Source organism: Candidatus Halobonum tyrrellensis G22 (genome assembly GCF_000495475.1).
Taxonomy (GTDB): domain Archaea; phylum Halobacteriota; class Halobacteria; order Halobacteriales; family Haloferacaceae; genus Halobonum; species Halobonum tyrrellense.
In genome coordinates, this window is record NZ_ASGZ01000018.1 from 1 (window position 1) to 48555 (window position 48555).

General features: G+C 72.4%; 53 protein-coding genes and 1 pseudogene. 30 read left to right on the top strand and 24 right to left on the bottom strand.

Going from position 1 to position 48555, the window contains the following annotated elements; translation table 11 throughout:
* On the top strand, positions 1-1071 hold a 1071-nt coding region (locus K933_RS05560), incomplete at its 5' end, for an outer membrane protein assembly factor BamB family protein (protein ID WP_023393713.1).
* Positions 1072-1168: 97 nt separating this feature from the next.
* Here the strand turns inward: K933_RS05560 and K933_RS05565 are convergent.
* A complete protein-coding gene (locus K933_RS05565; RefSeq protein ID WP_023393714.1) occupies positions 1169-1609 on the bottom strand; it encodes a universal stress protein in 441 nt (146 codons plus the stop codon).
* Positions 1610-1691: 82 nt separating this feature from the next.
* A complete protein-coding gene (locus tag K933_RS05570) occupies positions 1692-1967 on the bottom strand; it encodes a hypothetical protein (protein WP_023393715.1) in 276 nt (91 codons plus the stop codon).
* Between the two features lie 93 nt (positions 1968-2060).
* Between K933_RS05570 and K933_RS19350 the strand changes: the two are divergent.
* Positions 2061-2369: pseudogene (locus K933_RS19350) on the top strand (RtcB family protein); the annotation flags it as partial.
* A complete protein-coding gene (locus tag K933_RS05575) occupies positions 2349-4949 on the top strand; it encodes an RtcB family protein (protein WP_323749935.1) in 2601 nt (866 codons plus the stop codon). The pseudogene K933_RS19350 and the gene K933_RS05575, both read left to right, overlap by 21 nt.
* A gap of 92 nt (positions 4950-5041) precedes the next feature.
* On the opposite strand, the gene K933_RS05580 is transcribed toward K933_RS05575, so the two are convergent.
* Together K933_RS05580 and K933_RS05585 are read right to left on the bottom strand one after the other, a co-directional pair.
* Positions 5042-5278, bottom strand: a complete 237-nt coding sequence (locus K933_RS05580) for an amphi-Trp domain-containing protein (RefSeq protein WP_023393717.1) — start codon at positions 5276-5278, stop codon at positions 5042-5044.
* Positions 5279-5376: 98 nt separating this feature from the next.
* Positions 5377-5748, bottom strand: a complete 372-nt coding sequence (locus K933_RS05585; RefSeq protein ID WP_023393718.1) for a hypothetical protein — start codon at positions 5746-5748, stop codon at positions 5377-5379.
* A gap of 188 nt (positions 5749-5936) precedes the next feature.
* Between K933_RS05585 and K933_RS05590 the strand changes: the two genes are divergently transcribed.
* Positions 5937-6362: a nuclear transport factor 2 family protein gene (locus tag K933_RS05590; protein ID WP_023393719.1), complete on the top strand. Its 426-nt coding sequence runs from the start codon at positions 5937-5939 to the stop codon at positions 6360-6362.
* A 4-nt stretch (positions 6363-6366) separates the two neighbouring features.
* Positions 6367-6600, top strand: a complete 234-nt coding sequence (locus tag K933_RS05595) for a hypothetical protein (RefSeq protein WP_023393720.1) — start codon at positions 6367-6369, stop codon at positions 6598-6600.
* Positions 6601-6996: 396 nt separating this feature from the next.
* Here K933_RS05595 and K933_RS05600 read toward each other — a convergent pair whose 3' ends face one another.
* Complete coding sequence (locus tag K933_RS05600; protein WP_023393721.1) at positions 6997-7959, bottom strand: zinc-dependent metalloprotease; 963 nt, start codon at positions 7957-7959, stop codon at positions 6997-6999.
* A 132-nt stretch (positions 7960-8091) separates the two neighbouring features.
* Here K933_RS05600 and K933_RS05605 point away from each other — a divergent pair, with 132 nt between their 5' ends.
* Positions 8092-9492 (top strand): NAD(P)/FAD-dependent oxidoreductase, encoded by a 1401-nt coding sequence (locus K933_RS05605; protein ID WP_023393722.1) that lies wholly within the window; start codon positions 8092-8094, stop codon positions 9490-9492.
* Between the two features lie 17 nt (positions 9493-9509).
* Here K933_RS05605 and K933_RS05610 read toward each other — a convergent pair whose 3' ends face one another.
* The 7 genes from K933_RS05610 to K933_RS05640 form a co-directional block, all read right to left on the bottom strand.
* Positions 9510-10466, bottom strand: a complete 957-nt coding sequence (locus K933_RS05610; protein WP_023393723.1) for a D-2-hydroxyacid dehydrogenase — start codon at positions 10464-10466, stop codon at positions 9510-9512.
* Between the two features lie 124 nt (positions 10467-10590).
* Positions 10591-11310, bottom strand: coding sequence for a fumarylacetoacetate hydrolase family protein (locus K933_RS05615; protein WP_023393724.1), 720 nt, complete (start codon positions 11308-11310; stop codon positions 10591-10593).
* 203 nt (positions 11311-11513) lie between these two features.
* Complete coding sequence (locus tag K933_RS05620) at positions 11514-12398, bottom strand: aldo/keto reductase (protein ID WP_023393725.1); 885 nt, start codon at positions 12396-12398, stop codon at positions 11514-11516.
* Between the two features lie 159 nt (positions 12399-12557).
* Complete coding sequence (locus K933_RS05625) at positions 12558-12932, bottom strand: hypothetical protein (RefSeq protein ID WP_023393726.1); 375 nt, start codon at positions 12930-12932, stop codon at positions 12558-12560.
* An 81-nt stretch (positions 12933-13013) separates the two neighbouring features.
* Positions 13014-14054: an aspartate-semialdehyde dehydrogenase gene (gene asd, locus K933_RS05630; RefSeq protein WP_023393727.1), complete on the bottom strand. Its 1041-nt coding sequence runs from the start codon at positions 14052-14054 to the stop codon at positions 13014-13016.
* A gap of 139 nt (positions 14055-14193) precedes the next feature.
* Positions 14194-15408, bottom strand: coding sequence for a cystathionine gamma-synthase (locus K933_RS05635; RefSeq protein WP_023393728.1), 1215 nt, complete (start codon positions 15406-15408; stop codon positions 14194-14196).
* Positions 15409-15503: 95 nt separating this feature from the next.
* The gene (locus K933_RS05640) at positions 15504-16895 is read right to left on the bottom strand and encodes an MEDS domain-containing protein (RefSeq protein WP_023393729.1); all 1392 of its coding nucleotides are present in this window, start codon (positions 16893-16895) and stop codon (positions 15504-15506) included.
* Between the two features lie 155 nt (positions 16896-17050).
* Between K933_RS05640 and K933_RS05645 the strand changes: the two genes are divergently transcribed.
* The 4 genes from K933_RS05645 (at position 17051) to K933_RS05660 (ending at position 20805) form a co-directional block, all read left to right on the top strand.
* Positions 17051-17572, top strand: a complete 522-nt coding sequence (locus K933_RS05645; RefSeq protein WP_023393730.1) for a hypothetical protein — start codon at positions 17051-17053, stop codon at positions 17570-17572.
* 90 nt (positions 17573-17662) lie between these two features.
* Complete coding sequence (locus tag K933_RS05650) at positions 17663-18949, top strand: serine-tRNA(Ala) deacylase AlaX (protein ID WP_023393731.1); 1287 nt, start codon at positions 17663-17665, stop codon at positions 18947-18949.
* 132 nt (positions 18950-19081) lie between these two features.
* Positions 19082-20233 (top strand): acyl-CoA dehydrogenase family protein, encoded by a 1152-nt coding sequence (locus tag K933_RS05655; RefSeq protein ID WP_023393732.1) that lies wholly within the window; start codon positions 19082-19084, stop codon positions 20231-20233.
* Positions 20230-20805 carry an HAD family hydrolase gene (locus K933_RS05660; protein ID WP_023393733.1) on the top strand — a complete coding sequence of 192 codons (576 nt, stop codon included), beginning with the start codon at positions 20230-20232 and terminating at the stop codon, positions 20803-20805. The genes K933_RS05655 and K933_RS05660 overlap by 4 nt, the downstream gene beginning before the upstream one ends.
* On the opposite strand, the gene K933_RS05665 is transcribed toward K933_RS05660, so the two are convergent.
* Positions 20796-21056 (bottom strand): DUF5822 domain-containing protein, encoded by a 261-nt coding sequence (locus K933_RS05665; protein WP_023393734.1) that lies wholly within the window; start codon positions 21054-21056, stop codon positions 20796-20798. The two genes, K933_RS05660 and K933_RS05665, sit on opposite strands and share 10 nt — an antisense overlap.
* A 211-nt stretch (positions 21057-21267) precedes the next feature.
* On the opposite strand from K933_RS05665, the gene panB reads away from it, so the two are divergent.
* Positions 21268-22077 carry a 3-methyl-2-oxobutanoate hydroxymethyltransferase gene (gene panB, locus K933_RS05670; protein WP_023393735.1) on the top strand — a complete coding sequence of 270 codons (810 nt, stop codon included), beginning with the start codon at positions 21268-21270 and terminating at the stop codon, positions 22075-22077.
* 190 nt (positions 22078-22267) lie between these two features.
* Here the strand turns inward: panB and K933_RS05675 are convergent, their stop codons facing one another.
* The gene (locus K933_RS05675) at positions 22268-23038 is read right to left on the bottom strand and encodes an alpha/beta fold hydrolase (protein WP_023393736.1); all 771 of its coding nucleotides are present in this window, start codon (positions 23036-23038) and stop codon (positions 22268-22270) included.
* Between the two features lie 152 nt (positions 23039-23190).
* Here K933_RS05675 and K933_RS05680 point away from each other — a divergent pair, with 152 nt between their 5' ends.
* Both K933_RS05680 and K933_RS05685 read left to right on the top strand, forming a co-directional pair.
* Positions 23191-23433: a DUF7127 family protein gene (locus K933_RS05680; protein ID WP_023393737.1), complete on the top strand. Its 243-nt coding sequence runs from the start codon at positions 23191-23193 to the stop codon at positions 23431-23433.
* Entirely contained in the window at positions 23430-25688 is a 2259-nt protein-coding gene (locus K933_RS05685; RefSeq protein ID WP_023393738.1) for a CDC48 family AAA ATPase, read from the top strand. Before K933_RS05680 ends, K933_RS05685 begins: the two co-directional genes overlap by 4 nt.
* Positions 25689-25721: 33 nt before the next feature.
* Here K933_RS05685 and K933_RS05690 read toward each other — a convergent pair whose 3' ends face one another.
* Positions 25722-26057 (bottom strand): hypothetical protein, encoded by a 336-nt coding sequence (locus K933_RS05690; protein ID WP_023393739.1) that lies wholly within the window; start codon positions 26055-26057, stop codon positions 25722-25724.
* A gap of 232 nt (positions 26058-26289) precedes the next feature.
* On the opposite strand from K933_RS05690, the gene K933_RS05695 reads away from it, so the two are divergent.
* On the top strand, positions 26290-27192 hold the full coding sequence (locus tag K933_RS05695) for an AEC family transporter (RefSeq protein WP_023393740.1): 903 nt from the start codon (positions 26290-26292) through the stop codon (positions 27190-27192).
* Between the two features lie 165 nt (positions 27193-27357).
* Here the strand turns inward: K933_RS05695 and K933_RS05700 are convergent, their stop codons facing one another.
* From K933_RS05700 to K933_RS05710, 3 genes are all read right to left on the bottom strand, one after another.
* The gene (locus K933_RS05700) at positions 27358-27564 is read right to left on the bottom strand and encodes a hypothetical protein (RefSeq protein WP_023393741.1); all 207 of its coding nucleotides are present in this window, start codon (positions 27562-27564) and stop codon (positions 27358-27360) included.
* 147 nt (positions 27565-27711) lie between these two features.
* Positions 27712-28788 (bottom strand): Mrp/NBP35 family ATP-binding protein, encoded by a 1077-nt coding sequence (locus K933_RS05705; RefSeq protein ID WP_023393742.1) that lies wholly within the window; start codon positions 28786-28788, stop codon positions 27712-27714.
* 82 nt (positions 28789-28870) lie between these two features.
* Complete coding sequence (locus K933_RS05710) at positions 28871-29203, bottom strand: DUF7344 domain-containing protein (RefSeq protein ID WP_023393743.1); 333 nt, start codon at positions 29201-29203, stop codon at positions 28871-28873.
* A gap of 179 nt (positions 29204-29382) precedes the next feature.
* Between K933_RS05710 and moaA the strand changes: the two genes are divergently transcribed.
* From moaA to K933_RS05730, 4 genes are all read left to right on the top strand, one after another.
* Entirely contained in the window at positions 29383-30411 is a 1029-nt protein-coding gene (gene moaA, locus K933_RS05715) for a GTP 3',8-cyclase MoaA (protein WP_023393744.1), read from the top strand.
* Between the two features lie 285 nt (positions 30412-30696).
* Positions 30697-30891, top strand: a complete 195-nt coding sequence (locus K933_RS05720; RefSeq protein WP_023393745.1) for a hypothetical protein — start codon at positions 30697-30699, stop codon at positions 30889-30891.
* 7 nt (positions 30892-30898) lie between these two features.
* The gene (locus tag K933_RS05725) at positions 30899-31732 is read left to right on the top strand and encodes a BKACE family enzyme (protein ID WP_023393746.1); all 834 of its coding nucleotides are present in this window, start codon (positions 30899-30901) and stop codon (positions 31730-31732) included.
* 86 nt (positions 31733-31818) lie between these two features.
* Positions 31819-33285 (top strand): amidase, encoded by a 1467-nt coding sequence (locus tag K933_RS05730; RefSeq protein WP_023393747.1) that lies wholly within the window; start codon positions 31819-31821, stop codon positions 33283-33285.
* On the opposite strand, the gene K933_RS05735 is transcribed toward K933_RS05730, so the two are convergent.
* On the bottom strand, positions 33282-33773 hold the full coding sequence (locus K933_RS05735) for a DUF456 family protein (RefSeq protein ID WP_023393748.1): 492 nt from the start codon (positions 33771-33773) through the stop codon (positions 33282-33284). The two genes, K933_RS05730 and K933_RS05735, sit on opposite strands and share 4 nt — an antisense overlap.
* Before the next feature lie 118 nt (positions 33774-33891).
* Between K933_RS05735 and K933_RS05740 the strand changes: the two genes are divergently transcribed.
* Both K933_RS05740 and K933_RS05745 read left to right on the top strand, forming a co-directional pair.
* Entirely contained in the window at positions 33892-34146 is a 255-nt protein-coding gene (locus tag K933_RS05740; protein ID WP_023393749.1) for a hypothetical protein, read from the top strand.
* Between the two features lie 65 nt (positions 34147-34211).
* Entirely contained in the window at positions 34212-34397 is a 186-nt protein-coding gene (locus K933_RS05745) for a DUF7333 family protein (RefSeq protein WP_023393750.1), read from the top strand.
* An 84-nt stretch (positions 34398-34481) separates the two neighbouring features.
* On the opposite strand, the gene tmcA is transcribed toward K933_RS05745, so the two are convergent.
* Positions 34482-36872 carry a tRNA(Met) cytidine acetyltransferase TmcA gene (gene tmcA / locus K933_RS05750; protein ID WP_023393751.1) on the bottom strand — a complete coding sequence of 797 codons (2391 nt, stop codon included), beginning with the start codon at positions 36870-36872 and terminating at the stop codon, positions 34482-34484.
* 95 nt (positions 36873-36967) lie between these two features.
* A complete protein-coding gene (locus K933_RS05755) occupies positions 36968-38671 on the bottom strand; it encodes an alkaline phosphatase D family protein (protein ID WP_023393752.1) in 1704 nt (567 codons plus the stop codon).
* Positions 38672-39070: 399 nt separating this feature from the next.
* Between K933_RS05755 and rpl7ae the strand changes: the two genes are divergently transcribed.
* The 4 genes from rpl7ae (at position 39071) to ndk (ending at position 40390) form a co-directional block, all read left to right on the top strand.
* On the top strand, positions 39071-39433 hold the full coding sequence (gene rpl7ae, locus K933_RS05760; RefSeq protein ID WP_023393753.1) for a 50S ribosomal protein L7Ae: 363 nt from the start codon (positions 39071-39073) through the stop codon (positions 39431-39433).
* 6 nt (positions 39434-39439) lie between these two features.
* Positions 39440-39664, top strand: coding sequence for a 30S ribosomal protein S28e (locus K933_RS05765; RefSeq protein ID WP_023393754.1), 225 nt, complete (start codon positions 39440-39442; stop codon positions 39662-39664).
* On the top strand, positions 39664-39840 hold the full coding sequence (locus K933_RS05770) for a 50S ribosomal protein L24e (protein WP_023393755.1): 177 nt from the start codon (positions 39664-39666) through the stop codon (positions 39838-39840). Before K933_RS05765 ends, K933_RS05770 begins: the two co-directional genes overlap by 1 nt.
* A 70-nt stretch (positions 39841-39910) precedes the next feature.
* A complete protein-coding gene (gene ndk / locus K933_RS05775; RefSeq protein WP_023393756.1) occupies positions 39911-40390 on the top strand; it encodes a nucleoside-diphosphate kinase in 480 nt (159 codons plus the stop codon).
* Between the two features lie 79 nt (positions 40391-40469).
* Here ndk and K933_RS05780 read toward each other — a convergent pair whose 3' ends face one another.
* On the bottom strand, positions 40470-40901 hold the full coding sequence (locus K933_RS05780) for a deoxycytidine triphosphate deaminase (protein WP_023393757.1): 432 nt from the start codon (positions 40899-40901) through the stop codon (positions 40470-40472).
* A gap of 152 nt (positions 40902-41053) precedes the next feature.
* Here K933_RS05780 and cofD point away from each other — a divergent pair, with 152 nt between their 5' ends.
* From cofD to K933_RS05810, 6 genes are all read left to right on the top strand, one after another.
* Entirely contained in the window at positions 41054-42046 is a 993-nt protein-coding gene (cofD, locus tag K933_RS05785; protein WP_023393758.1) for a 2-phospho-L-lactate transferase, read from the top strand.
* A complete protein-coding gene (locus tag K933_RS05790; RefSeq protein ID WP_049947646.1) occupies positions 42043-42858 on the top strand; it encodes a tRNA-dihydrouridine synthase in 816 nt (271 codons plus the stop codon). Before cofD ends, K933_RS05790 begins: the two co-directional genes overlap by 4 nt.
* Positions 42855-43724: a triphosphoribosyl-dephospho-CoA synthase gene (locus K933_RS05795; protein WP_023393760.1), complete on the top strand. Its 870-nt coding sequence runs from the start codon at positions 42855-42857 to the stop codon at positions 43722-43724. Before K933_RS05790 ends, K933_RS05795 begins: the two co-directional genes overlap by 4 nt.
* A gap of 116 nt (positions 43725-43840) precedes the next feature.
* Entirely contained in the window at positions 43841-44452 is a 612-nt protein-coding gene (locus tag K933_RS05800; RefSeq protein ID WP_049947647.1) for a DUF447 domain-containing protein, read from the top strand.
* Positions 44453-44497: 45 nt separating this feature from the next.
* A complete protein-coding gene (locus K933_RS05805; RefSeq protein ID WP_023393762.1) occupies positions 44498-44695 on the top strand; it encodes a 30S ribosomal protein S17e in 198 nt (65 codons plus the stop codon).
* A 119-nt stretch (positions 44696-44814) separates the two neighbouring features.
* A complete protein-coding gene (locus tag K933_RS05810) occupies positions 44815-45990 on the top strand; it encodes a DUF63 family protein (protein WP_049947642.1) in 1176 nt (391 codons plus the stop codon).
* Positions 45991-46058: 68 nt separating this feature from the next.
* On the opposite strand, the gene K933_RS05815 is transcribed toward K933_RS05810, so the two are convergent.
* Together K933_RS05815 and K933_RS05820 are read right to left on the bottom strand one after the other, a co-directional pair.
* Positions 46059-47933 carry an acetyl-CoA carboxylase biotin carboxylase subunit gene (locus K933_RS05815; RefSeq protein WP_023393764.1) on the bottom strand — a complete coding sequence of 625 codons (1875 nt, stop codon included), beginning with the start codon at positions 47931-47933 and terminating at the stop codon, positions 46059-46061.
* Positions 47934-48082: 149 nt separating this feature from the next.
* A complete protein-coding gene (locus K933_RS05820; RefSeq protein ID WP_023393765.1) occupies positions 48083-48307 on the bottom strand; it encodes a hypothetical protein in 225 nt (74 codons plus the stop codon).
* Positions 48308-48555 lie beyond the last annotated feature (248 nt).

Here is a 48555-nt window from a genome sequence, read left to right on the forward strand (position 1 = left end):
GACTCCGCGGGGTCGGCGCTCGTCGCGTTCGACGCGGCGACCGGCGAGGAGCGGTGGCGGCGCGCGCTCCCGTCCGCGTCCGGACTCGCCGCCGCGGGCGACCGGGTGTACGCGGGAGGCTGGTCGTGGTTCCGCGCGTACGACGCCGCGACGGGCGAAGAGGCGTGGCGGGCGGACGGCGCGCCGTTCCCGCTGGTGGTCGACGGCGGCGCGTTCTCGACGGGCGAGGCGGGGGCGACCCTCCGCGACCCGGCCGACGGGACGGTCCGCTGGCGGCGCGACCCGCCGGCCGACGGCGACCTGCCGTACCCGGTCGCTGCCCTCGCGGGGGCGGTGGTGCTCGTCGGCCAGGGGGGTTCGATCGAGGGGCTGGAACTCGACACCGGCGAGCGGCGCTTCCGCGTCCACGCCGGCGGGGACGTCACGCCGTACCTCGCCGCCCGCGACGACCGCCGGCTGTACGTCGGCGCGGACGCCCGCTCGGAGACCGCGCGGCTGGTCGGCGTCGACGCGGCCGCGGGCGACCGCCTGTTCGCGGTCGACCCCGGCGGCTACTGGGTCGCGCCCTACCGCGGCGGGGGGACGCTGTACGCCGCCAACCGCGGCCGGGAGTTCGAGACCCTGCGCGCCCGCGACCCCGAGACCGGGGCGGTGCGGTGGGAGCGCGAGGGGTCGGTCGACGCCGCCGGGCCGACCGGCGCGTTCGACCGCACGAACGGGGAGACAGCGGGGGAGACGACGGTCCGCGCGTTCGACGAGACGGACGGGTCGCTCCGGTGGCGGACGCGTCCGGGGGCCGAGACGGTCGACACCGGGGCGGCCGACGACGCCGACGACGCACCGTCGTTCGTCGGCGGGGTGACGACGGGAGTGGCACCGGTCCGCCTGCTCGCCGGCGAGACGACGGTCGTCGCGGTCGGACCGGACGGACTCGCGGTGTACGACGCCGCGACCGGCGGGGTGCGCGGGCGGGTCGCGCCAGCCGGCGCGTTCGCCCCGCGGCGCGCCGCCCACGCGGCGGGGACGCTCGTCGTTCCGACGGACGACGCGCTGTACGCGGTGTCGACGTGAGCCGGGTGGTCGGACGTCGGCCGGTCGAGAATCGGCCGACTGAGAGCCGGACGGAACCGGGGTGGGCCGTGCCGCGACGCGCGGCCGTCCTCGCCCGTCACTCCGTGACACGGACGGTGAGCACCGGCACCGACGACCCGCGGACGACCTTCTCGGCGACGCTGCCGAGCAGGAGGCGGTCGATGCCGCCGCGGCCGTGCGTCCCCATAACCACCAGGTCGCAGTCCGCCTCCTCGGCGTAGCGGACGATCTCCGAACTCGGCGTGCCGTCGATGACCGCCGTCTCGACGGGCACCTCGTAGTCGTCGGCGACCGCGCGAACCAACTCCACGGCGTCGTCGGCGTCCGCCCGGAGCATCTCGTCGATCCCCTCCCACGACGACTCCATCGGCATGCCCGCGTAGGAGGCGGAGTTGACGACGTACAGCGCGTGGACCGTCGCGCCGTGTTCGACCGCGAGGTCGACCGCGTGCCGGACCGCCCGCTCGACGCCGTCCGAGCCGTCGGTCGGCACGAGGATGCGCTCGTATAGGCCCATGGTACCGTCTAGCGTTCCCTGTCGGCCCCGTAGCTTAAAACGTTCGACCGGCCCGGGCGGCGGGTGCCCCCCGACCGCTCGGTCACTCGCGCCGTCGACCGACGACCCGCCGGGTCTCGACGACCGTCTTCCGCCCGCCCGCGACGCCGAACAGGAACCCCGAGAGGAACAGGAGTTCGTTCCCGAAGTAGAAGCCGGCGAGCACGCCGTCGACGACGCCCGCGACGGAGGCGGGCGCGGCGAGACCCAACAGGAACAGCGCGAGCGCCGCGATAGCGGCGATAGCAGCGAGCCAACTGGTGAGCCGGCCGGCCACGTAGCCGACGACGAACACCACGACGAGCGCCACCGGGTCCATGCGGTCGATACTCCCCCCGAGGGCATAACCGCGCCGCCGACCGGGAGCCATCGAGTCGCCACGCTATTTGTGCGCGGCGGCGAACCGCCGAGTATGACCACACGGGAGTTCCAGGGGATAGAACTGGAGCGCGTCCGCGAACACGTCTGGGAGATCCCACGCGAGGGGGAGATGCGCGCCCCCGCGCGCGTGCTCGCGAGCGAGCGACTGCTCGAACAGATCGGCGGCGACAAGACGCTCGAACAGTTGCGGAACGCGACCCACCTCCCCGGCATCACCAACTACGCGCTGTGCATGCCCGACGGCCACCAGGGGTACGGCTTCCCCGTCGGCGGCGTCGGCGCGACCGACGCCGAGGACGGCTGTATCTCGCCGGGAGCGGTGGGCTACGACATCAACTGCCTCTCGGGGGAGTCGGAGGTGACGCTGGAGTTCGGCCGCCGCCGCCGAATCGGCGACCTCTGGCGCGACTTCGAGGACCAGCGGGCGGTCGTCGCGGCCGACGAGGAGGTGACGTCGCCGGTCGAACTGTTCACGACGAACGACGCCGAGACCGTCTTTGAGGTGACGACCGAGACCGGCGACACGGTCGAGGCGACCGCCGACCACCCGTTCGCGACGCCGTCGGGGATGTGCGACCTCGACGAGGTCGAACGCGGCGACTCGGTGTTCGTCCACCCGTTCGTCGGCGTCGCTGACGAGGAGCCACCGGAGTTCGTCGTCCTCGACGAGGACGACTTCGCCGACGAGAACCCCCAACTCGTCCGCGGGCTGGAGGAACGCGACCTACTCCCGCTCAAGTCGACCGACGACGCATTCCACCGCCTGTTGAAACTCGTCGGCTTTCACACCGGCGACGGCTCGTTCGGTTCGAACCAGTCGTGGTTCTACGGCGACCCCGAGGACCTCGAAACGGTCGCCGCCGACATCGAGGCGGTCGGCTACACAGCGTCTCGGATCTACGAGCGCGACCGTGAACACGAGATAGACGGTCGCTCGTTCGAGCGGACCGAGTACAGCGTCCGCGCGACCGCGAAGGGGTTCAAGCGTCTACTGACGAAACTCGGCGCGCCCGCGGGCCGCAAGACCGAGTCCGACTTCGGCGTCCCCGGCTACCTCGACCGCCTCGCCGACTGGCAGAAGGCACTGTACCTCTCGGCGTTCTTCGGCGCGGAGATGAGCGCTCCCGACGCGATGACCGCGAAGAACCTCTACTGTCCCTCGGTGTCGCACAACCGCGCCGTCGAGTACGCGGCCGCCGGCGAGGCGTTCGTGAGCGACCTGATGCGTCACCTGAACGACCTCGGCGTCCGGACGAACGCGCTCGAGACGGTCGAGCGGACGGAGACGACGCGCGGCGAGACCGTCCGCTACCGGTTCGGGGTCAAGAACGACTCGGAGAACCTGATCCGCTTTTTCACGCGGGTCGGCTACCGGTACAACCGGGTGAAGCGCGAACGAGCGGTCCTCGCGGCACAGTACCTCAAGCGGAAGGAGCGCGTCGTCGACGAACGCGCGCGTCTCGCCGAAGAGGCCCGCGCGCTCGCCGACGGGGGACTGGCGCTCCGGGAGGTCAAGTCGCGGCTCGACGGCGTGAACGGCCGCTTCGTCGAGCGGAGCATCTACGGGCAGCGGGAGGGCCGACCGCGCCCCCCCGCCGACTTCCCCGACTTCGAGGCGTTCGCCGCGGAGACGCGCGTTCGACCGAACTTCACCGTCGAGACGACGGTGGAGTCGGTCACCGAGTTGGGGGAGAAACCCGTCTACGACATCGGGGTCGCTCACGACGCGCACAACTTCGTCGCCGACGGGTTCGTCGTCTCGAACTGCGGCGTCCGGATGGTGCGGACCGACCTCACCTACGACGACGTGCGCGGGAAGGAGGAGGAACTCGTCGACAGCCTGTTCGCGAACGTGCCGTCGGGGTTGGGCGGCGGCGGCGTCGTCGAGGGAAATATGGACACCGTCGAGGCGGTGTTGGACCGCGGGATGGACTGGGCGCTCGAACACGGCTACGCGGTCGACGACGACCTGGCCCACTGCGAGGACGAGGGGCGGCGGCCCGACGCCCGCCCGGAGTTCGTCTCCGAGAAGGCGAAGAACCGGGGGAAGAACCAGATCGGTAGCCTCGGGTCGGGCAACCACTTCCTCGAAGTCCAGCGGGTGACTGACGTGTTCGACGAGTCGGTCGCGGGCGCGTTCGGTCTCGAAGAGGAGCAGATCGTGGTCCTGATCCACTGCGGGTCGCGCGGGCTGGGCCACCAGGTGTGTTCGGACTACCTCCGGAGGATCGAACGCGAGCACGGCGACCTGCTCGACCGGCTGCCGGACAAGGAACTCGCGGCCGCGCCCGCCGGCTCCGAGTTGGCCGACGAGTACTACGGCGCGATGTGCGCCGCCATCAACTTCGCGTGGGTGAACCGCCAGCTGATCACCCACCGGACCCGCCGGGTGTTCGAGCGCGTCTTCGCGGAGGAGTGGGAGGACCTCGGGATGGACCTGCTGTACGACGTGGCCCACAACATCGCGAAGAAGGAGGTCCACACCGTCGACGGCGAGGACCGCGAACTGTACGTCCACCGGAAGGGGGCGACCCGGGCGTTCCCCGCCGGCCGACAGGAGGTGCCGCGGGCGTACCGCGACGTGGGCCAGCCCGTTATCATCCCGGGGAGCATGGGCGCGGGAAGCTACGTCCTCGTCGGCGGCGAGCGCTCGATGAGCGAGACGTTCGGGTCGACCGCCCACGGCGCGGGGCGGACGATGAGCCGGACGCAGGCCAAACAGGAGTACTGGGGCGAGACCGTCCGGGACGAACTCGAATCGCAGAACGCCATCTACGTGAAAGCGCAGTCGGGCGCGACCGTCGCCGAGGAGGCGCCCGGCGTCTACAAGGACGTCGACGAGGTGGTGCGCGTCAGCGACGAGTTGGGCATCGGCGACAAGGTGGTCCGGACGTACCCGGTGTGTAACATCAAGGGGTAGCGGTCGTCTCGCCGGGTCGACGCCCGCCCGTCGCCTCTCGACCCGTGCGTGGCCGCGTCGGCCGCGTCGGCCGCCCGGCGACGGTCGCGGAGCTACTCGGGCTTCCAGTCCATCTTCACGGTGACGCTCTCGCGGCTCCCGCGGAGGATGGAGGAACTCTCGCGGACGCCCACCTCGTAGGCGATGGAGGAGGGTGGCTGGACGGTGACGGTCTTGTTGCCGACCTGCACGTTGCAGTCGCCCTCGCGGAGTTCGGTCGCGAGCGCTTCGAGTCGGTCCGCGGCTTCCTCTCGGGTCACTTCGTCCTCGGAGATGGTCTTCTCTGCCACGGCTGTGAGAGGGCCGGCGAACGAAAAAGCCCGATGGCCCCCGCGCTCTCCGTGGCGCCCGCGTCAGCCGTCGCTCCGGTCGCCCGCTTTGTGGACCCTCAGTAGAACCCGCCGCGGGAGTTCGACGGTCCCCGCGGCCCGTCGGGGGAGTCGGGCGCGTCCGGTCCCCGCCCCTCCGCGAGTTCGACGTACTCGCTCGGGCGACGCGGGTCGAGTTCCTCGCCGTCGGCGAACTTCACGAACGAGAGGTAGAACCGCTCGCCACAGCCCGCACCCGCCTCGCGGGTGACCGCCTCGTCGCCGCAGGTGAAGACGACGCCGTCGGCGGACTCCACGTCGCCGTCGGGTTCGACGTACGCCCACCCCTCGAACGGGAACGGGGTGACCGCCTTGTCCGCGAGGTAGCCGTCCCGTTCCAGTTCGACGACCGTCTCGCAGTGCGGGCAGTGGTAGCTGACCGGGTATCCCATACCCTCGGGAGGGCGCGGCGGCACTTCGGCCTGTCGGGGGTCGAACGGGCGGCGCCGAGGCGGCCGGTGGGACCGCGAGCGGACGCCGAGCGGGCGGGCACGCCGGCGCGGTCGGCGGTGCGGTCCGACGCCGGAAACGCCGCGCGCGGAGCGCGGAGTTCAAGCCCCCCGCGGACGCACGGTGGGGCATGACCCCAGAGGAGACGGTCCGGGCGTACTACGACGCGCTCCGCGCGGGCGACCCGCTGGCTCCCTTCTTCGTCGAGTCGCCGAACGTCGTGAAGTTCGGCGTGGACGAACGGCTGACCGGCTACGCCGAGGTGGCGCGGGGGCTGCGCGAACAGACCCGGACGACCGAAGACTGGACGGTCGAGAGCCGCGACCTCCGGACGGTCCGCCGGGGCGCCGCGGACCTCGCCGACGCGACCCACGCCGCCTACTCCGACGACGTGCGGATGGCGTGGTACGACACCGAGGCGTTCCGCGACCGCGAGTACGAGACGCGGTGGAGCGGGACGCTCACCCGCACCGACGACGACCGCGAGTGGGCGTTCCTCGGTCTCCACGTCTCGGTCGCCCACGACCCCGACGGCTCGGCGGGGTCGGACGACTGACCCGATGGTCGGCCCGAGCCTCACCGACGACGAACGCGACAGCGCCAACCGACGGCTCCAGGTCGGGTTCGTCCTGCTCGTCGGCGCCTCCGGGGGGTTGGTCGCGCTCGGGGCCGACGCGACGCCGGTACAGTTGGCCGCGGGCGTCGCCGCCGGACTCGTCCTCGGCGTCGGACTGCTGTGGTTCGTCCTGCGGACGTTCCGGGAGGTCCAGCCCGCGCGCGGCCCGCGGCGGTAGCGCGCTCTCGGCCCACGCCGACCGGACCCTTCCCCGGGTCGGCCCGGTTGCGGCCCGACCCGGCTCCCCCGCTCTCGCTCACTCCTCGGCGAGCAGGTAGACGGCGCCCAGAACCACGTACGGCGGGAGCGCCCGCGTCGGGACGTACGAGACGAGTCCGAGGACGGCCGACGGCGGCCCGCCCGGGCCGTCCGCTCTAGGACGAAATCAGCACTACGTACCACGGCGTCGGCGCTTGGAGGAGGTCAGACGTATAAACGAGCCGAGACGAGTGTCACGAGCGTCGGTCGGGGTAGTCGTTCCACCGCACTCCCACCGCCCGCACCGCACGCACCGCCCGCACTGGCCGTGTCGGGCGCGTCGGCGTCGGCCGCGCCCGACGACTCGCGCCGGCTCTCAGGCCACCCGGCGGATCCACCGGCCGGGGTCGTCGAGTTCCTCGTCGGTCGGGAGGTTCGCAGCCTCCTCCCACACCAGGCTGGCGGTCGCCAGGTCGCGCCGGTCGACGACCGCCTCGAAGAAGTCGGCGCCGCGCTCGTACTGCCGGCGCTTCATGCCGAAGCCGAGCAGGCGCTTGAACAGCCGCGTCAGCGGGTCGCCGCCGCCGCGGCGCGCGTCGAGTTTCGCCCGCAGGTCGGCGTACTCGTCGTCGAACGCGCGGTCCATCAGGAGTTCGGCGTACCCCTCGACGGCGGTCATCGCGACGTTGAGTTCGGCGAACGCGTCGCGGTCGAGCCGTCCCTCCATCAGCGCGTCGATACCCCCCTCGGTCCGGGCTTCGAGGTAGCCCGGGAGCCACGGCGCGGCGCCGAACTCCGCGGCGTGGGCCACCTCGTGGAACGCGATCCACCGGCGGAACCGGGGGTAGTCGACGTTGAGTTCGACCGCGACCCGGCGGATGTTCGGCCGGACGAAGTAGAGCCCGTGTTCGTGGCTCTCGGCGTCCGCGAGCAACAGCGGGTCGTACTGCCCGAGGACGTTCCGCGCGAGGAAGCCGAGCGTCACCGCCATCGTCCCGGTGTTGACCGAGCGGGCGAACCCGGGGAACGCGCCGGGGCCCTGCGCTTCGAGCGGGCGCATCACCCGCCGGAAGGTGTCGACGTTCGCGTCGATCCAGTGGTGGCGGCTCTGCACCTCGACCGACCCGGGTAGGTCGAACTCGACGCCGCTCGCCTCCCGAAGCCCGTCGCGCGCCGCGCGCACGTCGTCGCGAAACCCCGCCCGTTCGGCCTCGCTCAGCCGGAGCGCACCCGGCTCGCACGTCCCCTTCGCGGCCTCCGCGACCGACGCCCAGTCGACGATGCCCGAGGGGGCGTCGGCCGCGTCGGCGACCGCCCGGATGCTCCGCTGGATATCCATGCGGCTACTCGGGTGGGGGGTCGGATATGTCTTCTGCGCCCGCCGTCACCCCCGTCCGGTTCCGCCGCGCGACCAGGTCGCCGGGGCGGTCGCTTCGGGGAGTTTATTAACGCCAGCCGGTCCCTGTTAGGCATGCAACGCGTCGATGTCGCCATCGTCGGCGGCGGTCCGGCGGGGTCGTCGGCCGCACACGCGGCCGCGAGCCGCGGCGCCGACGCCCTCGTCGTGGAGAAGGGGGTGCCGCGCGCCGACCGCGACGGTCTCGGTCCCGACTCGACCGACGCCGCGGGGATCCTCGACTACTGGGTGGACATCATGGGGATCCACCCCGACGAGTTCCCCGACGGCGTCGTCCAGGGAACGCTCGACCGCGCGGAGTTCGCCGGGCCGACCGAGCGGTGTACGATGCGGTCGACGGGTATCGACTCCTCGTACGACCACTTCGGGTACACGATGCACCGCGCGCGCTTCGACGACTTCCTCCGCGAGCGTGCGGAGTCGGCGGGCGCCGGCTACCGCGTCGGTACGGGGGTGCGGGGCGTCGACCTGAACTTCCTCGACCCCGGCCGCGTCGGCGGCGGCGACCCCCGGGTGACGCTCCGGCTCGCGGACGGCGAGGACGTCGGCGCCGAGTTCCTCGTGCTCGCGGACGGTCCCCAGCGGACCGTCACCAACCGTGTGCTCGACCGCCTCCTGCCCGCGGGCGCGAAGGCGAGCGAGCGACTCGCCTCCACCCGCGCGAACCACATCGCCTACCAGGAGTACCGCCGCTTCCCGCCCGAGGTGTACGAGGAGGTGTCGGGCGGCATCACGTTCTGGTGGGGGCTGATGCCCGGCCACACCGCCTACCCGTGGGTGTTCCCCAACGCCGACCGAATCTGCCGCGTCGGGCTGACGATGCCCATCGGCATGGACCTCGACGAGGTGGACGACCGGGACGCGTACGCGCTGCTCCGCCCGGAGGACGAACGGATCCCGCAGGGCCGCGAGTACGTCCGCCGCCTGCTCGAACGCGAGTACGGCGACGAGTACGACGTCGACTCCGACTTCCCGCTGGTCGAGGAGGCTGGCAAGTCGAAGGGGACGGAGACGTACCCCATCTCCTCGACCCGGCCGGTCGAGTCGCCCGCGTCGGCGGGCATCGCGGTCACGGGCGGGGCGATGGGCGCCACCTCCTCCTTCCACGAGGGGGGCGACCACGTCGCGGTCCGGACCGGCGCCATCGCGGGCGAACTCGCCGCGCGGGGCGACATGAGCGACTACAACCGGCGCTGGCGGGACGCCATCGGGACCGAGGTGACCCGCAACGTCGCGATGGCGGAGATGTGCCGCGGCTACGGTCCCGACGACTGGGACCGCATCTTCCGGGCGGCGCGGGAGATGCTGACCGACGAGGGAGGGGTCGACATGTTCGACCGGACGTTCGCGGCGGGCTACGAGGCGTCGAAGCTCCTCACCGCCTACCGCTGGCACCGCTTGCGGCTCCGCGGCGCGCGGTACGTCCAACTGCGCGAAAGCGAGTACGTCTACTGAACTGCGTGGTCGGCGGCTCAGACCACCCGGTTGCGTAGCTCCCCCGTCTCGCCGGTCCCGGCGATTCGCTCGACGTTCTCGGCCACGATGTCGACCAAGCGCCCGAAGTACGCCGGCGTGTGGCCGGCGTTGTGCGGGGTGATCCGCACGTCCTCGAACCCCCACAGCGGGTGCTCCTCGGGGAGCGGTTCGGGGTCGGTCACGTCGAGGAACGCCGCCCCGAGGTCGTTCACGTTGAACGCCGACACCAGCGCGTCGGTGTCGACGACCGCGCCGCGCGCGATGTTGACGAGCGTCGCCTCGGGCGGGAGCGTCCGGAGCGCGTCGGCGTCTATCAGCCCCTCGGTCTCGTCGGTCAGCGGACACGCGAGGACGAGGTGGTCGGTGCGCGCCAGCGCGTCGTGGAGGCCGTCGAACCCGACCACCTCCTCGGCGGGACCGCCCTTCTCGGGGGAGTGGCGGACCGCGAGTCGCTCGACGCCGAACGGCTCCAACCGCTGTAGGATCGCCTCGCCGATGGAGCCGACGCCGACGACGGTGACGGTCGACCCCTTCAGTTCGCGCGTCTGGTAGGCGCGCCACTCCCGGCGGTCCTGCTGGCGGGTCGCCCGCCGGAAGTCGCGCGCGAGCGACACCAGCGCGCCGACGACGTACTCGGCGATGTTGGGCGCGTGGACGCCCGAGGCGTTCGTCACCGCGACGCCCGCCTCGCGGAACGCGTCGAGGTCGAGGTGGCCCGTGCCGGCGTACACGCCCGCGAACAGTTTCAGGTCGGGCGCCTCCACCTCGCCGAGGAGCCGGCCCATCGAGTGGCCCTCCCCGGTCACCACGTCGGCGCCGGTGACCGCCTCGCGCTCCTCGTCGGGCGTGCGCGCGACGACGATATCGTGGTCGGGGAGCCTGTCGCGCAGCGCCGCGGCGTACTCGTCGACCGAGTGACCGTGGATCTTCTGTCGGGTGAGGACGATCCGCATGTGCGCCGCGTCGGCGGGGGGTCACTTAGCCTTGGTCGCGCCGGCGAAGCGGACGCGACCGGGGGCCGGGGAGGGGCGGTCGCCGCGGCCGTCTCGACGGCAGGTGAACAGCGCGAGGCGGGGACTACTCGTCGGGCGCGACGACCCGGTTCGAGAGCGTGCCGACGCCGTCGTAGGTGATGTCGACCGTTTCGCCGGGTTCGACCGTACCGGGGTTCGCGGGGCTGCCGAACGCCACCGCGTCGCCGGGGCGGAAGGTGACCCGCTCGGAGAGGAACGACACCACCTCCGAGGGGTCGAACAGCATCAGCCCCGTGTTCGACTCCTGTCTGCGCTCGCCGGCCACCTCGGTGTGCATGTCGACGTCCGTGGGGTCGACGTCGGTCTCGATCCACGGTCCGAGCGGGCCGGAGCCGTCGAACGCCTTCCGGGCCGTCCGACCGGGCTGGTCGAGGGCGTCGAGGTCGTTCATCACGGTGTACCCGCGGACCACGCCGGGGACGTCCTCGGAGGCGACCCCGCGGCACCGCTCGCCGATCACCGCGACCAACTCGCCCGCGTACGTGAGTTCGTCCGTCCAGTCGGGGTACGAGACGCTGTCGCGGTGGCCCACCACCGACGCCGGCGGCTTGATGAAGAAGTCCGGCTCGTCGGGTCGCTCGTACTCCATCTGTTCGATCGTCGCCGCGAAGTTCCGGCCGATACAGTAGACGGCCGACGGCTCACACGGCGCGAGCAGGTCCGACTCGTCGACGTCGTACTCGGCGTCGTCCGTCACGAGCGTGCCGTCGCGGAACTCCCCCTCACGATGCCCGTCGGGCGTTCGGGCGCGTGCCAGTCGCATACGCAGGCCGCGGCGGCCGAGCGGTAAAGGCGTGCCGGGTCGCCGTCGTACGCGCCCCTACCGACCGATCTCGTCGGCCGACGAACACGTCTGTTCGGCGGCCCGGTGGGCCGGTCCCGGCGACGGGCCGCCCCGTCCGGCGGTCCCCGTCGGCCGTCGACGGTCCGCCCCGCCAGCCGGTCCCGCGTCGGCCCTCGACCGGTTCAGAACGGCCCCTGACCGCGTGCGATCCCCGCCGCGGTGCGGAGCTTCGACGGCTGGTGGACCGCGAGCATCTCCGCGTCGGTGAGTTCGAAGTCGAACACGTCGAGGTTGGCGGCGAGGTGGTCGCGGCTCGTCGCCTTCGGGATGGCACAGACGCCCGGCTGTTGGACGAGCCACCGGATCGCCACCTGCGCGGGCGACTTGCCGTACCGGCGGCCGATCCGCTCCAGCCGGTCGTCGTCGAGGACGCCGCCCTGCCCGAGCGGGCTGTAGGCGGTCAGGAGTACGTCCTCGCGGACGCAGTAGTCGAGCAGTTCCGACTGGTCCCAGTAGGGGTGGTACTGGACCTGGTCGGCGAACAGCGGCGCGTCGAGCCGCCGTCGGGCGGCCCGTAGTCGGTCGAGACCGAAGTTGCTCACGCCGACGTGGTCGACCTTCCCCTCCTCGCGGAGTTCGGCCATCGCGTCGAGCGTCTCGCCGGTCGACACCGACGCCGAGTCGGGTTTGAACCGGCCGGGGAGGTCCAGCCAGTCGGGGAGCGCCCCCGCCGTCATCCCCTCGTTCGGCCAGTGGACGTACAGCAGGTCCACCCGGTCCAGCCCGAGTCGGTCCAGACTCGCCTCGACGCCCGCGCGCACGTCGGCGGCCGCGCGGTGGTCGCCGTCGAGTTTGGTCGCCACGAACAGGTCGTCGCGGTCGACGTCCGACGCCTCGATGGCCGCCCCCACGTCCGACTCGTTGTCGTACGCCTGTGCGGTGTCGACGTGGCGGTAGCCGAGTTCGAGCGCGTCCCTCACGGCCTCGCGGCACTCGCGGCCCTGTAGCCGCCACGTCCCCATCCCGATGGCGGGCACGTCGACACCCTGTACGGTTACGTGTTCCACAGCGATCCCACGGACGTGAGCCGGAATAGCCTACCGGCCTCGGACCCCCGGAGTTCCGGCGTTTCGAGCGCGTTCGCGCCACCGTCGCGGTCCGCGCGCCGTCGCTCGCCGTTCGTCCGTGTTCGCCAGTCATCGCTCGCCCGTCTACCGCCGTACCCCCTATCGCTCGTCCGGCGCTCGCTCGCCCGCCTTCCGGTCGCGTTCGACGAGGTACGCCGCGAGGCCGAACACGTTCAACACGGGCATCGCCGCGGCGGGGACCCACAGCATCCCCCGCTCGCGCATCTCCGGCCGGCGGCGTACGTCGAGGAACACCCAGACCGGGATCAGGAGTTCGGCCGCCACGAACGCCACCGCCGCCAGCCGGACCGGCCCCGACGCCGACGCCAGCAGACCCCCGTCGCCGAACACCCCGACCACCACGTACGCCGCCAGCGCGACGAGTCCCGCCACGTCCGCGGCGGCCAGCCACCCGTGTACGCCGTCGCTCCCCGCCCCGTTCGACCCGGGCGGCGCGACGGACTCGTCGTTCATCGCGTCGGCTACGGCGACCGGAAACCTATACCTTTCGCGGACTGTCACCGAAGGCGACACGTCGGCGCTCCCCGTCCGGCCTCAGAGCCAGCCGGTGTCCGCGAGGAGTTCGCCGTTGAGAACCGACGCGCCGGCGGCGCCGCGGATCGTGTTGTGCGCGAGACAGTTGTACTTCACGCCCCGCGGGGTGGGCTGGACGCCGCCCGCGACCACCTGCATCCCGTCGCCGCGCATCCGGTCCATCCGGGGCTGGGGTCGCTCGGGGTGGTCGGCTCCGAACACGTGGATCAGCGACTCGGGCGACGAGTGCAGATCCGCGCCGGGGTACGACGCCATCGCCTCGCGCACCTCGTCGACCGAGGGGTCGTCGGCCAGTTCCGCGAACACGTTCTCCAGGTGGCCGTCGATGGTGGGGATCCGGTTGCAGGAGGCCGCCACCTCGGCGTCGTGGTGGGTGAGTTCCGCGCCGTCGAACTCGCCGAGGAGTTTGCGGCTCTCCGTCTCCATCTTCGCCTCCTCGCCGCCGATGTGGGGGACGGCGTTGTCGATGATCTCCATCGACGTGACCCCCGAGTAGCCCGCGCCCGACACCGCCTGGAGGGTGGAGACGTGGACGCGCTCGAGTCCGAACTCGGTGAGCGCCGCCAGCGTCGGCACCATCGTGATCGTCGAGCAGTTGGGGTTCTTGATCAGCGCGCCGTCCCAGCCGCGTTCGTCCCGCTGGACCTCGATCAGGTCGAGGTGGCCCGGGTTGATCTCCGGGATCGTCAGCGGCACGTCGTCGGCTAGCCGGTCGTTCGAGGAGTTCGACGAGACGACGTAGCCCGCCTCACACAGGTCGGGTTCCACCTCGGCGGCGACGCCCGACGGGAGCGACGAGAACAGCAGGTCGAGGTCGTCCGGGAGCGCCTCGGCGCTCGTCTCGCGGACCGTCAGTTCGCCCACCTCGTCGGGGATCGGGGTGTCGAGCCGCCACTTGGCCGCCTCCGCGTAGCTGTCGCCCGCGCTCGCGTCGCTCGCCGTCACGCACGCCAACTCGAACGTCGGGTGGCCGTCGAGTAGCTGTACGAACCGCTGGCCCACCGCGCCCGTCGCGCCGAGGACGCCGACTCGGTGACTCATTGCGTGTGCCTCCGTCACACGCCCATAAGACGGTTCGGATCCGCGTGCGGGCGGCGAGGTTTGCCGCGGCCTGCGCCCCGCGGTGATCGCACGCCGGCGCCGGGGTCCCCCTCGGCGGTCGGCGCCCGGTGCCGTCCGACTACAGCGCGTCGTCGAACGCGGCGTCCAGGTCCGCCTTCATGTCGTCGACGTGTTCGACCCCGACGGAGACGCGGACCAGGCCGTCCGACAGCCCCGCGGCCACGCGCTCCTCGCGGGGGATGGCGGCGTGGGTCATCGCCGCGGGCTGTTCGATCAGGCTCTCGACGCCGCCGAGGCTCTCGGCGAGCGTGAACACCTCGGTGTTCGAGACCACGTCGCTCGCCTGCGAGAGCGTGCCGTCCACCTCGAACGAGAGCATCCCGCCGAAGCCGTCCATCTGGTCGGCGGCGAGGTCGTGTTGGGGGTGCGACTCCAGCCCCGGGTAGTACACCCGGTCGACCGCGTCGTGTCCCTCCAGCCAGCGGGCGAGTTCGGACGCGTTCTCGCAGTGGCGGTCCATCCGGACGGGGAGGGTCTTCGTCCCGCGGAGCACGAGGAAGCAGTCGAACGGCGACGGCGTCGCGCCCACCGAGTTCTGGTAGAACCCCAACCGCTCGTCGAGCTCCGCGTCGTCGGTGACGAGCGCACCGCCGACCACGTCCGAGTGGCCGCCGAGGTACTTGGTGAGCGAGTGGGAGACGATGTCCGCGCCGCGTTCGAGCGGGCGCTGGAGGTACGGCGTGGCGAACGTGTTGTCGACCGCACAGAGCGCGCCGTGCTCGTGGGCGATGTCCGCGAGCGCGCCGATGTCGTTTACACGCATCAGCGGGTTGGTCGGCGTCTCGACCCACACCAGCGCGGTGTCGTCGCGCACGGCGTCGCGGACCGCGCCGTGGTCGGTGGTGTCGACGAAGTCGAACGAGAGGTCGTACTCCTCGTACACCTGCGTGAAGATGCGGTGGGTGCCGCCGTACACGTCGTCGCCGGTGACGACGTGGTCGCCCGCCTCCAGCAGGTTGAGAACGGTGTTGATCGACCCCATCCCCGACGAGAACGCGCGCCCGAACGCCCCGCCTTCGAGCGCCGCGAGGTTCGCCTCCAGGTCCGTCCGCGTGGGGTTGCCCGTCCGGCTGTACTCGTAGCCGCGGTGGTCGCCGGGACCGTCCTGTTCGTACGTCGAGTTGGCGTAGATGGGCGTCATCAGCGCGCCCGTCGCCCCGTCCGGCTCCTGCCCGGCGTGTATCGCCGCCGTCTCGATGTGGACGCCGTTCGTCCCGTCGTCGCGCGCGTTCTCCGCGTCGCTCCCGTCGGTCTCGTCGCTCCTGTCGTTCATGCCCGACGGTGCGGCGCGGGCACGCCTGACTCTTGTCATCCCGGCGACCGGGGCGCCCGACCCCGACGGCCGTTCGGTGACGCCCGCGGTCGGCCCTACTCGACGGCGTCGACGCCCGTGAACTCGAACCGGGCGCCGCCCGACCCGCTCTCGGTCAGCGTACACGTCCACCCGTACACCCGGGCGAACTCGTCGACGTACGCCAGTCCGAGCCCGCTCCCCCGCCGCCCGGGGTCGGTGGTGTACCCCGTCTCGAACACCGCCTCGCGGTCGGCGGCCGGGATGCCCGCCCCGTCGTCGGCGACGACGAACCCGTCGGGCAGGTCGCCGACCGTGACGGTGACGTCGCTCCCGCCGTGCGTGACGGCGTTCTCGAACAGGTTCGCGAACAGGTGCCGGAGGTACGTCCCGTCGGCGCGCACCGTGCGGTCGGCGTCCACCGCGAGCGACGCCTCCGGCGCGTCGACGCCGTCCCACGCCTCGCGCGCGACCGCCGCGAGCGGAACGTCCGTCCGCTCGCCCATCACGTCGTCCCCCCGCACCAGCGCCAGCAACACGTCCACCATGTCGTCTATCCGGTCGAAGGCGCTCCGCACGGAGTCGACCACCTCCGGGGCCGCCTCCCGCGGGATCTGCTCGCTGTACCCCTGACCGATCTGCACCGGGTTGCGGAGTTCGTGTGCGAGCGTGTTCGCGAACCTGTCGACCCGCCGGCTCTGGGCTTCCAGCTCCGCGGTCCGGTCTTCGAGTCGCACGCGGGTCCGCGTCCCCTCTAGGAGGGCCCGCTTCATACGGTCCACCTCGTAGCGCGCCGCGTCGGGACCGAAGAACTCCTCGGGGGGCGTGTAGTAGACGTTGTGCGCGACGACGTCCTCGGAGATGATGTGCGGGTGGGTGTACAACACGTCCCGGACGAGCGCCGGGGAGAACCGTTCGACGTTGTACTCGCACAGCGCGACGGCGTCCCGTTCGGCGAGGAAGTCGTTGAGCTTCGCCTCGTACTCGATCACCTCCTCCACCTCGGGGTCGTCGCCGAGCACCCACGTCATCTCGCCGACGATACGCAGCCCCTCGAACGACGAGAGCGCGTCGTCGGCCGCCTCGGCGAGAAACGAGATCATCGCGTCGGGGTCGAACGCTCCGTCCCGCAGGTAGGTGTCGTGGGTCCCGTGGACGACGAGCGCGCCCGACTCGACGGCGCCGTCCACGTCGACCCCGCCCGCCCGTAGCGCGTCGCGGACCGCCCCCTCGCTGCTCTCGTCGACGACGTACAGCACCCGTTCGCCGCGTTCGAGTCCCTGTTCGACGAACGGGACCGCGGCGGCGAACTGCTCGTCGCACCCCTCGTACAGCAGCGCGAAGTGGTCGTTGCCGTGCTCGTGGTCGTCGAGCGGTTCGACCGGTCCCTCGAACGCCGAACTCTCGCGGAGACCGCCGAGCGCGGATGCGAAGCCACTCCCCCCTGCTGGCCCCCTCCCTGTACCCATAGGTCGACACGTTGCCCTCGACGCACAAAAACCCCGCTCCGACGCTCGGCGCCGTTCGGTCGCGCCGCGGTCTCGACCGAACTCGGTCGCGGGCTCCGACCGACGGGGCGCGACGGAGCGCGGGTTTGAAATCGTCAGGGTGGGTACAGGGGGGTATGGCCAAGTACTCGACGGGCGGCGGGGGCGGCGGGGGGTCCGGCGACGCCTGTGAACTCTGCGGGCGCGAGGACGTGAAGCTCACGCGGGCCAACGTGGCCGGCGCCGACCTGCTGGTGTGCGATAGCTGCACACCGCACGGCGAGAACCGCTCGAAGGAGCGCAAGCAGTCCGACCAGGAGGGGGGACCCCGCGACGGCGAGCGCACCAACCGGAAGAAGCGCGCGGCCCAGAACACCGCGAAGATCATCGACTCCTCGCGGGGCGGCCGCAAGCGCTGGGAGGAGGAGGGCACCGACTACGAGGACGACCGCCTCCCGTACCTCGTCAAGGGGTACGGCGAACGGGCCGAGGCCGCCCGTCGGGAGGAGGGGCTCACGTCCGAGGAGTTGGCGGCCGAACTCGGCGTCGACGAGGACGACGTGCTCGCGGTCGAGCAGGGCCGCGCCGCCCGCGCGGGCGTCGACGGGTCGCTCGTCCGGACGCTCGAAGAGCGGCTGGACGTGCAACTGGTCGAGTAACCCGCGAGCGAAGCGAGCCGCGGTCCGGCCGGCCGGGCGCCGACTGCCGCGGGCGACCCGTTTTTCCCGTCGCGGCGTCCACCCGACGCCATGAGCGAGACGCTCGCACCCGCCGCGCCCGAGGTGCGCGAGTTCGAGACGACCGTCCGCGCCGCCGACGGCCGGACGGTGGAGTTGGAGGAGACGTACTTCTACGCCGAGGCGGGCGGTCAGCCCGCCGACCGCGGCACGCTCGCCGGGGTCGCGGTGACCGACGTGCAGTCGACCGCCGACGGGCGCGTCGTCCACACGCTCGCGGAGGCGCCCGACGTCGCGCCCGGCGAGACGGTGACGGGCGTCGTCGACGACGCCTTCCGAACCTACTGCACGCGGGCGCACACGGCGAGTCACGCGCTGTACGGCGCCGGGCGCGAACTCCTCGACGACCTCGGCTACGGCGGGTTCGGCATCACCGCCGACCCGGTCGGCGGGGACGACGCGGGCGCGGGTGAGGCGGGCGACGCGAGTCGCGCGAACGACGCCGACCGCGGCGAGGCCGGCCGCGTCGACGGGAAGGTGCGCGTCGACTTCGTCACCTCGACCGACGTCGACGACGACGTGCTGGTCGAACTCGAACGACTGGTCAACCGCGCGGTGTGGGACTCCAGAGCCGTGACGTGGGAGGAGGTGCCGGTCGAGGAGGCGCGAGCCAGCGACCGGGTCGCGTTCAACACCAAGACCGAGGAGGGGGTGATGGCCGACGCCGACGCGGTCCGGGTCGTCACCATCGACGGGTTCGACTGGGCGGCCTGCGGCGGCACGCACGTCTCGAACACCCGCGAGATCGGACCCGTCACCCTCCTCGACCGGTCGAACCCCGGCGAGGGACTCACCCGCGTCGAGTTCGCGGTCGGACCCACGGCGGTCGACCGCCGGGCGCGCGACCACCGCGCCGCCCGCGCCGCGGCGCGGGAACTCGACTCGGGTCTCGACGGCCTGGCCGACGCCGCCGCCCGCCTCCGCGCCGAACGGAGCGAGGCGGAGACCGAACTCGCGGCCCTCCGCGCGGAGGTGCTCGACGCCCGCCTCGCGGGGTTGGAGGCGACCTCACGCTGCGGCCGGACGTGGCTGGTCGGCAGCGTCGACGGCTTCGACGCCAACGCGGTGGGCGAACGCGCACAGGAGCGCGTCACCCCCGAGACGCCCGTGGTCGCGGTCGTCGGCGAGGGGGACGCGCCGTTCGTCGTCGTGGCGAGCGACGGCGACGTGGACGCGGGCGCGGTGGTCGACGACCTGACCGACGAGTTCGGCGGCGGCGGCGGCGGTCGCCCGACGTTCGCGCAGGGGGGCGGGCTGTCGGCCGACCCCGCGGACGTGCTCGCGTGGCTCCGCGGGTGAGCGCGGCGTGGGCGGCGAGCGGACGAACGCGAGCGGTGCCGACGAGAGCGAGCGGCGAACCGCGGGGAACGAGCGCACACGGCGGACGCGAGCGGGTACAGGCTTTAACCCGGCCGCCGCGCACTGACGCGTATGGACGCCTACTCGTACTCGCCGTCGGCGCTGTCGGCCGAAGCGCGGGCCGTCCGCGACCTCGTACGCGAGTTCGCGGTCGAGGACGTTCGCCCGGGCGCCCGGGAGGCGGACGCCGAGGGGGAGTTCCCCGAGGACGTGTGGGACGACCTGGCGGACCTGGACCTGACCGGGCTGACGGTTCCCGCGGCGTACGGCGGCTACGACGCCGACCGGTCGACGTACGCGGTGGTGAACGAGGAACTCGCGTACGGCCACCTCGCGGTGGCGACCGCGCTGTCGGTCCACTGTCTCGTCACCTCGTGTCTCGCGGAGTTCGCCGACGAGGCGGTGCGCGACGAGTGGCTCCCCGAGATGGCCGACGGGCGCCCGGTGGGCGCGTTCTGCCTCTCGGAGCCGCAGGCGGGGTCGAACCCCGCGGAGATGTCGACCACCGCGACCCGCGAGGGGAACGGCTACGTGATAGACGGCGAGAAGCAGTGGATCACCAACGGCGCGCGGGCGGGCGTCTACGTCGTGTTCGCCAAGACCGACGCCGACGACCCCGACTCGGTGACGCAGTTCCTCGTCCCCGCCGACCGCAACGGCGTCGAAGTCGGGAAGAAGGAGGAGAAACTCGGCCTCCGCGCGTCCGACACCGTGGGGATGCGCTTCGACGGCGTGGAGGTCCCCGAGCGCTACCGGCTCACGCCCGAGGGCGAGGGACTGGCGGCGGCGTTCCGGATATTGACGGGCGGTCGGATCGCCATCGCCGCCCAGGCGGTCGGCGTCGCGCAGGCGGCGCTCGACGCCGCCGCCGAGTACGCGGGCGACCGCGAGCAGTTCGACCGCCCGATCGCCGACTTTCAGACGATACGGCACAAGATAGCGGAGATGGCGACGAGCGTGGAGGCGTCGCGGCTGCTCGTCCGCGAGGCGGCCCGCCAGTCTGACGCGGGCGAGGACCCCCGGCTGCTGGCGTCGATGGCGAAGTACTTCGCGAGCGAGTCGGCGGTCGACGTGACGAACGAGGCGGTCCAGGTCCACGGCGGGTACGGCTACACGACGGAGTTCGACGTCGAGCGGTTCTACCGCGACGCGAAGGTGACCACCATCTACGAGGGGACGACCCAGATCCAGAAGAACATCATCGCGCGGGAGGTGCTCGGGTGAGCCGGGACGGCCCCGACCCCGCGGCCGGGGCGGGGACGGTCGCCGGACCCGACGAGTACGACGGCTACGACGCGGTGGTGTTCGACCTCGACGGGACGCTGGTCGACCTGGCGGTCGACTGGGGCGCCGCCCGGGCGGACGCGGCGGCGCTGTTCGAGACGCGCGGTCACGACCCCGCGGGCGACGACCTCTGGGGACTGCTCGGCCGGTCGGACGAGTTGGGCCTGCGGACGGAACTGGAGGAGCGACTCTCCGACCGCGAGTGTGACGGCGCACGGCAGTCGGACCGGCTGGCGCACGCCGACCACCTCCCGCTGTCGGTGCCGACGGGCGTCTGCTCGCTCAACAGCGAGGCGGCGGTCCGGACCGCCCTCGACACCCACGACCTGGTGGACCACGTCGCGGCGGTGGTCGGGCGCGACTCGTGTCCGACGTACAAGCCCGACCCGGAGCCGCTGCTGGCGACGCTGTCGGACCTCGGCGTGCCGCCCGAGCGGGCGCTGTTCGTCGGCGACTCCGAGCGGGACGCGGTGACGGCCGACCGGGCGGACGTGGCGTTCGTCTACGTCTGATCGGGCTCGGCGTCCGGGTCGCCTCGGTACGTCCGGGCGTACCAGAACACCGCGACCGCGGTACAGAGCCAGACGACCGCGCCCACCCGGACCGCGAACTCGGCGCGGGCGCCCCACGTCGGGAGCGTCCGCGTCGCCGACAGCGCGGCCACCAGCGGCGCGCCGAACGCGATGGTGAGGACGAACGTGGTCTGCATCACCCAGCCGAAGTCGACCCCGTCGGGGTCGGTCCGCTCGACGCGCTCGGGCACGGGAACCGGTTCGACCGCGCGGCAAAGGCCGTGTCGGTTCGCGCCCGCTCGGACGATTTACGCCCGCTCGGACGGCTCGCCGTCGCTCGCGTCGGTCGGTCGCCCCATCGTCCCGTCGACCCCGACGGCACCTGCTCGGCGTGCGCCCGCGGCCGCCGGCGCGGACGCGCCGACCGCACGGGTTTACTCCCTCGTCCGCGAACGCCCGGGCATGACGACCACGCGGAGCCTCCGCGAGAAGGCGGGTTCGGAGCCGATAACGATGCTCACGGCGTACGACGCGCCCACGGCGTCCGTCGTCGAGGCGGCGGGCGTCGACGCGGTGCTCGTCGGCGACAGCATGGGGAACGCGGTGCTCGGCTACGACTCGACGCTCCCGGTGACGCTCGAGGAGGTGGAGAGTCGGACCGCGGCGGTCGCGCGCGCGACCGACGAGGCGCTCGTGGTCGCGGACATGCCGTTCCTCTCGTTCGGCGTCGACGACGCCGACAGCGTCGAGAACGCCGGCCGCCTGCTGAAGGAGGCCGACGCCGACGCGGTCAAACTGGAGAGCGGTCCCCACACCGTCGAACTGACCCGGCGGCTCTCGGACCTGGGCATCCCGGTGATGGCGCACCTCGGTCTCACCCCCCAACACGTCAACAAACTCGGCTACGCGCGGCAGGGCACCGACCGCGACGCGGCCGAGCGCATCCTCGAGTTGGCCCGCGACCACGAGGCGGCGGGCGCGTTCTCGCTGGTGTTGGAGCACGTCCCGTCGAACCTCGCGGCGCAGGTGACCGACGCGCTCGACACCCCGACCATCGGCATCGGCGCGGGTCCCGACGTCGACGGGCAGGTGCTCGTGATCACCGACGTGCTCGGGCTGAGCGACCGCTCGCCGCCCTTCTCCGAGCAGTTCGGCGACGTGCGCGGCGAGATGGAGCGTGCCGTCTCGGGGTTCCGGGAGGCGGTCGAGGGCGGGGAGTTCCCCGCCGAGGAACACGGCCACGTCGAGGGCGACGTCGACGACATCTACTGAGGCGACCCGACTCCCCGACCGACCGCGACGGCTCCGGGCGGGGTGGCTGGCGAGCAGGTGGCCGCGCGGCCGTACGGACCCCGAAGCGCGCGACCACGCGACTGCGCGGCGCCCCGGGGCGACGGGTCAGGTCACGGAGCGTGTGCGCCCGTCACCGCGGATGAAGCTTCGGCCGAGGGCGACGGGCCGGTCAGAGCCGGTCGAGTAGCGACTCGACGGCCGCGTTGAACGCGTCGGGCCGTTCGAGCATCGTCAGGTGGGCGGCGTCGTCGACCACGCGCACCTCGCAGTCGGGCATCTCGTCGGCGAAGTAGTCGTGGTAGTGTCGCGGCGTCAACTGGTCGTGCGCGCCGACGACCGCGACCGCCGGGACGTCGACCTCGCCGAGGCGGTCACGGACGTCGAACGAGTGACACGTCTGGAAGTCGCGCTCGGTGACCGCGCGCCCCGTCTCGCGCATCGCGGCGGCCGACGCGTCGGCGTACGGCCCGTCGGGGTCGTGAAACAGGCGGTCGGGGGCGTGGAGGAACTCGACGGCGCGGTCGAAGTCGTCCGCCAGCCACCCCAGCAGGTCGTCGAGCACCGCCAGCCGCGCGCCCGTTCCCGCGAGCACCAGCCCCGAGAGCGGCAGGTCCCGCTCCAGTGCGACCCACAGCGCCACGGCGCCGCCCAGCGAGTTGCCGACGAGCACGCGGGCTCCCGTCTCGCGGGCGACGGCGACGAGGTCGTCGGCGTACGCTTCGAGCGCCTCCGGTCCCGCGGCCGCCTCGACGTCGTCGCTCGCGCCGTGGCCGCTCAGGTCGAGCGCCGCGACCGGCGTCCGGTCGGCGAGCCGCGACTGGGCCTTCCAGACGCCCGCCGCCCCGCCACTGCCGTGGACGCACAACAGTCCCGGTCCGCCGCCGCCGCGGTCCGAGACGCGGTACGCCGTCTCCCGCCCGTGGTGGTCGACCCGTTGCATACTCGAACGTGCGAAGCGGCGAGCATAAAGGGCCGGGACCGCCGCCGGGGCGTGAACCGCAACACGACCTCTCACCGGACCGAAGGGGGGACGGGGGTACCGTCTCCTGCGACAAGTTTAAATACTTACGACGATTACCTGTAGTTAGCACAATGACCCAACGACACTCACTCGGTCGACAGGAGCGGTTCGTGCGTCGGTACGACTACGACGACCGGACCGTCCTCGCGGCCGACCTGCCCGCGGGCGACGTCTCGGTCGACGTCGTCGACGGGACCGCCATCGTCGTGACCGACCGCGACAGCGGGGTCGAGGAGTTCGAGTTCGACCTCCCCGGCCCGGCCGCAACTGTTGACACGCACAACGGCGTACTCACCATCGGAGTCGACAAATGAAGCTCACCGTCAAACCACTCAAACAGAAGGACGCGGGGCGTCGGCTCGCGGCTATCGACCGCGTCGCGGCCGACGAGCTCGAGCTCTCGGGGGGCGACTACATCCGGATCGCGGGCGACTCGACCGCCATCGCGCGTGTCTGGCCCGGCTACCCCGAGGACGACAACACCGGCGTCGTCCGGATCGACGGCCAACTGCGCCAGGAGGCCGGCGTCGGCATCGACGACCGCGTCGAGATCGAGGCCGCGGACGTCGAGCCGGCCGAGCGGATCACGATCGCGCTCCCCCAGCAGTTCGGCATCCGGGGGAACGTCGGGTCGATCATCCGCGACAAGCTCTCGGGCCAGCCCGTCACCCAAGGGCAGACCATCCGGTTCCCGCTCGGGCTGGGGCTGATGGGCGGCGGCTCGCAGGCCGTCCCGCTCAAGATCGCCTCCACCGCGCCGTCGGGGACGGTCGTGATCACCGACTCGACCGAAGTCGAGATCAGCGAGCGCCCCGCCGAGGAGATCACCGAAGGATCGGCGACGGGCGCCGAGACGCCCGACGTGACCTACGAGGACATCGGCGGACTCGACCGCGAACTGGAGCAGGTCCGCGAGATGATCGAGCTGCCGATGCGCCACCCCGAGCTGTTCAAGCGGCTCGGCATCGACCCGCCGAAGGGCGTGCTGCTCCACGGCCCGCCGGGCACCGGAAAGACGCTGATCGCCAAGGCGGTCGCCAACGAGATCGACGCCCACTTCCAGACGGTCTCGGGGCCGGAGATCATGTCGAAGTACTACGGCGAGTCCGAAGAGCAGCTGCGTGAGGTGTTCGAGGACGCGTCGGAGAACGCGCCCGCGATCATCTTCATGGACGAGCTCGACTCGATCGCGCCCAAACGCGAGGAGGCGGGCGGCGACGTCGAGCGGCGCGTGGTCGCACAACTGCTGTCGCTGATGGACGGGCTCGAGGAGCGCGGCGAGGTGGTCGTGATCGGCGCGACCAACCGCGTCGACGCGATCGACCCCGCCCTGCGCCGCGGCGGCCGGTTCGACCGCGAGATCGAGATCGGCGTCCCGGACCGCGACGGCCGCAAGGAGATCCTCCAGGTCCACACGCGGAACATGCCGCTGACCGACGACGTCGACCTCGACGCGTACGCGGAGTCGACCCACGGGTTCGTCGGCGCCGACCTCGAGTCGCTGGCGAAGGAGGCGGGCATGAACGCGCTCCGCCGCATCCGCCCGCAGATCGACCTCGAGGCGGACGAGATCGACGCCGAGGTGCTGGAGTCGATCGAGGTCACCGACAACGACGTGAAAGACGCGATGAAGGGCGTCGAGCCGTCGGCGCTCCGGGAGGTGTTCGTCGAGGTGCCCGACGTGGTCTGGGACGACGTCGGGGGGCTGGAGGGCACCAAAGAGCGGCTCCGCGAGACGATCCAGTGGCCGCTCGACTACCCCGAGGTGTTCGAGGCGATGGACATGGAGTCCGCGAAGGGCGTGTTGATGTACGGCCCGCCCGGGACGGGGAAGACCCTGCTCGCGAAGGCCGTCGCCAACGAGTCCGAGTCCAACTTCATCTCCGTGAAGGGGCCGGAACTGCTCAACAAGTTCGTCGGCGAGTCGGAGAAGGGGGTGCGCGAGGTGTTCAGCAAGGCGCGCGAGAACGCCCCGACCGTCATCTTCTTCGACGAGATCGACGCGATCGCCACCGAACGCGGGCGTAACTCGGGCGACTCGGGCGTGAGCGAGCGGGTCGTCTCCCAACTGCTCACGGAACTCGACGGGCTGGAGACGCTCGAGGACGTGGTGGTCGTCGCCACCACCAACCGGCCCGACCTGATCGACTCGGCGCTGTTGCGCCCGGGTCGACTCGACCGGCACGTCCACGTGCCCGTCCCCGACGAGGAGGCGCGCCGGAAGATCTTCGAGGTGCACACGCGGAACAAGCCGCTCGCCGACGGCGTCGACATCGACAGTCTCGCCCGGCGCTCGGAGGGGTACGTCGGCGCCGACATCGAGGCGGTCTGCCGCGAGGCGTCGATGAACGCCTCCCGGGAGTTCATCGAGTCGGTCACCCCCGAGGATATCGACGACTCGATCGGCAACGTCCGGGTCACGATGGAGCACTTCGAGCAGGCGCTCGACTCGGTCCACCCCTCGGTCACCGACGAGACCAAGGAGCGCTACGAGGAGATCGAACAGCGGTTCCAGAACCGGGAAGCGCGCGAGGAGCGCGAGGCCGACCTCGGCCGCACGTTCCAGTAGAGGAGCCCGGGAGCCTCCCCCCCCGCGGCGGGGCTACTCCTCGGTCCGCTCGCGCCGCAACCCGCCGCGTTCTTTCACGTTCACGATGTTGCGGACGTTGAGGTATATCTCCTCGGGCGAGGTGTCCTCCCCGGGGTCGTACAGGTCCGAGACCCGGTAGAGGATCGCCGCCACCTGCCGCGACTCGCTCGACTCGCCGCGGACGTCGTCGGCGACGGCGCGCAGCAGTTCCCGTCGCTCGTCGTCCGAGCGGTCAGCGTCCGAGCGGTCGGCGTCCGCGGCGGTCGTTCGCTCGCCCCCGCGGTCGTCCCGCCCGTCCCGGTGGTCGGGGTCGTGTCCGGCGTCGTCCGGCGCGTCGGAGTCGGTCACGCCTCCCGCTCGCGCGCCCGCCGGCTAATCGCTTACTCTCGTCGGCCGGCCGACGCGGTTCGACCCCGCCCCCGCCCGCGCGGTCGGTCGCCGGACCAACCTGGACGATCGTTTACGATTCCTCCCGAGGTGCCGGCCGTCCGCGCGCCGCGATCAAATAATCACGATCGATCTATCTGTTCGTCAAGTTTCCGACCGTAAGACCGAATGCCCCCGCCGCTACAGGGTGAGTGTGAGCGTCGTCTCGAACCTCCTCTACCTCCTCGTTCTGCTGTGCGTCGGCTTCCTCGCCCGGCGGGTCGGACTGGTCGACGACCGCCGCCGCGACCTGCTCACCTCGCTCGCCTTCTACGTCGCGCTCCCGGCGCTGGTGTTCACGTCGACCGCCTCCACGTCGCTGGAGACGGTGTTCGACCCCCGGCTGTTGGTGGGCGTGTGGGCGGTGCTGCTCGCGGTCGCGGGCGTCGGCTGGGTCGTCCACGGCCGGAAGGCGTCGTCGGTCCGCGGCGTCGCGGTCGTCCAGTCGTACCACTGCAACCTGGGCTTTCTCGGCTTGCCCATCACCGCCGCGACGTTCGGCGGCGTCGTCACCGCGAAGGCGAGTCTCGTCCTCGGGGCGGGCATCCTGACGCAGGTGCCGCTGACGCTGATGGTGCTGTCGGCGGTCAACGACGCCGACGCGGACCTGCGCGGACGCCTCCGCGAGGTGTTCACCAACCCGGTGCTCGCGGCGCTGGCGGTCGGCCTCTGCTGTGCCGCGCTCTCCGTCCACGTCCCCGACGCGGTCACCGCGGGGCTGGGCGTCGTGTCGGAACTCGCGCTCCCGGTCGCGCTGGTGGCGGTGGGCGCGTCGCTGTCGTTCGACGGCGAGACGTTGGACCTCCCGACGGTCGGGTCGGTTGTGTTCCTCAAGATGGCGCTGATGCCCGCGGTGGCGTTCGGGGTGTTCACGCTGCTGGCGGCCGACCCCTCGACCACCCGCGCGGGCGTGGTGATGCTCGCGATGCCCACCGCCGTCTCCACGTTCGTCTACGCCTCCGAACTCGGCGGCGACGCGGACCTCGCGTCGGTCAACGTGTTCGTCACGACGCTGGCGTCCGTGGGAACGCTGCTCGCGCTGTTCCGGTTCGTCTGACCGCGGGCGCGGGCGGGAGGGGAAACCGGGACGGCCGCTCGACAGCTGACCCCGCGACTCGTGCGGCGGGCCCCACGTCCGCGGCCCGCCCGTGCGCCCGCTCTCCCGTCCGAGACCCGGCGTCTCGACCGGAGGGCTACCGCTCGGAGGGCCGGGACGCCGGGGTCACCGTCGGTCGTAGCCCTCCACGACCGCCGACCCGTAGACGACGGCGAACCCGACTACACATCCGACGACTCCGATCAGAACGCTCACCCACACCTCGGTCGGGTTACCGAGGACTGCCAGTATGGCACCCGCAGCTATCGCCGCGAACGTTATCCCGAGGACGAGTTGGAGTAGACCGACCGCGTTCGCTGTCGGGGAAGCCATACGGCCCCTACGCCCGTCTAAAACAAATCCGTGGTGACGAAGGGATTACCAGCTGACAGGTCGGGGCGGCCGGCGCTCGTCCGACCGCCCGGGTCCGCTTTCGCGACGCCCCGACCGCCGAGCCGGCGTCGCGAACGCTCCTGTCGACTACCGACTCTGCGTCGGCGTGTCGGCCGAGGCCCGCGCGCTGACCGCCCGCCGGCGCACGACGCCGACGTTGTTCGCCACGTTCTCGGTGACGACGCGGAACGCGTCGGCGGCCTCGCCCTCGCCGAGTACGACGGGTTCGCCGCCGTCGCCGCCCGACCGCACCGCGGGGTCGAGCGGCACCCCGCCGAGGAACGGCAGGTCGTTGTCGGCGGCGAAGTCGCGGCCGCCGCCCTTGCCGAACACGTCGTGTTCGCTCCCGCAGTCGGGGCAGACGAACCCGCTCATGTTCTCGACGACGCCGAGGACGTTCGTGTCGTGTTTGCCGAACATCTGGAGTCCCTTGTTGGCGTCGTCGAGCGCCACCTCCTGGGGGGTGGTGACGATGACCGCGCCGGTCAGCGGGAGCGTCTGGAGCACCGTCAACTGGGTGTCGCCGGTCCCCGGCGGCAGGTCGAGCACGAGGTAGTCGAGTTGGCCCCACTCGACGTCCTCGACGAGTTGGGTCAGGAGTTTGTGCACCATCGGCCCGCGCCAGATGACGGGGTCGTCCTCGCCGACGAGGAACGCCATGCTCATCAGCTTCATCCCGTACTTGACGGGGGGAACGATGGTCTCCTCCTCGGTTGCCTGCGGCGCCTCGTCGGCGTCGACCATCCGGGGGACGTTCGGGCCGTACACGTCGGCGTCGAACAGGCCGACGCGCGCGCCGAGTTGCGACAGCCCCGCCGCGAGGTTGACCGCGACGGTGGACTTGCCGACGCCGCCCTTCCCCGACGCGACAGCGACGACGTTCTTCACGCCCGGCAGCACCTCCTCGTCGGCGCCGTCGTCGACGTGCGCGCTCAGGTCGACCTCGTAGCCGAACTCCGAGAGCGCGTCGCGGACCGACGCCGCGACCCCCGTCTCGGCGGGGGCGTACGGCGCGCCGAGCGCGAGCGACACTCGGATGACGCCCGCCTCGTCGTCGACGTCGACGGCGTTGACCAGCCCGAGCGAGACGATATCGCCGCCGAGCGCGGGGTCGTCGACGGACGCGAGCCGTTCGCGCACCTCCGACTCCGTGGGGTCGTCCATGTCCGGGTTCGGCGAGGACGGCGAATAAGGGTTTCCCACCGGGCGGCGCGTCCCGTTCCCCGACCGACGCCGGGGGGTCGCGTCACGGCGCGACGGCGTCCGTCCGTTCGAGGAGGGTGAGCGCGAGCGACGACGCCGGGGTGTCGAGCCACCGGACCGCGTCGCGCTCCTGGTCGTACGCGGCGACGTCGGCCGCCTCCAGCCGCGGGAGGTGGCGGTGGTACAGCGAGAGGTAGGCGTCGCGCACCGCGTCGGCGGGGACCTCGGTGAGTCGGGCGTCGCGCTCGCGCGAGACCACCTCGTCGGCCAGGTCGGCGAGCGTGATCGTGCCGTGGTCGTGGAGGAGTTCGACCACACACCGCCGCCGTCCGTCCGCGAGCGCGTGGAACACCCGGTCGGTTTCGTTCCGTTCCACGGCTCGCTATCTGAATCATCCCCTGTAGTTCTGTTGGGTGCGAGCGGACACGCGACGGTCCGAACGCGTCGCTCGTCGGGACCCCGTCGGTCGGCCGCGCCGACCGACGTAACCGCGAACGGTTTCGTCCGTCCGGATTCCCCCGCAGATTCAAGTACGTCCGGCGGCTGGATGGGCGTATGTCGACCCCGCTTTCGGACGAGTTCGGACGCGAGGTCACCGGGGTCCGAGTTTCGCTCACCGACCGCTGCAACTTCGACTGCGTCTACTGTCACAACGAGGGGCTGGGCGACACGCGCGGGCCGATGGAGCCGGCGGACGACGAGATGGACGCCGACGACGTCGTCCGCTTTCTGGAGGTGGTCTCCGAGTTCGGCGTCGACTCGGTGAAGTTCACCGGGGGCGAGCCGATGCTCCGGGAGGACTTGGAGGGGATACTTCGGCGGACGCCCGACTCGATGGAGACGTCGATGACCACCAACGGGACGTTCCTCCCCGGCCGCGCCGAGGCGCTCGCGGAGGCGGGGCTCGACCGGGTGAACGTCTCGCAGGACGCGCTCGACCCCGACGCGTTCGCCGAGATCACGAAGTCGGGCGCGTACGACCGGGTGATGGAGGGGGTCGAGGCGGCGCTCGACGCGGGGCTGGCGCCGGTGAAGCTCAACATGGTCGTGTTCGAACACACCGCGGGCTACGTCGAGGGGATGGTCGACCACGTCGCGGCCAACGACGGGCTCCAACTCCAACTCATCGAGTACATGCCCGAACTCACCGGCCGGCCCGAGTGGAACATCGACATCGGGCGGGTCCACGACTGGCTCGGCGACATCGCCGACCGGGTGGAACACCGCGAGATGCACGACCGCAAGCGCTACTGGGTGAGCGACACCGACCCGGACGGCGCGGCGCCGGCCGACGGGTTGAGCGACGAGGGGGCGGGGATGGTCGAGATAGTCGACCCCGTCGGCAACGAGAACTTCTGTGCCAACTGCGGGCGCGTCCGCGTCACCCACGAGGGGTACCTGAAGGGCTGTCTCAACCGCAACGACGACCTCCGGTCGATGGGGGAGATGAGCCGCGCGGAGATACGGGAGGCGTTCCGCGAGGTGGTGGCCAACCGCGTGCCGTACTACGGCGAGTACCTCGTCGAGAACGACCGCGGCGAGTGGGAGTTGAACGAGAAGTACCTCACCGACGCCAGCGCGTAGCCGCGCCGTCCGCCTCGTCCGCGTCCCCGCTTGCGAGTCCGATTCGTGCCGCCACCCGGTGAGTGCGGCGACGACGGCGACGCCCGCGAGCGCGGTCCGGCGGCTCCGGTCCGGGCGGCGGTCCGTGGTCTCGCCCGGCGCGTCACCCCGGGTCGTCGCGGTGGTCGGCTCCATGTGAGTGATACGTTACCGAGTGGCATAAGAACGCGCCCGAGTAGCACAAGAACGCGCTCGGACGACCCGGGCGGGGAGCAGGGCTAAGCGGTCGGCGGCCGCAGGTCACCTATGGCCTGCCCGCACCTGGCGTACCGCGAGTCGGACGGCGACCGCGCGTTCGAGACGGCGCGCGCCTACTGCACCGTCGTCGACGAGTTCGTCCGGCCGGTCCGCGCCGACACCTGCACCGAGCGGTACGGGCTGTCGCCGGAGCGCGACTGCGAGTACTTCCGCGCCGAGGCGGGACTCGACTGGGACGAGTAGAGCGACGATGACCTACGACGACTACCTCGACGGCAAACCCGCGGTCGTGACGGCGGCGTTGACCGGCGGCATCCACGGCAAGGAGGCGTCGCCCCACCTTCCCGAGACGCCCGCGGAGATAGCCGCCGACGCGGCCGCCTGCGAGGCGGCGGGCGCGAGCGTCCTCCACCTCCACGCCCGCCGCGAGAACGGCGAGCGCGCCTTCTCGACCGAGCGGTTTCAGGCGGTGGCCGACGCGGTCCGCGACGCCACCGACGACGCGATACTCCAGCACTCGACGGGCGGCACCGCCGCGCCCGCGGCGCTCCGCGCGGAGCCGCTGCGGACCGACCCTCCCCCGGAGATGGCGAGTCTCGACATGGGACCGCTGAACCGCGGCCGGCGGCTGACCAGCGAGAACACCCGCGACACCGTCGACGGACTCCACGCCGAGATGCGCGAGCGGGGGATCAAACCCGAACTGGAGGTGTTCAACGACGGCCACCTCAACGAGGCGCTCCGCATCGTCGACGACCTGGCGGAGCCGCCGTACCTCACGCTCATCCTCGGACCGGGGACGCTCACCCCGCCGTCGCCGCGCAACCTCCAGCACCTGGTCGACCAGCTTCCGGCGGGCGCGGAGTTCAACACCCTCGGGTTCGGCAGACACCAGCTACCGCTCACCACGCACGCCCTCCTCCTCGGCGGGCACGTCCGCGTCGGACTGGAGGACAACCTCTACCTCCGGGCGGGCGAGCGGGCGACCAACGAGGCGCTCGTCGAGCGCGCGGTCCGGGTCGCCGACGAGGTGGGACGGCCGGTGGCGACGCCCGCCGAGGCGCGCGACCTGCTCGGTCTCTGAGCCGGCCGCCGACGCCGGACCGGCCGCGTCCGCCCGTCCGTCGCCCCTGCCAGAACGCCTTTCAGCGCCCTCCCGAAGGGACGGACATGGACGACACGCCGGACGGGACGTCGAAGAACCAGCGGTCGAACGGGGAGCGAGCGACCGACGCTCGCGAGACCGCGCGCCGGTACGCCTCGCGGGCGCACGGTCTCGACCCCGACGACACCAGCCCGGCGTTCTCGCCGGTGGTGTCGGTCGCGCGCGACGACCCCGACGACGCGTTCGCCACGGCGGTCGCCGCCCCGGAGTCGTTCGACGGCCCGCTGGGTGGGCTGGCGGTCGCCACGAAGGACAACGTCGCGGTCCGCGGCGTCACCCACCGCGCGGGCACTCGGTCGCTGTCGTGGGAGCCGTCGGCCGACGCCGCGGTGGTCGAGCGGCTGCGGGCGGCCGGCGCCGACCTCGTGGGGACGACCCGGATGGACCCCCTCGCGCTCGGCACCACGGGCGAGGGCTGTGCGGCGGGTCGGACGGCGAACCCCGCGGCCGCGGGCCGCGTCCCCGGCGGCTCCTCCAGCGGGAGCGCGGCGGCGGTCGCGGGCGGGCTGGCGGACGCCGCCGTCGGCACCGACACCGCCGGGAACCTCCGGATTCCCGCGGCGTTCTGCGGTCTCGTCGGCGTGAAACCGACGTTCGACCGCGTCCCCCGGACGGGCGTGCTCGACCTCGCGCCGACGCTCGACCACGTGGGCGTGCTCGCGGGCGACGTCCACACGGCGGCGCGTACGCTCGATGCGGTCTCCGGCCGCGACCCGGTCCGGCCCGCGGGCGCGGCGGCCGAACCCACGGACGCCGTCGCCGAACTCGCCACCGGACTCGGCCGCCTGCGCGTCGGCGTCCCAAACGAGTTCGTCGCCGCCGCCGCGCCGGCGGTGCGCGCGGTGGTCGAGCGGGCGCTGACCGGTCTCTCGCGGTGCGGCGGCGTGACGGTCGAACACGTCGGGTTCCCCGAACACGGCGACGCCGGGTTCGTCAGCCGACTCCAGACGGCAGCGGAGTTCGCGACGGTCGTCGACGCGGGCGGGCAGCCGCTGGGCGACGGCCGCGACCCGGACGCCCGCGCGGCGCTCCGGGCGGCGTTCGACGGCGCGGGCGGGGTGCCGGAGCGCGTCGAGCGGACCGTCGCGGTCGGCCGCGCGCTCAACGAGGACTACCCCGACGCCTACGCGGACGCGTGGGACGCCCGTCGACGGATCGTTCGCCGGACGCAGGTGCTGTTCGAACAGGTCGACGTGCTGGCGACGCCGACCGTCCCCGTCGCGGCGCCGGCGTTCGGCGCTGTCGGCGACGGGCCGGACGCGACGCTCGCCCCGACCGACCTCCTGGTCGACACCGCGCCGTTCAACTGCACCGGTCAGCCCGCGGTGTCGGTGCCGTGCGGGAGCGCCGACGGCGCGCCGGTGGGGTTACAACTGGTCGCGCCCGCGGGCGCGGACGAGCGCGCGTTGCGTGTCGCCGCCGAGTTGGAGCGGGTCGCAGCCGAGTTGGAGTGGGTCGGCCCCGCGACTTAGACCAGGAAGACGAAGACGACGAACGCGACGAGCATCGACAGCGTGAGCAGGAACTGCGCCACCGACGACGCGAGGATGCCGCCGGCGGTCCAGACGGCCGCGACGGCCGCCGTCCGGGGGGGTTTCCCGCGCGAAAGTTCGGCCGCGAGCACCACCCCGACGGTGCCGACGACGACGCCCAGCGGCCCGACCACGAAAAGGAGGAGCACCGACGCGAGCGCCGCCGCGACGGTCGTGGTCGTCTCGGCGCCGCCCGCCTTCGAGGCGACGGCGCCGCCGAACTGTTCGAGCAGCGCCGTGAGCAGCCCGACGACCGTCAGCCCGACGAGCAGCCACACCGACGCTCGCGGCGCTCCCGCCGGAGCGGCCAGAGCGTAGACGTACACCCCCGCCAGCGAGAGCAGTCCCGCCGGCAACAGCGGCAGGAAACTGCCCGCGACGCCCGCGACGAGCAACAGCACCGCCGCCGCCGTCACCAACTCGACCATACCCCCGACTGGGACCCCCGCGCGGATAACGGTAGCTCCCCCCGCCGATACACGGACTCGTTTTCACCGCTATCGGTCGAGCAAAAACGCTTATTAACGAACGATAATAACCGATCCCATGGCCACGGGCTACGATCCCACGGCACACGGGGTAGCGAACGGCTCCGGGGGCGGCGGCCGAGTCGCGGTGATCCTCCTCGTTTGGGGGTCGCTCGCGGCGCTCGCGTGGGTCGGCGCCGCGGCGCTCGGGCCGGGCGCCGAGGGGGGCGCGCTCGGGTTCGGCCGCAGCCTCGCCGTGCTGTTCGCGCTCTCGGCGGTGGTCAACGCGGCCATCTACGCCGGCGCGCGGCGGCTCCGGCGGTCGGATCGGTGACCGACCGGTGGGTCGGGACGGTCGCGCGTGTTCAGCGTTTTACCCGTTCGGCCCGAACCGCCCGCATGGAGTTCGACTTCACGCGCTCGGTGGCGCCGCTGGTCGCGATCGTCGCCGTCGCCACGGTGGCGCTCACGGCCGTGATGCAGCCGTCGACCGTGTTCATGATGGTACTCCCCTCGATGATCGTGTTCTCGGTCGTGGCGTTCTACTTCGGGATGCGACACGGCGAGTTCCGCACGGCGCGATAGCCGAGTGAGGCGAGCCGCGGTCCCGGATGCGTCGCCAGGGCCGTCCGGAGTGGGCGGTCGCGCACCCGTCGGCGGACCGCCGGTTCAGTCGTCGAGTCGCGCGCGCTCCTCGCGGGCGACGCTCCCGCCGTAGGCGTCGACAAGCGGCCGGTAGGCCGCCCCGAGCGCGCGCATGCACTCGCCCGGCGAGTGGTAGCCCAGGTCCGCGGCGACCGCCTCCCACGGCCGGCCCTGAAGCACCTTCTCGACGAGGAGACGCTCCTCGCGGGGGTCGAGGTCGGCCGTCGGCTCCGATTCCGTTCCGAGCAGGTACGCGAGCGCCAGTCGGCGGAACGGGCGCGGCGCGGCGTCGTACAGCCCGGTGCCGTACGCCGCGCCGACGACGACGCGCCACTCGTAGTCGGAGCAGTCCACCAGGGGAGTCGGGTCCGCCTCGCACGCCCGCAGAGTCGCCCGCACCACGTCCGGGTCGGCGTCGTGGAGCGCGTCCGACAGCACCGCGCCCACCCGGTCGCGGAAGCGGGCGGCCGTCCGGTCGGCCAGCGCCCGGCCGGCGTCGCCCGTCGGCCGGAGCATCACGGCGGAGTGTTCGCCGCTCGCGCCGTTGCGCGTCGTCGAGAGGTGGACCGTTCGAAACCCGTTGTCGACCCAGAAGCCGAGCAGCTCCGGCGTCGCGCCGAACCCCGTCGAGAGGTAGTCGGCGTCGGCGCCGAACTCGTCGGCGACCGCCGAGAGCAGCCGCGACCCCAGCCCGCGCGACCGGACCGCGTGGTGGGTGGCGATGCGCATCACGCGGTAGCCGACCGGTTCGCCCGCCTCGGGGTCGCGCAACTGGCTCGTCAGCACGTCCGGCACCATGTTCCCCCTGACCCGCTCGCCGCGGTACATCCCCGCGCGCGTGTCGGCGTCGAGTCCGCCCTCGCGGGCGAGCAGCGCGACCGAGACGACCCGCCCCCGGTGGGAGAGCGCCCGCACCGAGAGGTTGGGCGCGTCGAGCAGGCGCGCGAGGTCGTTCGGCTCGGTGCGGTAGTGGGCGAGCACGAGCAGTCCGAACGCCTCCCGGAGCAGGTGTTCGTCCGCCGCGAGGTCGTCGGCCCCGAGCGCGCGGTAGTCGACGGTCCCGGGCGTCGCCTCGTCGACGGCCGCGGCGACGGGCGGCCGAGCGTCGAGGAGGAGCGCGCGGAACGCCCACGACTCGACGGGGTCGTCGCGTGCGTACCGGATCGGGTCGTCCAGCCGAACCTCGGTGACGCCCGCGTCCGCGTCGGCGAGTCGGTCGCGGAAGCGGACGGAGAAGCCCCGGCCCGCGCCCTCGTAGCCGTGGACGGTCGTGACGAACGCCGCCGCGGGCGCGTCGAGGAACGACCCGAGCACGTGGACCGGGAGGGCGGCCGCCTCGTCGACGACGACCGCGTCCGCGTCGGCCGCGGCCGGCGCGGCGTCGGCGGGGCGCTCGAACCGGACGCGTCCGCCGCCGGTCGCGGTCAGCGTCCGGTCGGTTCGGTCCGTCCGGTTCGGGTCGGCGTCCCGGGCGGGGTCGGCGTCGGAGTCGCTCTCGTCGTCGGGGTCCGCGCCGCCGCCGGCGAGCGCTCCGAGGTCCGCGAGCAGCGCGCGGGCGCGTTCGAACAGCGCGGCGGCGCCGTCGAACGACGGCGCGGTGACGAGCACGTCCCGGCCCGCCGCCGCGAGCGCGCCCGCCGCGAGACCCGCCGCGCTCGACTTCCCCCGCCCGCGGTCGGCCTCGACGACCACCGCCTCGCCCGGCGAGCGGAGTCGTTCGAGTTCCCGGAGCGCGCGCGACTGGTCGCGGGTGAGACACGCCTCGTACGCCGCCGCCGGGAACGCCGGGTCGTCGGGGACCCGCGGTCCGGGTTCGGGCGGCGGCGCCCCGGCGCCGGTCAGCCCGTCGCGTTCGACCGACTCCCGCGCGGCGTCGTACACCGCGACGCCCGGGTGCGACCGCAGCGTGTCGACAACCCGCGTCCGGAACCGACCGGTGACGTCGTCGACGCCGAACGGCGGCACCGCGAGCGACTCGTCGAAGTCGTCGCGGCGGTCGGGCCAGCCGTCGAGCGGCGGCGCCAAGAGGACGTAGAGACCGCCGCCGTCGACGGCGCCGACGGACTGCCCGACCGCGTTGGGCGAGAACTCCGCGAACGCGTCACAGACGACGGCGTCGCGCGTCGTCCCCAACAACTGGTCGGCGTGTTTCGGCCGCAGGCGGTCGTAGCGGAACCCCTCTCTCGTCGTGAGCAGGGTCACGCCGTCGTCGTCGACCCCGGCCGCGTCGAGCGCGGTGTACGCCGCGTCGAGACAGGCGTCCCGGTCGCCGTGAATCGTGAGAAGGCGCCGCCCGTTCGTCCGCTCGGCCTCCGTCCGGAGTGCCGCCGCCAGGTCCGCGAGGGTCGCGGGAGTCGTGGAGTTCGCGGGGTCCGTCGGGTCGGTGCCCCCCGGACCGCCGCCGTCCGCGTCCATGCGCGCAGTTCCGCGCGGGCGGGGATGGGTCTTTCCTCTCCCCGGCCCGCCGACGCGCCCGGACTCGGTCCGGGTCGGCCCCGTGGCGGCCCCGGTCAGCCGCCCAGCGGCGGGTCGCCCGGCGGGAGCGCGTCGGGTTCGACCGTCGGACGGTCGTGGGGACGGCGGTACCGCGCCACCGGCCGCCGGTCCGCGTCGGCGTCGTCGACGGTCTTGTCGACGGCGTAGGCGGTGTACGTACACGACTCCCGGGAGAACTCCACGACCGCGTACCCCCAGTCGTGGGTGTCGAAGAACGCGGTCTGGGGGTTCATCGCGGGCACGCCCCGCCCGAACAGCGCCCGGGTGAGCCGCCCGGCGAGTCCCTCCGCGACGCCGAGCGACTCCGCGATGTTGACGCTCGTCATCGCGGGCCCCATGAACTCCGTGCCGACGGCGTCGCCCCGCGTCCCCTCGGTCAGTTGCGTGCCGACGACGTAGCTGTGTAAGTCGCCGCTCACCGTCACGACCGACGGATCGGCGTCCGCGAGGGCGTCGAACGCCCGGCGACGCTCGGCGGGGAAGCCGTCCCACGTCGAGTCGGCCTTCGGGTACACCGACAGCCGCCCCGCCCCCACCCGGAACGGCACCGACGTGACGGCGCTGACCCACCCCAGCCAGCGGCCGTCCGCCTCCCGGACCCGGCGGTCGAACCAGTCGAACTGGTCGGCGCCGAGCATCGAGCGGTCGGGCGCGCCCTCCCGGCCGAGTCCGAACGTCGCGCCGAACAGCGACAGCGCGTCCGGCGGCGGGCCGTCGCGGTAGAAGCGGTGGTCGGTGACCAGCAGGTCGAGCAAGTCACCGAACCGGAGCGACCGGTAGAGCCGGAACGAGTCGTGGAGGTGCGCCTCCTCGGGGTCGTACCGGACCCGCGCGGGGACGTGTTCGTACCACGCGCGGGTGCCGGCCGCGGTCAACCGCTCGGCGAACGCCGGGTCGTCGCCGCGCGGGTGGTCGGGGAGCGCGGGCGCGTCGGCCGCGTCGTCCCAGTAGCGGTCGTTCGACACCGCGTGGTCGTCCCACGACGCGATCAGGGTGTGCGCTTCGAGCGCGCGCTGGTACAGCGGGTCCGACCGGTAGGTGCGGTGGAGATACCGGTAGTCGGCGAGCGACGACGCGCGGTCGTGCCCGCTCGGGAGCGTCAGGTCGCGGCCGGTCGGGCGGTCGCTCCCCGCGAACAGGCCGCCGGCCGACTCGTAGATGAGGTCGCCCGTGTGGAGCAGGAAGTCGACGTCCTCGTCGGCGACGTGCGCGAACCCGCCGTAGTAGCCGTTCTCGTAGTCCTGACAGCCGACCACCCCGAACCGGACCGACTCGGGGCTGGCGTCGGGCGTGGGCAGGGTCCGGCACCGACCCGTCCGGGAGGCGACGCCGTCGTGGACGAACCGGTAGCGGTACTCGGTGTCCGACTCCAGCCGGCCGTCCACGTCGATGCGGACGGTGTGGCCGTACGCCTCGCCCACCCGGTCGTCGGGGACGCGCCCGGCGAGTACCGGGTCGGCGAACCCTCCGCCTCCGCCCGCGTCGTCGCCGTTTTCGGTGTCGGCGACGGCGACCACCACCGGTTCCGCGGGGTCGTACCGCTCGGGGTCCAGGCGGGTCCAGAGGACGACCCCCTCGGGCGTCGGCCCGCCGCTCGCGACGGACTGGGGGAACACGTCGCCGGCCGCCGCGTCGTCGGCCGCCACCGCCGCGTCGGCGGCGCCGGCGGCGTCCGCGAGCGCTTCAGGCCGGACGTCGGGCGTCGCCTCACCGCCCATCGGTCGGCCTCCGACCGGACGGGTCCGGGCGTTCGAGGGGGTCCGGGGTTTCCGGGCGTTCGTCGCGCTCTGCGGGTTTCGCGGGGTCGACGGCCGGCGCGAACGGAGGTGAGGTCACTCGTTGGCCGCTCCCGGCCGGACGTATTGAAGCCGGCGGCCGTCGGAGCGTCGGACCGCCGGCGTCCGACCCCCCGCCGGTTGGCGGGGCGGGTCCGACTGGGCGAACCCGCCGCAGGAGCCGTGTCGACTGTTCGCACGCCCGAGACGCATTGAACACGTTTATACAGGCAGACGGCAAACCGATGTAGTACGACCCGTTCGGGGTCGTGACCCTCTCCGCGCTCAGGGACTCTACGAGTGGCGGGGAAGTCGAGCCACCGAACGGAGGAGCACCCACCAATGTCAGTCTACGTCGACTACGATGTACCCGCGGACCTCGCGGAGCGAAGCCTCGACGCGCTCGAGGTCGCCCGCGACACAGGCACCGTCAAGAAAGGAACCAACGAGACGACCAAGGCCGTCGAACGCGGCAACGCCCAACTCGTCTACATCGCCGAGGACGTCGAACCCGAGGAGATCGTGATGCACCTCCCCGAACTCTGCGAGGAGAAGGGCATCCCGTACGTCTTCATCGACACCCAAGACGACGTGGGCCACGCCGCCGGCCTCGAAGTCGGCTCCGCGGCCGCCGCCGTCACCGACGCCGGCGACGCCGAGTCCGACGTCGAGGACATCGCGGACAAGGTCGAGGAACTGCGATAACCCACCATGTCGGCTGAAGAACAAGAGAGCGGCTCCACGTCGGCCGAAGTGATCGAGGTCGTCGGCAAGACCGGGATGCACGGCGAGGCGATGCAGGTCAAGTGCCGCATCCAGGAGGGCGACAACCAGGGCCGCATCATCACGCGAAACGTGCTCGGGCCGATCAAGCAGGGCGACGTGCTCCAGCTTCGGGAGACCCAGCGCGACGCCGACTCCATCGGAGGTCAATAATGCCACAGCACCGAGACTGCGACTACTGCGGCGCGGACATCGAGCCCGGCACGGGCACGATGTTCGTGAGCCGCAACGGGAGCATCACGCACTTCTGTTCGGCGAAGTGCGAGAAGAACACCGACCTCGGCCGCGAGGCCCGCGACGTCGAGTGGACGGAGGCCGGCCAGGAGTGAGCCACGCGAGACGTTCCCGCTCGGCGGACTGCGACTCGCGAGCTCACGCTCGCCACCGGGGGTGGCTCGCGTGAGCCACCACGACGAACGCACCTTCGTGATGGTTAAGCCCGACGGCGTCCAGCGCGGTCTCATCGGCGAGATCGTCTCGCGGTTCGAGACCCGCGGGCTGAAGCTCGTCGGCGCGAAGTTCATGCGGATCGACGAGGAACTCGCACACGAACACTACGGCGAGCACGAGGGCAAGCCGTTCTTCGAGGGGCTGGTGGAGTTCATCACCTCGGGACCCGTCTTCGCGATGGTGTGGGAGGGCGCCGACGCCACCCGCCAGGTCCGGACGATGATGGGCGAGACCGACCCCGCCGACTCCGCGCCCGGTACGATCCGGGGCGACCTCGGACTCGACTTGGGTCACAACGTGATCCACGGCTCCGACCACGAGGACGAGGGCGCGAACGAACGCGAGATCGACCTGTTCTTCGACGACGCGGAACTCGTCGACTGGGACCTTGACGCCGCCGAGTGGGTGTACGAGGACGAGGACCACTGACGCCGTAGCGGTTCCCACCTCACCCCCACTCGGCCGACTCGAACGCGCAACGAACGCGTAGCCGTCGGTGACTCCCGCCTCAGCGGTCGAGCACCGACGCGACCCGGGCGTTCTCCTTGAGCCTGAGCGCGTCCCCCCGGCCGACCCGGTGGGGGACCGACAGCGGAACCGGCCCGAGGTCGGAGGTTCGGAGCGTCGGCAGCGACCCGCCGCGTTCGAGGAGTTCGCGCCGCGGCTGGAGGAGGACGGGGTCGTCGCCGGTCAGCGACTCGTTGAACTCGACGACGTAGCTCTCCTCGCGGAGTTCGTACCAGCCGTAGTCGTCGCCCGGGTTCCGCAGCGCCGTCTCCAGCGGGTCGAGTTCGGCGTCCGCGAGTTCGCCGCCGCCGAAGTCGACGCGGCCGGGTTCGCGGACCACCTTCACGTCCGCAAGCGAGAGGTCGATACGGTCGTCGTGCACCTGGGTGGGTTCGTGGAGGAGTCCCTCGATACGGTCCGAGAGTGCGGTCACGGCCGGCCGTTTCCGGCGGTCGTCGGAAAAAGTCGGCGGCGACCAGGTCCACCTGGTACTGTCGGCGGCCGTCACCGCGCTCGCGGCGGGCCGCTCCGACGAGGGCCGACCACAACGACAGCACTCAAATCACTGGCCGAGAGACGACGGGTATGGTAACGTTCCTCGCCGGCGGCACCGGCACCCCCAAACTGCTCGACGGTGCCGCGTCGGTGTTCCCGCCCGCCGAGACGACGGTCGTCGGCAACACCGGCGACGACGTCGAACTCGGGGGGCACCTCGTCTGTCCCGACGTCGACACGGTGCTGTTCGCGGGCGGCGGCGTCCTCGACCGCGAGCGGTGGTGGGGTATCGACGGCGACACGACCGCCACTCACGACGAACTCGACCGTCTCGCCGACGCCGCGGGGCTGGAGCCGGGGCCGCGCTACCTGCCCGAGGAGGCGCAGACCGCCGGCCGCGACATCGCCCGCTGGCGGCGGTTCTCGGGCGTCGCGGAGTTCATGGAGATCGGCGACCGCGACCGCGCGGTCCACGTCACCCGCACGTCGCTGCTCGACGAGGGGTACACGCTGACCGAGGTCACGCGCCTGCTCGCGGACGCGTTCGGCCTCGACGTCGACCTGGTGCCGATGAGCGACGACCCCGTCGCCTCCATCGTCCACACCCCGGACGGGCCGCTGCACTTCCAGGAGTTCTGGGTGGCCGAGCGGGCCGGTCCCGAAGTCGAGGGGGTGGAGTTCCGCGACGCCGACGACGCGGCCGCGAGCGACGCCGCGCTGACGGCGCTCGACGACGACGTGGTGGTCGGGCCGTCGAACCCGGTCACCAGCATCGGCCCGATGCTCGCGCTCGACGGGGTGCGCGAGGCGCTCGCGGAGGCGACCGTCGTCGCCGTCTCGCCGTTCGTCGAGGACCGCGCGTTCTCCGGGCCGGCGGCGACGCTGATGGAGGGAACCGGCACCGAGGCGAGCACCGCGGGCGTCGCCGAGCGCTACCCGTTCGCCGACGCGTTCGTCCTCGACGACGACGACGGCACCGACCTCGACCGACCGGTCGTCCGCACGGACACCCGGATGGACGACGCCGACGACGCCGAACGGGTCGCCGAGGCGTGCGCCGCGGCGCTGGAGGCGGCACGGTGAGCGGGAGCGACGACCGGGAGGCGCCGTTCGACCCGCCGCTCGCGCTCGCGTCGCTGTCGGGCGCCTCGGACGCCGAGTGGGCGCTCGCGGGCGCCGAACACGCGGGCGCGGCGTTCCTCGGGGGGGTGGCGCTCGACGGTCCCACCCGAGCGGCGGCGCTCGCCATGACCGACCGCGAGCGCGAGGAGTTCCTCCCGCCCGACCCGCGCCGGTGGCTCGACCGACAGCTGTCGGCGCTGTCGGACGCCGACCTCCGCGCGGGCGTCAACCTCCGGAGCGCGTCGCTCGGCCCGCTCAGGGAGGCGGCGGCGGTCTGCGCCGACCGGGGCGCGATGGTCGAGGTGAACGCCCACTGCCGGCAGGCGGAGATGTGCGAGGCGGGCTGTGGCGAGGCGTTGCTGTCCGACACCGAGCGACTCGCCGACTCCGTCGCCGCCGTCGCCGGAACGGGCGCGACGACGAGCGTGAAACTGCGCGCGGAGGTCGAGGGGGTCGACCTCCCGGCGGTCGCGCGGGCGGCGGTCGACGCGGGCGCGGCTATCGTCCACGTCGACGCGATGGACTCCGAGTCCGTCGTCGCGGACGTGCGCGAGGCCGTACCCGGGGCGTTCCTGGTCGCGAACAACGGCGTCAGGGGGCGCGAGACGGTCGCGGAGTACGCGTCGTACGGCGCGGACGCGGTGAGCGTCGGCCGGCCGAGCGACGATCCGCGGGTGCTCGGGCGGGTCGCGGCGGCCGTCGAGGCGGAACTCGCCGCCGACGGCGGGGGCGGCAGGAACGCCGAGGACGCCGAGCCGGGGGCCAGACCGTGACCGCCGACCCCGACGCCGGCGCGGCGACCAGGGGACCGGCCGCGAACGCCGAACTCGCGCTGTTGCTCGAAGTCGCGGGGACGCCCAAACCCGGGAACGTCGACCGCCGGCGCGACTTCACCGACCTGCGGTTCGACCACTTCCTCGCGGGGGCGGTCGGCGCGCGACCCGGACTGGAGCGCGCGGCGGCGGGTGCGCCGGTGGGCGAGGCGTTCGAACTCGCGGTGGAGGGGATGAGCGAGCAGTCGGGCGGCAACACGCAGTTCGGCTGTCTCCTCCTCTTGGTGCCGCTGGTTCGGGCGGCGGCCGCCGGCGACCTCACGCGCGAGCGCGCGCGGGCGGTCTGTGCGGGGACGACCGTCGACGACGCCGCGGGCTTCTACCGCGCGTTCGAACGCGTCGACGTGTCGGTGGCGGACCCGCCCGCCGACGCCGAGGAGTTGGACGTGCGCCGCGGCGCCGACGCGGTACCCGCACTCCGCGAGCGGGGGCTGACGCTCGCGGACGTGATGGCGCGGTCGGCCGACGGCGACGCTCCGGACGCCAACGCCCGCGAGTGGCGCGACGGCTTCCCCCGCTCCTTCCGCGCCGCCGAGGGCGTCCTCGCCGACGACGGTCCCGCGAGCGACCGGGCGGCGCGCGCGTTCCTCGACCTGTTGGGGGAGGCGGAGGACACGCTCGTCCGCGTCGAACACGGCCCGGAGGTGGCGGCGGCGGTCCGCGACCGGGCGGCCGAGGTCGAAGACCTGGAGGCGGCGGAGGCGTGGGCCGAGGAACTGGTCGACCGCGGTATCAACCCCGGCACGACCGCGGACCTGACGGCGGCGGCGCTGTTCGTCGCGCTCGAACGGGGGCTGTCCGTGTGAGCGACGGCCGAACGGGCGACGGCGGAACGGGCGACGCCGGGGCGGCCGACACCCGCACGAACGCCGACGCCGCGGACCACGACGCCGACCACCCCGACGCGAGCGCCGACTGGCCGGTGCCGCTCGCCGGCGTCACGGAGTCGGTGGTGGCGACGCTGGGACCGAACGACCGGTGGAACCTCGCGGCGCTCGGTCTCCACGAACCCGAGGGCGGCGACGGCGGCTCGACCCCCGGCGACGGCGGCGCCTCGGTGCGCGCGCGGACGTGGGGACGGACGCGGACCCGGCGCAACTTCGCGGCGCGCGGCGGCGGCGTCGTCCAGTTCGTCGCCGACCCGCGCGACTTCGTCGACGCGGCCGTGACCGTCCGCGAGGAGTCCGACCCGGTGGTCGACTCGGCGGACGCGTGGGTCCGGGTGTCGGCCCGACGGGGAGACGCGGGCGAACGCGGCGGCACCGAGTGGGTCGACTGGCGGCTCACCCCCGCGGAGTCGGCGGTCGTCGGCGGGGGCGTCCGCACGATCAACCGCGGGTTCGGCGCCGTAATCGAGGCGACGGTCGCCGCCTCGCGGCTGGACGTGCCGGCGTACGACACCGCCCACCTGCTCGACCGCCTGGCGTACTTCGAGCGCGTCGTCGACCGCTGCGGCGGCGCGCGCGAACGCGAGGCGTTCGCCCGCCTCTCGGCGGCGACCGGGTGGCGCGAGCGGGACGAGCGGCGCGAGTGAGCGCGGAACGAACGCTTTTAGTGCCGAATGGGCCAACGTACGCGCATGGCGATCAAACCGAAGTACGTCAAGCAGCTGGCGACGATCCTCCTGGAGAAGTACCCCCAGTCGTTCAACCAGGACTTCGAGACGAACAAGGAGAGCGTGACCGCGCTCACCAACGTCGAGTCGAAGGGCGTCCGCAACCGCATCGCGGGCTACATCACGCGGAAGAAGGCGGCCGCGAGCCACCAGTCGGCGTAGTCGGACCGGTTTCTCTCCGGCGGCGCGACGACCGTCTCACACCCCGGTAGCGCCGCCCTCCCGCGGTCCGTCCGACCCGCGATCGGTACTTTCAACGACGCGCGGCTCCCCAACCCGGTATGTCTGCTGCCTCGCTCGCCGACCGGTTGGGAACCACGCCGGTCCGCGCGTACCTCCTCGCGGTCGGCGCCGCCGTGCTCGCGCTGGCGGCCGGCTGCGTGCTGTTCCCCGAGACGGTGTACGACGGGTTCGTCTGGCACTACTTCTGGGGTCCGGTGCAGGCGGACGCCAACTCCGCGCTGTGTGCGGTCCGCGAGGGCGCGGGCACGACGTACCTCTACAGCCAGTCGGAGTGTGCGGCCGCCGCCGAACCGGTCGCCGAACCGGGCTACACGCTGGTCTCGGAGGTGGGGTACGTCGTCGTGCTCCTGGTCGCGCTCTCGGGTGTCATCCTCCTGCTCCGGAAGCTGAACATCGCGCGCGACACCGACTTCTTCCTCGCGCTCGTCCCGTTCTTCTTCTTCGGCGGCGCGCTCCGGACCGTCGAGGACGCCGACGACGCGATGGCGGAGGCCGCGCTGTTCCCGTACCCGTGGAACACGCTGCTCATCTCGCCGGTCATCTACTTCACCGTCTTCGCCGTCGCGCTCGCGGCGGTCGTGGGCTGCGTCCGACTCGCCCGTAACGGTCGGTTCGACGGGTTCTACCGCCCGCTTCTCGTCGTCGGCGTCGCGCTCAACGTCGTCACGGTCGGCTACCTGTTCGCGCTGTCGTTGACCCCCGGCACGCCCGTCGACTTCTACCCGCAGGTACTGGTCGCGACGCTCGCGCTCACCGCCGCCGCGACGGCGGCGACGTGGTACGCGACGAAGCGGTGGGCGGCGTGGGTCCACGAGGGGACGGGTATCGCGGGGCTGGTCGTCATCTGCGCGCACGCACTCGACGGCGCGGCCAACGTCGTCGGACTCAACTGGATGGCGGCGCTCGTCGGCGACGCCGGCCTCGCGCCCGCCCCGCCGGGCGTCGGCGGCAACCTCGTCCCCAAACACCCGGTGAACGCCGCCATCGTCGACTTCTCGCAGTCGGTGTTCCCCCCGGTGTTGCTGTCGACGCTCGGCGACGCGTGGCCGTTCCTGCTCGTGAAACTGGTCGCCGCCACCGCGGTGGTCGCCATCTTCGAACGCGAGATGTTCGAGGAGTCGCCGCGGTACGCGGTGCTACTGCTGATAGCCGTCACCGCCGTCGGGATGGGTCCGGGGACGCGCGACATGCTGCGCGCGACGTTCGGCGTCTGAGTCGGGCGAAGCGACGAAGCGGGCCGAGCGACCGACCCGCGCGTCCGTCCCGTCGCCGTACGTCCGGACTACTCCAACACGAGCAACACGTCGCCCATGTCGACGGAGTCGCCCTCGGAGACGAGCACCCGACTCACGACGCCGCCGTAGTCGGCGACCACGTCGTTCTCCATCTTCATCGCCTCCAGGACGCAGACCACGTCGCCGGCGGCCACCTCGTCGCCCTCGCTTACGTCGACCGAGAGGATGGTCCCCTGCATCTCCGCTTCGACCGTCTCGCCGTCGCCCTCGACGACCACCGCGTCCTCCTCGTCGTCGGTCGCCGCGTCGGGGCGTTCGCGGCCGCCCGCGCCGGTGCCGCCCGACCCCGCCTCGGCCGACGACGGGACCTGGATAGCGGGCGCGCCGCGTTCCTCCAGGCTGACCTCGAAGCGCTTGCCGTTCACCTCGACGGTGAACTCGCGTTCGGTCGCCTCCTCGCCCTCCTCGTCGTCCGCGTCGCCCGCGGCGTCGGTCCCGGTCCCCCACTCGGCTTGCGCCTCGGCGATCCGCTCGCGGTCGAGTTCCTCGTCGAGGTACTTCGTGGTGTGCGTCCCCGCGAGGAAGCGCTCGTCGGTCAACATCAGTCGGTGGAACGGGACGATGGTGACGACGCCCTCGATGTCGTACTCCGCGAGCGCGCGCCGCGACCGGGCGACGCACTCCTCGCGGTCCTCGCCCCACACGATCAGTTTGGCGACCATCGAGTCGTAGTCGGTGACGAGTTCGTCGCCCTGTCTGAGCGCGTCGTCCATCCGGACGCCGATGCCGCCCGGCGGGTCGTAGGTGTCGAGCGTCCCGCCGGTCGCGGGCGCGAACTCCTCGGCGGCGTTCTCGGCGTTGATCCGGAACTCGATGGCGTGCCCCTCCAACTCGACTTCGGACTGGTCGAAGCTCACCGGCTCCCCCGTCGCCACCCGGAGCTGTTCTTTCACGATGTCGATCCCGGTCAACTCCTCGGTGACGGTGTGTTCGACCTGGATCCGCGTGTTGACTTCGAGGAAGTAGAAGTCGGCGTCGGCGCCGAGGAGTTCGCAGTCCCCCCGGTCGGGGTCGTCCTCGACGAGGAACTCGACGGTGCCGGCGTTGGTGTAGTCGGCCGCGCGCACCCCGCGGCGGGCCGCCTCGCCGATCCGCTCGCGCAACTCGTCGGTCAAGGCGGGGCTGGGTCCCTCCTCGATCACCTTCTGGTGGCGGCGCTGGAGCGAGCAGTCGCGTTCGCCGAGGTGGCGCACCTCGCCGTGGTGGTCGGCGAGCACCTGCACCTCGACGTGCCGGGGGTTCTCCAGGTAGCGTTCGAGGTAGACCGAGTCGTTCGAGAAGTACGCCTCGCCCTCCCGTTTCGCGGACTGCAGTTTCTCGGCGGCCTCGTCGGCCGACTCGACCACCTTCATCCCGCGGCCGCCGCCGCCGCCCTCCGCCTTGATCGCGACGGGGTAGCCGTGTTCGTCGCCGAACGCCTCCACCTCGTCGGCGTCCTCGACGGGTTCGGTCGTCCCGGGGACGATCGGCACGTCCGCGTTGGCCATCACTTTTCGCGCCCCGGTCTTCTCGCCGAGCGTCTCCATCGCGTCGCTCGACGGGCCGACCCACGTGACCCCGTCGGCGTCCTCGACGCGGGCGGCGAAGTCGGCGTTCTCGGCGAGGAAGCCGTACCCGGGGTGGATCGCGTCCGCGCCCGCCTGCCGGGCGGCGTCGACGACCGCCTCGCCGTCGAGGTAGGAGTCGGCGGCGCGCGCGGGACCGACGTTGTACGCCTCGTCGGCGTACCGGACGTGCCCGGACTGTTTGTCCGCCTCCGAGTAGACGGCGACCGTGTCGATTTCGAGCTCCTCGCACGCCCGCATCACGCGGACCGCGATCTCCCCGCGGTTCGCCACGAGCACCTTCTCGAATTCGGTCATTCCTGCACACCCGTACCCCCGCACGTCTACTCAAACCCCCGGTTCCACACCGGCGGTCGTACCCGGTCGGCTCCCGACTCGCCCACCGACGGCTCTCGGCGGTGAGAGCGGTACGAAGAAGGGAGAGCCGAGCGGGCGGGGCGGGCGCGTTACGCCGTCGGGTCGTCCCCGTAGTACAACAGCACCGCGCCGATCCCCGCGACCAACGCGATCACGAGCGTCCAGATCGGCGAGAGGACGGACGTGGAGATCTCGGTCACGTCCAGGAGATACAGCAGCCCCATGATCACGAACCCCGCGGCCGAGAACCACCCGGCGGCACCCATCCCGTTTCTGTCCACCGTCTCGGTCGTGGTCGTCTCCGTCTGGGCCATACCGGACGGTAGGGCGTGAAGGACCATCAAGGCACGGCTTGCCATGGCAACGTCCGTGGGGCGTCGGCGCGGTCTCAGAACCGGTCGGTGCGCCCCGACGCGGTCCACGCGTCGGTCGGCGCCCCCCGCGGGACGCGCACTGCCCGCCCCTGGAGCGCGTCGGTCCGGCCGGCGAACGCCCACCGCTTTCCGTCCCAGTCGGGGGTCCCCCGTTCGGCGGCCGCCGCGGCCGCGGCGGCCGCCCGGTC

Bases quoted from the DNA above. Each gene is read 5' to 3' on its own strand.
- K933_RS05700 (WP_023393741.1), bottom strand. From the start codon at position 27,564: ATGGCTTCCCCGACAGCGAACGCGGTCGGTCTACTCCAACTCGTCCTC.
- K933_RS05590 (WP_023393719.1), top strand. From the start codon at position 5,937: ATGACCCCAGAGGAGACGGTCCGGGCGTACTACGACGCGCTCCGCGCG.
- K933_RS05655 (WP_023393732.1), top strand. From the start codon at position 19,082: ATGGACGCCTACTCGTACTCGCCGTCGGCGCTGTCGGCCGAAGCGCGG.
- K933_RS05610 (WP_023393723.1), bottom strand. From the start codon at position 10,466: ATGCGGATCGTCCTCACCCGACAGAAGATCCACGGTCACTCGGTCGAC.
- K933_RS05585 (WP_023393718.1), bottom strand. From the start codon at position 5,748: ATGGGATACCCGGTCAGCTACCACTGCCCGCACTGCGAGACGGTCGTC.
- K933_RS05805 (WP_023393762.1), top strand. From the start codon at position 44,498: ATGGCGATCAAACCGAAGTACGTCAAGCAGCTGGCGACGATCCTCCTG.
- K933_RS05745 (WP_023393750.1), top strand. From the start codon at position 34,212: ATGGAGTTCGACTTCACGCGCTCGGTGGCGCCGCTGGTCGCGATCGTC.
- K933_RS05810 (WP_049947642.1), top strand. From the start codon at position 44,815: ATGTCTGCTGCCTCGCTCGCCGACCGGTTGGGAACCACGCCGGTCCGC.
- K933_RS05740 (WP_023393749.1), top strand. From the start codon at position 33,892: ATGGCCACGGGCTACGATCCCACGGCACACGGGGTAGCGAACGGCTCC.
- panB (WP_023393735.1), top strand. From the start codon at position 21,268: ATGACGACCACGCGGAGCCTCCGCGAGAAGGCGGGTTCGGAGCCGATA.
- K933_RS05635 (WP_023393728.1), bottom strand. From the start codon at position 15,408: ATGAACGACAGGAGCGACGAGACCGACGGGAGCGACGCGGAGAACGCG.
- K933_RS05600 (WP_023393721.1), bottom strand. From the start codon at position 7,959: ATGGATATCCAGCGGAGCATCCGGGCGGTCGCCGACGCGGCCGACGCC.
- K933_RS05730 (WP_023393747.1), top strand. From the start codon at position 31,819: ATGGACGACACGCCGGACGGGACGTCGAAGAACCAGCGGTCGAACGGG.
- rpl7ae (WP_023393753.1), top strand. From the start codon at position 39,071: ATGTCAGTCTACGTCGACTACGATGTACCCGCGGACCTCGCGGAGCGA.
- K933_RS05625 (WP_023393726.1), bottom strand. From the start codon at position 12,932: ATGAACGACGAGTCCGTCGCGCCGCCCGGGTCGAACGGGGCGGGGAGC.
- moaA (WP_023393744.1), top strand. From the start codon at position 29,383: ATGTCGACCCCGCTTTCGGACGAGTTCGGACGCGAGGTCACCGGGGTC.
- K933_RS05755 (WP_023393752.1), bottom strand. From the start codon at position 38,671: ATGGGCGGTGAGGCGACGCCCGACGTCCGGCCTGAAGCGCTCGCGGAC.
- tmcA (WP_023393751.1), bottom strand. From the start codon at position 36,872: ATGGACGCGGACGGCGGCGGTCCGGGGGGCACCGACCCGACGGACCCC.
- K933_RS05765 (WP_023393754.1), top strand. From the start codon at position 39,440: ATGTCGGCTGAAGAACAAGAGAGCGGCTCCACGTCGGCCGAAGTGATC.
- K933_RS05595 (WP_023393720.1), top strand. From the start codon at position 6,367: ATGGTCGGCCCGAGCCTCACCGACGACGAACGCGACAGCGCCAACCGA.
- K933_RS05565 (WP_023393714.1), bottom strand. From the start codon at position 1,609: ATGGGCCTATACGAGCGCATCCTCGTGCCGACCGACGGCTCGGACGGC.
- asd (WP_023393727.1), bottom strand. From the start codon at position 14,054: ATGAGTCACCGAGTCGGCGTCCTCGGCGCGACGGGCGCGGTGGGCCAG.
- K933_RS05725 (WP_023393746.1), top strand. From the start codon at position 30,899: ATGACCTACGACGACTACCTCGACGGCAAACCCGCGGTCGTGACGGCG.
- K933_RS05705 (WP_023393742.1), bottom strand. From the start codon at position 28,788: ATGGACGACCCCACGGAGTCGGAGGTGCGCGAACGGCTCGCGTCCGTC.
- K933_RS05675 (WP_023393736.1), bottom strand. From the start codon at position 23,038: ATGCAACGGGTCGACCACCACGGGCGGGAGACGGCGTACCGCGTCTCG.
- K933_RS05820 (WP_023393765.1), bottom strand. From the start codon at position 48,307: ATGGCCCAGACGGAGACGACCACGACCGAGACGGTGGACAGAAACGGG.
- K933_RS05640 (WP_023393729.1), bottom strand. From the start codon at position 16,895: ATGGGTACAGGGAGGGGGCCAGCAGGGGGGAGTGGCTTCGCATCCGCG.
- K933_RS05650 (WP_023393731.1), top strand. From the start codon at position 17,663: ATGAGCGAGACGCTCGCACCCGCCGCGCCCGAGGTGCGCGAGTTCGAG.
- K933_RS05815 (WP_023393764.1), bottom strand. From the start codon at position 47,933: ATGACCGAATTCGAGAAGGTGCTCGTGGCGAACCGCGGGGAGATCGCG.
- K933_RS05680 (WP_023393737.1), top strand. From the start codon at position 23,191: ATGACCCAACGACACTCACTCGGTCGACAGGAGCGGTTCGTGCGTCGG.
- K933_RS05770 (WP_023393755.1), top strand. From the start codon at position 39,664: ATGCCACAGCACCGAGACTGCGACTACTGCGGCGCGGACATCGAGCCC.
- K933_RS05570 (WP_023393715.1), bottom strand. From the start codon at position 1,967: ATGGACCCGGTGGCGCTCGTCGTGGTGTTCGTCGTCGGCTACGTGGCC.
- K933_RS05685 (WP_023393738.1), top strand. From the start codon at position 23,430: ATGAAGCTCACCGTCAAACCACTCAAACAGAAGGACGCGGGGCGTCGG.
- K933_RS05615 (WP_023393724.1), bottom strand. From the start codon at position 11,310: ATGCGACTGGCACGCGCCCGAACGCCCGACGGGCATCGTGAGGGGGAG.
- K933_RS05735 (WP_023393748.1), bottom strand. From the start codon at position 33,773: ATGGTCGAGTTGGTGACGGCGGCGGCGGTGCTGTTGCTCGTCGCGGGC.
- K933_RS05645 (WP_023393730.1), top strand. From the start codon at position 17,051: ATGGCCAAGTACTCGACGGGCGGCGGGGGCGGCGGGGGGTCCGGCGAC.
- cofD (WP_023393758.1), top strand. From the start codon at position 41,054: ATGGTAACGTTCCTCGCCGGCGGCACCGGCACCCCCAAACTGCTCGAC.
- K933_RS05720 (WP_023393745.1), top strand. From the start codon at position 30,697: ATGGCCTGCCCGCACCTGGCGTACCGCGAGTCGGACGGCGACCGCGCG.
- K933_RS05605 (WP_023393722.1), top strand. From the start codon at position 8,092: ATGCAACGCGTCGATGTCGCCATCGTCGGCGGCGGTCCGGCGGGGTCG.